The organism is Micrococcus lacusdianchii (assembly GCF_023155805.1).
GTDB lineage: Bacteria > Actinomycetota > Actinomycetes > Actinomycetales > Micrococcaceae > Micrococcus > Micrococcus lacusdianchii.
On the sequence record NZ_JAKNUW010000002.1, the window covers coordinates 1 to 55847 of the forward strand.

51 protein-coding genes and 4 tRNA genes (1 of these 55 running past the window's edge) are annotated in these 55847 nt (G+C 74.1%); 32 read left to right on the forward strand and 23 right to left on the reverse strand.

All coding sequences use genetic code 11. The features are described from left to right. Window positions 1–159: 159 nt before the first annotated feature. Window positions 160–564 (reverse strand): hypothetical protein, encoded by a 405-nt coding sequence (locus tag MA879_RS01345; RefSeq protein WP_248122674.1) that lies wholly within the window; start codon window positions 562–564, stop codon window positions 160–162. 201 nt (window positions 565–765) lie between these two features. On the opposite strand from MA879_RS01345, the gene MA879_RS01350 reads away from it, so the two are divergent. Beyond that, window positions 766–842: transfer RNA gene (locus tag MA879_RS01350), tRNA-Pro, on the forward strand. An 81-nt stretch (window positions 843–923) separates the two neighbouring features. On the opposite strand, the gene MA879_RS01355 is transcribed toward MA879_RS01350, so the two are convergent. From MA879_RS01355 to MA879_RS01370, 4 genes are all read right to left on the reverse strand, one after another. Next, window positions 924–1283 carry a GNAT family N-acetyltransferase gene (locus tag MA879_RS01355; RefSeq protein WP_248122676.1) on the reverse strand — a complete coding sequence of 120 codons (360 nt, stop codon included), beginning with the start codon at window positions 1281–1283 and terminating at the stop codon, window positions 924–926. Window positions 1284–1353: 70 nt separating this feature from the next. Next, complete coding sequence (locus MA879_RS01360) at window positions 1354–2553, reverse strand: pirin family protein (RefSeq protein WP_248122678.1); 1200 nt, start codon at window positions 2551–2553, stop codon at window positions 1354–1356. A 70-nt stretch (window positions 2554–2623) separates the two neighbouring features. After that, window positions 2624–2947 (reverse strand): carboxymuconolactone decarboxylase family protein, encoded by a 324-nt coding sequence (locus MA879_RS01365; protein WP_248122680.1) that lies wholly within the window; start codon window positions 2945–2947, stop codon window positions 2624–2626. A gap of 189 nt (window positions 2948–3136) precedes the next feature. Then, complete coding sequence (locus MA879_RS01370) at window positions 3137–3865, reverse strand: NADPH-dependent F420 reductase (RefSeq protein WP_248122682.1); 729 nt, start codon at window positions 3863–3865, stop codon at window positions 3137–3139. A gap of 104 nt (window positions 3866–3969) precedes the next feature. On the opposite strand from MA879_RS01370, the gene MA879_RS01375 reads away from it, so the two are divergent. Continuing rightward, entirely contained in the window at window positions 3970–5220 is a 1251-nt protein-coding gene (locus MA879_RS01375; protein WP_248122684.1) for an endonuclease/exonuclease/phosphatase family protein, read from the forward strand. A 79-nt stretch (window positions 5221–5299) separates the two neighbouring features. On the opposite strand, the gene MA879_RS01380 is transcribed toward MA879_RS01375, so the two are convergent. Beyond that, entirely contained in the window at window positions 5300–6202 is a 903-nt protein-coding gene (locus tag MA879_RS01380; protein ID WP_248122686.1) for a fumarylacetoacetate hydrolase family protein, read from the reverse strand. Between the two features lie 57 nt (window positions 6203–6259). Here MA879_RS01380 and MA879_RS01385 point away from each other — a divergent pair, with 57 nt between their 5' ends. From MA879_RS01385 to treZ, 4 genes are all read left to right on the forward strand, one after another. Next, entirely contained in the window at window positions 6260–7270 is a 1011-nt protein-coding gene (locus MA879_RS01385) for an aldo/keto reductase (RefSeq protein WP_248122688.1), read from the forward strand. Between the two features lie 50 nt (window positions 7271–7320). Beyond that, complete coding sequence (locus MA879_RS01390) at window positions 7321–7782, forward strand: hypothetical protein (protein WP_135029968.1); 462 nt, start codon at window positions 7321–7323, stop codon at window positions 7780–7782. A 68-nt stretch (window positions 7783–7850) separates the two neighbouring features. Continuing rightward, entirely contained in the window at window positions 7851–10325 is a 2475-nt protein-coding gene (gene treY / locus MA879_RS01395; protein ID WP_248122690.1) for a malto-oligosyltrehalose synthase, read from the forward strand. Further along, window positions 10322–12442 (forward strand): malto-oligosyltrehalose trehalohydrolase, encoded by a 2121-nt coding sequence (gene treZ, locus MA879_RS01400; protein WP_248122692.1) that lies wholly within the window; start codon window positions 10322–10324, stop codon window positions 12440–12442. The genes treY and treZ overlap by 4 nt, the downstream gene beginning before the upstream one ends. Before the next feature lie 4 nt (window positions 12443–12446). On the opposite strand, the gene MA879_RS01405 is transcribed toward treZ, so the two are convergent. Beyond that, complete coding sequence (locus MA879_RS01405) at window positions 12447–13781, reverse strand: DUF4032 domain-containing protein (RefSeq protein WP_248122694.1); 1335 nt, start codon at window positions 13779–13781, stop codon at window positions 12447–12449. 177 nt (window positions 13782–13958) lie between these two features. On the opposite strand from MA879_RS01405, the gene MA879_RS01410 reads away from it, so the two are divergent. The 5 genes from MA879_RS01410 (at window position 13959) to MA879_RS01430 (ending at window position 19454) form a co-directional block, all read left to right on the forward strand. Further along, window positions 13959–14822 carry a DsbA family protein gene (locus MA879_RS01410; protein ID WP_248122696.1) on the forward strand — a complete coding sequence of 288 codons (864 nt, stop codon included), beginning with the start codon at window positions 13959–13961 and terminating at the stop codon, window positions 14820–14822. Between the two features lie 55 nt (window positions 14823–14877). Further along, window positions 14878–14954: transfer RNA gene (locus MA879_RS01415), tRNA-Thr, on the forward strand. A gap of 284 nt (window positions 14955–15238) precedes the next feature. Beyond that, window positions 15239–17170 (forward strand): S8 family serine peptidase, encoded by a 1932-nt coding sequence (locus MA879_RS01420; protein ID WP_248122698.1) that lies wholly within the window; start codon window positions 15239–15241, stop codon window positions 17168–17170. A 185-nt stretch (window positions 17171–17355) separates the two neighbouring features. Further along, a tRNA-Val gene (locus tag MA879_RS01425) sits at window positions 17356–17429 on the forward strand. A gap of 99 nt (window positions 17430–17528) precedes the next feature. Beyond that, window positions 17529–19454 (forward strand): threonine/serine exporter family protein, encoded by a 1926-nt coding sequence (locus MA879_RS01430; RefSeq protein WP_248122700.1) that lies wholly within the window; start codon window positions 17529–17531, stop codon window positions 19452–19454. A 21-nt stretch (window positions 19455–19475) separates the two neighbouring features. Here the strand turns inward: MA879_RS01430 and MA879_RS01435 are convergent, their stop codons facing one another. Continuing rightward, window positions 19476–20153 (reverse strand): uracil-DNA glycosylase, encoded by a 678-nt coding sequence (locus MA879_RS01435; protein ID WP_248122702.1) that lies wholly within the window; start codon window positions 20151–20153, stop codon window positions 19476–19478. Between MA879_RS01435 and MA879_RS01440 the strand changes: the two genes are divergently transcribed. The 3 genes from MA879_RS01440 to groL all read left to right on the forward strand — a co-directional run bounded on the left by MA879_RS01440 (window position 20152) and on the right by groL (window position 23497). Then, window positions 20152–20523 (forward strand): DUF3263 domain-containing protein, encoded by a 372-nt coding sequence (locus tag MA879_RS01440; protein WP_248122705.1) that lies wholly within the window; start codon window positions 20152–20154, stop codon window positions 20521–20523. The two genes, MA879_RS01435 and MA879_RS01440, sit on opposite strands and share 2 nt — an antisense overlap. A 4-nt stretch (window positions 20524–20527) precedes the next feature. Next, window positions 20528–21571 (forward strand): LytR C-terminal domain-containing protein, encoded by a 1044-nt coding sequence (locus MA879_RS01445; RefSeq protein ID WP_248122707.1) that lies wholly within the window; start codon window positions 20528–20530, stop codon window positions 21569–21571. A gap of 291 nt (window positions 21572–21862) precedes the next feature. Then, window positions 21863–23497, forward strand: a complete 1635-nt coding sequence (groL, locus tag MA879_RS01450; RefSeq protein ID WP_135029985.1) for a chaperonin GroEL — start codon at window positions 21863–21865, stop codon at window positions 23495–23497. A 207-nt stretch (window positions 23498–23704) separates the two neighbouring features. Here the strand turns inward: groL and MA879_RS01455 are convergent, their stop codons facing one another. The 5 genes from MA879_RS01455 to MA879_RS01475 form a co-directional block, all read right to left on the reverse strand. After that, the gene (locus MA879_RS01455) at window positions 23705–24637 is read right to left on the reverse strand and encodes a DUF4031 domain-containing protein (protein ID WP_248122709.1); all 933 of its coding nucleotides are present in this window, start codon (window positions 24635–24637) and stop codon (window positions 23705–23707) included. 76 nt (window positions 24638–24713) lie between these two features. Then, on the reverse strand, window positions 24714–25004 hold the full coding sequence (locus MA879_RS01460) for a WXG100 family type VII secretion target (RefSeq protein ID WP_135029989.1): 291 nt from the start codon (window positions 25002–25004) through the stop codon (window positions 24714–24716). 118 nt (window positions 25005–25122) lie between these two features. Next, window positions 25123–26946 (reverse strand): sensor histidine kinase, encoded by a 1824-nt coding sequence (locus MA879_RS01465; RefSeq protein ID WP_335342024.1) that lies wholly within the window; start codon window positions 26944–26946, stop codon window positions 25123–25125. A gap of 1 nt (window position 26947) precedes the next feature. After that, a complete protein-coding gene (locus MA879_RS01470) occupies window positions 26948–27655 on the reverse strand; it encodes a response regulator transcription factor (protein WP_248122711.1) in 708 nt (235 codons plus the stop codon). A gap of 82 nt (window positions 27656–27737) precedes the next feature. After that, window positions 27738–28028, reverse strand: a complete 291-nt coding sequence (locus tag MA879_RS01475) for a hypothetical protein (protein WP_248122713.1) — start codon at window positions 28026–28028, stop codon at window positions 27738–27740. 216 nt (window positions 28029–28244) lie between these two features. On the opposite strand from MA879_RS01475, the gene MA879_RS01480 reads away from it, so the two are divergent. Together MA879_RS01480 and MA879_RS01485 are read left to right on the forward strand one after the other, a co-directional pair. Continuing rightward, window positions 28245–28628 carry a cold-shock protein gene (locus MA879_RS01480; RefSeq protein ID WP_248122723.1) on the forward strand — a complete coding sequence of 128 codons (384 nt, stop codon included), beginning with the start codon at window positions 28245–28247 and terminating at the stop codon, window positions 28626–28628. A 4-nt stretch (window positions 28629–28632) separates the two neighbouring features. Beyond that, a complete protein-coding gene (locus MA879_RS01485; RefSeq protein ID WP_248122725.1) occupies window positions 28633–29106 on the forward strand; it encodes a DUF3027 domain-containing protein in 474 nt (157 codons plus the stop codon). A gap of 55 nt (window positions 29107–29161) precedes the next feature. Here MA879_RS01485 and serC read toward each other — a convergent pair whose 3' ends face one another. After that, entirely contained in the window at window positions 29162–30289 is a 1128-nt protein-coding gene (gene serC, locus MA879_RS01490) for a phosphoserine transaminase (protein ID WP_248122727.1), read from the reverse strand. A 123-nt stretch (window positions 30290–30412) separates the two neighbouring features. Between serC and MA879_RS01495 the strand changes: the two genes are divergently transcribed. From MA879_RS01495 to MA879_RS01515, 5 genes are all read left to right on the forward strand, one after another. Then, window positions 30413–31108, forward strand: coding sequence for a metal-dependent transcriptional regulator (locus MA879_RS01495; protein WP_248122728.1), 696 nt, complete (start codon window positions 30413–30415; stop codon window positions 31106–31108). 156 nt (window positions 31109–31264) lie between these two features. Beyond that, on the forward strand, window positions 31265–31759 hold the full coding sequence (locus MA879_RS01500; RefSeq protein ID WP_248122730.1) for an HNH endonuclease: 495 nt from the start codon (window positions 31265–31267) through the stop codon (window positions 31757–31759). Window positions 31760–31924: 165 nt separating this feature from the next. Beyond that, complete coding sequence (locus tag MA879_RS01505; RefSeq protein ID WP_418001204.1) at window positions 31925–33796, forward strand: ABC transporter ATP-binding protein; 1872 nt, start codon at window positions 31925–31927, stop codon at window positions 33794–33796. Window positions 33797–33859: 63 nt separating this feature from the next. Then, window positions 33860–34864 carry a type IV toxin-antitoxin system AbiEi family antitoxin gene (locus MA879_RS01510; RefSeq protein ID WP_248122732.1) on the forward strand — a complete coding sequence of 335 codons (1005 nt, stop codon included), beginning with the start codon at window positions 33860–33862 and terminating at the stop codon, window positions 34862–34864. Then, on the forward strand, window positions 34857–35468 hold the full coding sequence (locus MA879_RS01515) for a nucleotidyl transferase AbiEii/AbiGii toxin family protein (protein ID WP_248122740.1): 612 nt from the start codon (window positions 34857–34859) through the stop codon (window positions 35466–35468). Before MA879_RS01510 ends, MA879_RS01515 begins: the two co-directional genes overlap by 8 nt. A 12-nt stretch (window positions 35469–35480) precedes the next feature. Here the strand turns inward: MA879_RS01515 and MA879_RS01520 are convergent. Beyond that, a tRNA-Arg gene (locus tag MA879_RS01520) sits at window positions 35481–35557 on the reverse strand. 56 nt (window positions 35558–35613) lie between these two features. Then, entirely contained in the window at window positions 35614–36255 is a 642-nt protein-coding gene (locus tag MA879_RS01525; protein ID WP_248122742.1) for a hypothetical protein, read from the reverse strand. A 110-nt stretch (window positions 36256–36365) separates the two neighbouring features. Between MA879_RS01525 and pcrA the strand changes: the two genes are divergently transcribed. The 3 genes from pcrA to sucD all read left to right on the forward strand — a co-directional run bounded on the left by pcrA (window position 36366) and on the right by sucD (window position 41287). After that, a complete protein-coding gene (pcrA, locus tag MA879_RS01530; protein ID WP_248122744.1) occupies window positions 36366–38960 on the forward strand; it encodes a DNA helicase PcrA in 2595 nt (864 codons plus the stop codon). A gap of 209 nt (window positions 38961–39169) precedes the next feature. Next, the gene (gene sucC, locus MA879_RS01535) at window positions 39170–40339 is read left to right on the forward strand and encodes an ADP-forming succinate--CoA ligase subunit beta (protein ID WP_248122745.1); all 1170 of its coding nucleotides are present in this window, start codon (window positions 39170–39172) and stop codon (window positions 40337–40339) included. A gap of 27 nt (window positions 40340–40366) precedes the next feature. After that, window positions 40367–41287, forward strand: coding sequence for a succinate--CoA ligase subunit alpha (sucD, locus tag MA879_RS01540; protein WP_248122746.1), 921 nt, complete (start codon window positions 40367–40369; stop codon window positions 41285–41287). 123 nt (window positions 41288–41410) lie between these two features. Here sucD and MA879_RS01545 read toward each other — a convergent pair whose 3' ends face one another. Next, window positions 41411–42541 (reverse strand): VIT1/CCC1 transporter family protein, encoded by a 1131-nt coding sequence (locus tag MA879_RS01545; protein ID WP_248122747.1) that lies wholly within the window; start codon window positions 42539–42541, stop codon window positions 41411–41413. Window positions 42542–42696: 155 nt separating this feature from the next. On the opposite strand from MA879_RS01545, the gene MA879_RS01550 reads away from it, so the two are divergent. The 3 genes from MA879_RS01550 to MA879_RS01560 are packed head-to-tail and all read left to right on the forward strand — an operon-like array spanning window position 42697 to window position 45301. After that, a complete protein-coding gene (locus MA879_RS01550) occupies window positions 42697–43119 on the forward strand; it encodes a YidH family protein (RefSeq protein ID WP_248122749.1) in 423 nt (140 codons plus the stop codon). Between the two features lie 2 nt (window positions 43120–43121). Next, entirely contained in the window at window positions 43122–43505 is a 384-nt protein-coding gene (locus tag MA879_RS01555; protein WP_248122750.1) for a DUF202 domain-containing protein, read from the forward strand. A gap of 38 nt (window positions 43506–43543) precedes the next feature. After that, entirely contained in the window at window positions 43544–45301 is a 1758-nt protein-coding gene (locus tag MA879_RS01560; RefSeq protein ID WP_248122752.1) for an FAD-binding dehydrogenase, read from the forward strand. 3 nt (window positions 45302–45304) lie between these two features. On the opposite strand, the gene MA879_RS01565 is transcribed toward MA879_RS01560, so the two are convergent. Continuing rightward, on the reverse strand, window positions 45305–45808 hold the full coding sequence (locus MA879_RS01565) for a pyridoxamine 5'-phosphate oxidase family protein (RefSeq protein ID WP_248122754.1): 504 nt from the start codon (window positions 45806–45808) through the stop codon (window positions 45305–45307). After that, entirely contained in the window at window positions 45805–46779 is a 975-nt protein-coding gene (locus tag MA879_RS01570) for an inositol monophosphatase family protein (RefSeq protein WP_248122756.1), read from the reverse strand. The genes MA879_RS01565 and MA879_RS01570 overlap by 4 nt, the downstream gene beginning before the upstream one ends. A gap of 83 nt (window positions 46780–46862) precedes the next feature. Between MA879_RS01570 and MA879_RS01575 the strand changes: the two genes are divergently transcribed. Further along, the gene (locus MA879_RS01575; protein ID WP_248122758.1) at window positions 46863–48131 is read left to right on the forward strand and encodes an App1 family protein; all 1269 of its coding nucleotides are present in this window, start codon (window positions 46863–46865) and stop codon (window positions 48129–48131) included. A gap of 19 nt (window positions 48132–48150) precedes the next feature. Further along, window positions 48151–48636, forward strand: a complete 486-nt coding sequence (locus tag MA879_RS01580; protein WP_248122760.1) for an acyl-CoA thioesterase — start codon at window positions 48151–48153, stop codon at window positions 48634–48636. A gap of 18 nt (window positions 48637–48654) precedes the next feature. Here MA879_RS01580 and gdhA read toward each other — a convergent pair whose 3' ends face one another. Both gdhA and MA879_RS01590 read right to left on the reverse strand, forming a co-directional pair. Beyond that, the gene (gene gdhA / locus MA879_RS01585) at window positions 48655–49995 is read right to left on the reverse strand and encodes an NADP-specific glutamate dehydrogenase (RefSeq protein WP_248122762.1); all 1341 of its coding nucleotides are present in this window, start codon (window positions 49993–49995) and stop codon (window positions 48655–48657) included. A 200-nt stretch (window positions 49996–50195) separates the two neighbouring features. Next, entirely contained in the window at window positions 50196–51422 is a 1227-nt protein-coding gene (locus tag MA879_RS01590; RefSeq protein ID WP_248122764.1) for a glycosyltransferase family 4 protein, read from the reverse strand. Between the two features lie 139 nt (window positions 51423–51561). On the opposite strand from MA879_RS01590, the gene MA879_RS01595 reads away from it, so the two are divergent. After that, window positions 51562–53196, forward strand: coding sequence for a cell division protein PerM (locus MA879_RS01595; RefSeq protein ID WP_248122766.1), 1635 nt, complete (start codon window positions 51562–51564; stop codon window positions 53194–53196). 33 nt (window positions 53197–53229) lie between these two features. On the opposite strand, the gene MA879_RS01600 is transcribed toward MA879_RS01595, so the two are convergent. Beyond that, window positions 53230–53649 (reverse strand): hypothetical protein, encoded by a 420-nt coding sequence (locus tag MA879_RS01600; protein WP_248122768.1) that lies wholly within the window; start codon window positions 53647–53649, stop codon window positions 53230–53232. A 47-nt stretch (window positions 53650–53696) separates the two neighbouring features. Here MA879_RS01600 and purN point away from each other — a divergent pair, with 47 nt between their 5' ends. Next, entirely contained in the window at window positions 53697–54266 is a 570-nt protein-coding gene (gene purN, locus MA879_RS01605) for a phosphoribosylglycinamide formyltransferase (protein WP_248122770.1), read from the forward strand. A gap of 34 nt (window positions 54267–54300) precedes the next feature. On the opposite strand, the gene MA879_RS01610 is transcribed toward purN, so the two are convergent. Next, entirely contained in the window at window positions 54301–55683 is a 1383-nt protein-coding gene (locus MA879_RS01610) for an MFS transporter (protein ID WP_248122772.1), read from the reverse strand. Window positions 55684–55840: 157 nt separating this feature from the next. Here MA879_RS01610 and purH point away from each other — a divergent pair, with 157 nt between their 5' ends. Further along, window positions 55841–55847, forward strand: the beginning of a protein-coding gene (gene purH, locus MA879_RS01615; RefSeq protein ID WP_248122774.1) for a bifunctional phosphoribosylaminoimidazolecarboxamide formyltransferase/IMP cyclohydrolase. It continues 1682 nt past the right edge of the window; the window shows 7 of its 1689 coding nt (coding positions 1–7); its start codon is at window positions 55841–55843; its stop codon lies beyond the right edge, outside the window.

Here is a 55847-nt window from a genome sequence, read left to right on the forward strand (position 1 = left end):
AGCGCCGATGGTACTGCAGCCGGGAGGTTGTGGGAGAGTAGGTCGCCGCCGGACATTCTTTGATATGGGTTGAGGCCCCACACCGTTCTGGTGTGGGGCCTCCCCGCGTTTCCAGGGTGTTCTCTGCGGCCATCGGGGGCCTGGCGGTCTTCGCGCTCCTCACCGTCGCCCGGGCTGACCGCCGTCAATCTCGCGTCGCGCGTCCTGTCGGCTCGTGAGAACCCGGAGGAGCCGTCGTCGGTGGCGGTCGATCCGATCCGCCCAGCGCGTCACGTCTCCGTGGAATGTGCCGGCATGAGCCGGCTTGTCGGCGTCGGGGAGGAGGAGGAAGTCCTCCAATCCGGGGATGACCCGCAGCGTGAGCGTCTCGGACAGCTGCACGGCGTCGGCCGCACGGACGGCGGCGCTGCGGTCCCACGACGGAAGGAGTCCTTCGGTGTACTCGAGGACCGCCCAGAGGAGGTCGAACGTGTCCGGGCGGATGCGGGAGCGCTCGGCCGTCAGCAGCCCGCGGAGGGAGGCGAGACGCTCGTCCAGAGCGGTCATCGGCACTGGGGTGCTCACGGCCGCGCCGGCTGCCTCACCGGACGACGAAGCGGACGGGCGGCGCCGCCATCGGATCAGCATGCGTCTTCTCCTTCGACATCGATCGACCACCATCATGGTGGTCGCACCGCGCCCTCTGGGTCACGCACTGGTGGAGTGGCGCGAAGGGGAGGGGGCTGGTACAGTCATTCCCTGTCGGTCCGCCGCCGTGCGGCCTGACGGGGTGTGGCGCAGCTTGGTAGCGCGCGTCGTTCGGGACGACGAGGCCGCAGGTTCAAATCCTGTCACCCCGACCACAGCACGAAGCCCCCGCTCCACCGAGCGGGGGCTTCGCCATGTCCGGAGTCTCCGGTCCCGGAGTCCTTGGGGTGCGCCGGTCAGGCGGCGTCGACGGCCTGCAGGTGCTCGGGCGTCGGCTCGTCCACCTGGTCGGCGGACACGTCGTCGTGACCCTCGATCCACTTCTTCACGTAGGGGCACACCGGCACGATCCGGTACCCGTCGGCGGTGCTGCGGGTGAGTGCCTCCCGGACGAGCGTCGAGGCCAGGCCGTGGCCCTCGTACTGGTCGTCCACCTCGGTGTGGGGGAAGATGCGCTGACGGGTGCCGTCGGCGGCCTCGTGATCGGTGTAGAGGGTGAAGCCGGCGGGATCGTCGGAACCGTCCACGTAGACGGCGAAGCGGTCGCCGAGGTCCCGGATCTGCGGGTCCTCGAGGGTGGGGGTCGAGTCCGGCATGGGAGTCCTCCTTGGTTCGGCGTGGGAGAGTTCGGACGCGTGAGCCCGTCCGGGTCGACAGGGTCGGCGGTCAGCCGCGGGGCCGCATCGGGACCTTCGACAGCGGGGGTGCGGGGATCGGGTCCTTCGGATCGTGCGGGAGGGCGCCGTACTGGGGAAAGGGGCGGCCGTCGTCGTAGGCGGTGTCCACGAGGGCGTCCAGGACCTCGCCGCCGACCTCGTGGCCCAGCGGCTCACCTGCCGAGCCCTGGAAGCCGCCGGCCTCCACGTGCGCCAGTGGAGAGTCCTCCCCGGGGGCGTCGAAGCCCATCTCCTGCATGTAGGCGGCCCGCCAGGTCTCGATCTCCTCCTGGGAGCGGCCCACGAAGTTCCACCACGCGATGATCTGCTCGCCGAGGGGCTCGCCGCCGATCAGCAGGGCGACCACGGGCTCGTCGCCGGCGCGGACCACCAGCTCCTCGGTGCCGGTGCCCACGTACGCCAGGTGCGAGAACGGGACGTCCACGCCCTGCAGGCTCACGGCGCCCTGGACGGCGAGCAGGCCGTGCTCGTGCCCGGTCGGGACCGTGGTGCGCAGCTCGGCCCCCGGATCCAGGCGCAGCTCCACACCGGTGAGCGGCAGGGCGGTGGGCACGGGCGAGGAGCGACCGAGCAGCTCGCCCAGGAAGACCTTGGCCGACCAGCCCTCGCCGGTCACCGGCTCCGGCCGGTGCGAGTGAAGGTCCGGCTCGGAGAAGCGGCGCTCGTCGGGCAAGGCATACCAGAGCTGAGCGCCGTGCAGGACGGTGGTGTCGTCCGTGGAGTACTCCGTGTGAGTGATCCCGACGCCGGCGTTCATGAGGTTCACCTCGCCCGGGCGGACCAGCGCCCAGTGGCCGGCCGAGTCCACGTGGTCCACACGGCCCTCGAACAGCCAGGACACCGTGGCCAGGCCCGTGTGCGGGTGCCGGGCCACGTCCATGCCGCCGGCGACGGCGACGTCGTGGGGGCCGAAGTGGTCCAGGAAGCACCACGCGCCGATCAGGCTGCGGGCGCGCTGCGGCAGCGTCCGCTTGACGGGCATGGCGCGGGGCCCGCCCAGGGGCACCTCTCGGGGCTCGAGGATCTCGACGGCGCAGCCGTCCCCGTCCTCGACGCGCGCGCCGGAGCTCAGTCCCTCCGTGAAGCGGGCCTCGGGGAGGTCCTCCCGCAGCCCGCCCGCCTCGGACGGCGCGGGCCCCTCCCCGCTGCGGCAGTGCTCGATCTGCGGGTCCTGTTCCGGATTGGACACGGCGACCCCCTTCAGGCGCCCCGACGGCGGACCGGGCGGGGGGACAGGATGGAGATGCGGTTGGTGGCGTTCATGACGATCGCGAGCCACTGCACGCGGCGTACTGCGCGTCCGTGAGGACGTGGTGCGTCGAGGCCTGCACGCAGTGCAGCTGCTCCTGCTCCGGCAGCTCCGTCACGGCCTCGGCCAGCTCGAGGGCGGCGCGCTCGGGCTCGGAGTGGACGTCCGGGGACTCGCGCCAGGCCGCCAGCAGGCCGAGGCGCTGGGGGTCCAGGCCGGCCTCCTCGGCGGCGGTGCGGGCGGCCGTGGCCGGCGCGCCGACGGCCCGCCATGCATCCGGGACGGCCTTGTCCAGGTAGAACGCCAGCGGGTCCTGGCGGTCGGGAGTGGTCATGGGCCAAGGGTGACGAGTGAGCAGGACGATGGCAACCTCTCGCTCGTCCCCGCTCATGCACCGCCCGCTGACGCCGTACGCTCTCGGGTGGGGACGTCGCCGGCGAGGCGCTGTCACGGCCGGCCGTCACCGAGTCGAGGTCGCAAGGCGTGCCGCCTCAGCGAGAACGGGTCCGCCGCGCGTGTCGCGTCAGCGGGAGTGGAGGGCGCGGGCGAGGTCGGCTCCCGCCGTCTCCTGGCCGAACACCGGGCCCCCCGGCTCGAGCGCCGCGGCCGGGTCCAGCGGGGCGTACTCCACCGGCTCGAAGCCCATGGCCGCCACGAGCGCGGCGACGGCGTCGCGTCCCGGCCCCGGCTCGTCCGCCCCGACCCCGAGCGCTCGCCGGGGCTCCTCGGTGCGGCCGGCGCCGTCCAGCTCGTGGTGGGAGATCTCCGAGAACGCCCGCACGACGGGCGCCGTCAGCCCCGCCTGCGCCCATCGCGCGGCGATCCGCACGGTCCCCGGGGTCGGATCGCCGGGGCCGTGCGCGGCGAGCCAGCCCGGCACCGGCTCGTCGCCCCACGTGTTGGTCATGTCCACCACGGCGAGGGTGCGCGGGCCCGCCAGCAGGGACGGGTCCACCTCGTCCAGGTCCTCGCGCGGCACCGCCACCACCGTCAGCTCGGTGCCCGCCGCCAGCTCCTCGACCGGCACGGCCTCCGCCTCGGGCGCGTGGATCACCAGGTGCCGCCGCACCGCCGCCGGAGGGCGCGTCGCCGCCATGACGACGCGCGGCGCCGCGGTCCCCGGGCGCAGGCGCGGGATCCGGGCGATCGCCCGCGCCAGCGCCGTCCCGGCGCGGCCCGCGCCGAGGATCCCCACCGCCTCCGGGAGGCAGTGGGCGGCGGCGGGGACGGCGTCGTCGTGCAGGGAGGGCATGTCCCCATCCCACCACGGGAGTTCACCGGCTCGTCACCGTCGGCTCGTCCGCGCCTGCCACCCTGGGGCCGTCCGTCCCCGCCCGTGCCATCCCAGGAGTCCCCATGCGCCTTCGTCGTCTGTCCGCCGCCGTGGCCGTGACCGCGCTCGCCGTCACCGGCGCCGCGTCCGCCCAGGCCGCCCGCCCCGCCCCTGCCCCGGAGCAGGGTCCCGCCGCCGCGTCCGTGCGGGAGGCCCACGAGGTCCGCGTGGCCACCTACAACGCCTCGCTCAACCGCGCCACCGAGGGTGAGCTCGTCCGTGACCTCTCCACCCCGGACGACGAGCAGGCCCAGGCCATCGCCCAGGTCGTGCAGACCACCCGCCCGGAGATCCTGCTGGTCAACGAGTTCGACTTCGACGCCGCCGGCGAGGGCGCACGCCTGTTCCAGGAGAACTACCTGTCCGTGGGCCAGGGCGGTCAGGACCCGATCCACTACCCGTACCGCTACACCGCCCCCGTGAACACCGGGGTGCCCTCCGGCCTGGACCTGGACCAGAGCGGCACCGTGGGCGGCCCGAACGACGCGTGGGGCTTCGGCCTCTTCCCGGGCCAGTACGGCATGGTGATCTACTCGCAGCACCCGATCCTGGAGGATCAGATCCGCACGTTCCAGGACTTCCGCTGGGCGGACATGCCGGGCAACGTCATGCCCGAGGACTACTACACCCCTGAGCAGGAGGAGCGGCTGCGCCTGTCCTCCAAGTCGCACTGGGACGTGCCGGTCGAGGTGAACGGGAAGACCGTTCACCTCCTGGCCGCGCATCCCACCCCGCCCTCCTTCGACGGCCCGGAGAAGCGCAACCAGCGCCGCAACCACGACGAGATCCGCCTGTGGGCCGACTACATCACCGGTGGCCGCGCCGCTCGGTACATCTATGACGACGCCGGCGTGCACGGCGGCCTGGGCCGCGGCGAGCGCTTCGTGGTCCTCGGCGACTACAACGCGGACCCGGTGGACGGCGACTCGTGGGACGGCGCCGTCGACCTGCTGCTGGAGCACTCCCGCATCCGCGACCCGAAGCCGACCTCGTCCGGAGCGGCCGAGGCGGCCGCGCTGCAGGGTGGGGCCAACCTCCAGCACGAGGGCGACCCCCGCTACGACACCGCCGACTTCAACGACCGCCCCGCCCCCGGCAACCTCCGTGTGGACCTGGCCCTGCCCTCGAAGAACCTGCCGCTGCTGGGCGCCGGCGTGTTCTGGCCGGCCCAGGGCGAGCCGGGCTCCGAGCTCACCGGCTCCTACCCGTTCCCCACCTCGGACCACCGCCTCGTGTGGGTGGACGTGAAGGTCGCCGGGAACCCCCGCCGCTGAGCAGCCCCGGGCACGCCGCGGCCCCGTCCCCCGGTGAGCCGGGAGACGGGGCCGCGGCGCGTCGTCGTCGTGACGGGGATCAGGCGAGCTCGTTGCGCTGACGGCCCAGGCCGGTGATCTCCACCTCCACCACGTCCCCGGCGGTGAGCCAGGGGCGGCGGCCGTCCGCGCCCCTGCGGGCCACCGCCACGCCGGCCGGGGTGCCGGTGAGGATCAGGTCGCCCGGGTTGAGGGTGACCATCTGCGAGGCGTAGGCCACGAGCTCCTCGGGGGAGAAGACCACGTCCTTGAGCTTGGCGCTCTGCCGCTGCTCCCCGTTGACGCGGGTGGTGATGCGGGCGTCCTTGGGCAGCTCGTCCGGGGTGACCAGCCACGGGCCCACCGGTGTGGAGGCCTCCCACACCTTCCCCTGCAGCCACTCCGAGGTGCGGCCCTGGAAGCCGCGCATCGAGACGTCGTTGGCCACCGCGTACCCCGCGATGTGCTCGTGCGCGTCCTCCACCGGGATCCGCCGGCCGGGCTCGCCGATCACGATGCACAGCTCGCCCTCGTAGTCCACGCGGTGGTCCTCCTCCGGGACCTCGATGGGGTCGAGGGCGCCGGTGAGGGACTGGGCGAACTTCGCGAACAGCGTGGGGTGCTCCGGCTTCTCCTGGCCGGTCTCCCTGATGTGGTCCCGGTAGTTCAGGCCGACCGCCATCACCTTGGTGGGGAAGGGGACGAGCGTGTCGTACACCAGACGCGAGGCGTCCAGGAGCAGGTCGTGGTCCTCCTGCGCCCCGCGCAGCGCGGTCTCCACCATCTCGCGCTGCTCGGCGGGCTCGGCCGTGAGCAGCTCGCCCACGTCCCGGCAGTCCGGGATGGCGACGACGCGCACCGCCACCTCGGGGTCCTCGGGGTGGACGGAGGTGATGACGGCGGCGAACGTGGCGCCGGGCGTGTCCGGGTCGGAGTCGGGCTGGCGGAACGTGGCGAGCTTCATGGGGCCATCCCATCACAGCGCGGCCCCACCGGGGACGGCCCGTGAGACGCTGGGGACATGACCGCCGTGCACGAGACCCCCGCCCCGCCGCGCACCGGATCCCCGCTGATCCTCGGGACCATGGGATGGGGTGCCGACCGTGATCGGGCCCGCGGCGCCCTGCGTGCCGGGCTCGACGCCGGAATCACGGTGCTGGACACCGCGGACATCTACGGCGCCGGCGTCTCGGAGGAGACCGTGGGCGCGCTCGTGGCCGAGCTGCCCGCCGCGGCGCGGGAGGCGCTGCGCGTGCAGACCAAGACGGGCATCGTCCTCCACGAGCCCGGCCCCGACGGGCGGCCACGCGTCCGGTACGACAACTCGCCGGCGTACGTGCGTGCCGGCCTCGAGGCCTCCCTCGCGCGCCTCGGGACGGAGTCCGTGGACACGCTGCTCGTCCACCGCCCCGACGTCCTGACCCCCGTGGCGGACACCGTGCGCGCGTTCCTCGACGCCCGCGAGGCCGGCCTGGTGCGCCGGCTCGGGGTGTCCAACATGGGCACGGCACGGGTGCTCGAGTACCAGCGCGCCCTGGCCGGCCTCGCCGCGGACCGCACCGGCCTGGCATGCGTGCAGATGGAGCTGGGCCTGCACCACCGCACCCTCGTGGAGGCCGTGGTCCTGGCCAACCACGACGCCGCCCCCGCCACCGCGGGAGCCGCCGACCTGGGCGCCGTGTGCGCCGCGGAGGGGATCGAGCTGCAGGCGTGGGGGCCGCTCGCCCAGGGCCGGTACACGCGCGGCTCGGACGGCTCCGTGCCCCGGGACCGGGCCGAGCAGGCCGCGCTCGCGGCCGCGGGCGGTCCCGCCGCCGTCGTCGCGGAGGTGGCCCTCGAACTGGAGGTGAGCCGCGAGGCCGTGGTGCTCGCGTGGCTGCTGCGCCTGCCGTGGGGCGTGCGTCCCGTGGTCGGTTCGCAGGACCCGGCGCGGCTGGCGGCGTGCGCGGGCGCCGAGGACGCGGCCGCCCGGATGGACGGCGCCCAGTGGCACCGCTTGTGGACCGCCGCGCGCGGTGAGACGCTTCCCTGACATCCGCACCGTGACGCCCGTCACGGGCCGGCCTGGGGGAGGACGTGGGCATGCCGTACATCCCGGTGGACCTGACGACGCCGTGGCTCGCCTACTGGGGCGCGCTCGTGCTCGTGGTGGTCGGGGGGACGCTCCTGGCCCTCGGGATCGGGCGCGGCCGCCGGCACCGCGCCGAGGCCGCCCGCGCCGGCCGCCACGCGGAGGTGCGCGTCCTCGAGGACGCCCGCCTGCAGCGGCGCCTGGGGGCCGCGGTCCTCGTGGCGGGGCTGGTCGCCGTCGGCGTGGGGGCCTGGCGGCACGTGGAGGGCCTGCACGCGTTCGAGGCCAACGTGCGCACCAAGTACGGGGTGGACCACGTGGAGCGCGTCCGCCAGTCCGGCAGCGGCCTGACCGCGGACCTCGTGCACCCCGACGGCACGGTGGAGCGGGACGTGTACCTGGCTCTCGACCCCACGGGGGAGCCCTTCCACGGGGAGGACCTCGCCCTCGGGACGCCGGGTCCGCGCGGCTGACCGACGGCGGTCGGAGTCCCGCCCACCGGGCCTGCTGCCGCGTCCGGGCCCTCTGTTAGGTTCGCGTCATGACCCGCCGAGACCCCGCCGCCGTGCCCGCCTCCACCTACCGCCTCCAGGTGAACGAGGACCTGCCCCTGGACTCGGTCGCCGCGCTGGTGCCCTACCTGTGGCGCCTGGGCGTGGACTGGCTGTACCTCTCGCCCCTGCTCGCCGCGGAGCCCGGCTCGGACCACGGGTACGACGTGGTGGACCCCACCCGGGTGGACCCCGCACGCGGGGGCCCGGAGGCGCTCGAGCGCCTGGCCCGCACGGCGCACGAGGCGGGCATGCGCCTGCTCGTGGATGTGGTGCCCAACCACCTGGGCGTGGCCACGCCCGCCGCCAACCCGGCCTGGGAGGACCTGCTGCGGCACGGCCGCCAGGCCCGGCACGCAGCCTGGTTCGACGTGGACTGGGAGGCCGGCGGCGGGCGGGTGACGCTGCCCGTCCTGGGCGACGGTCCGGAGGGCGACCCCCGTGGCGCCGACGCCGAGCTGGACCGCCTCGTGGTGGTCCCGGACGAGGACGGGGGCGTCCTGCGGTACTGGGACAGCGCCTACCCCCTCGCCCCCGGATCGCTGGAGGCGGCCGAGGAGGCCACCGGCCTGCGCGCCGCGGAGGTGTTCGCGGACCCGGACCCGGCCGCCGCGCCCACCGCGGACCGTGCCCGCCTGGCCCGGGCCGTCCACGACCGCCAGCACTACCGCCTCATGCACTGGCGCGCCGGCGACGCCGAGCTGGCCTACCGCCGGTTCTTCACCGTGACCACGCTCGCCGGCGTGCGCGTGGAGGACCCCGCGGTCTTCGACGCGGTGCACGCCGAGATCCGCCGCTGGACCGCGGAGGGGCTCGTCCACGGCCTGCGCGTGGACCACCCGGACGGCCTCGCCGATCCCGGCGCCTACGTCCGCCGCCTGCGCGAGGACGTGCTGCCCGAGGGCTACCTCGTGGTGGAGAAGATCCTCGAGCCGGGGGAGGCCCTGCCTCCCGCGTGGCCCGTGGACGGCACCACCGGCTACGACGCGCTCGGCGAGGTCGAGCGCGTCTTCATGACCCCCGCCGCGGCCGGGACCCCCGAGGAGGACGCCGCCCTGCGCGCCGAGTGGGAGCAGCTCGTGGCCCGGGAGAAGGAGGACGTGGCCCTCGGCTCCCTCGCCGCGGAGACCGCGCGGCTCGTGCGCGAGGCACGTGCCGCCGTCGTGCTCGGGGCACACTCGGACGAGGAGCTCACCGCCGCCTTCGCGGCCCTGCTGGCGGCCATGCCCGTCTACCGCACCTACCTGCCCGTGGGGTCGGAGCATCTGGCCGAGGCCCTTGCAGCCGCGTGCGCCGCCGAGCCCGAGCGGACCGAGCTCCTGCAGGACGTGGCGGGAGTGCTGGGGGACCCCGACTCGCCGGTCGCGCGCCGCTTCCAGCAGTCCTCCGGCATGGTGATGGCCAAGGGCGTGGAGGACCGCTCCTTCTACCGGTGGACGCGCTGGTCCAACCTCAACGAGGTGGGCGGGGACCCGTCCCACGTGCACCTGCCGGTCGCAGAGTTCCACGCGCTGCAGCAGTCCCGGCAGGCCGCGTGGCCGCACGCCATGACCACTCTGTCCACGCACGACACGAAGCGCGGCGAGGACGTCCGGGCGCGCATCGCGGTGCTCGCGGAGGAGCCGCGGCGCTGGGAGGCGGAGCTCGCCGAGCTGCGGGCGCTGCACCCGCTGGACGAGCCGGGGCTCGAGCGGCTGGCGTGGGAGTCGATCGTGGGCGTGTGGCCCACCGACGGGACGGCACCGGAGGCGGAGCGCCTCGAGGGGTTCCTCCTCAAGGCCGCCCGCGAGGCCGCCGTGCACACCACGTGGACGGAGCAGGACGCGGCGTTCGAGGACCGGCTGCGCACCCTGGTGCGCGAGGCCGTGGCGGCGGACTCCGCCACCCGGGCCCTCGTGCAGGCCGTGGCGGACCGGATCGCCGAGCCCGGCCTGATCGTGCAGCTGGGCCACAAGCTCGTCCAGCTCACCGCCCCGGGCGTCCCGGACGTCTACCAGGGAACCGAGGTCCCCTTCCCGTCCCTCGTGGATCCGGACAACCGGCGTGCCGTGGACTTCGCGACCCGCGCCGCCCTGCTGGACCGCCTCGACGCCGGCCACGTCCCGGGCTTGGACGCCCCCGCCTCCGCCAAGCTCGCCGTGGTGGCCGCCGCGCTGCGCGCCCGCCGGGACCGCCGGGGACTGTTCACGGGCTACCGACCGCTGGACGTGGACGGCCCCGCCGCTGCGCACGCGATCGCGTTCGACCGGGGCGGGGCGATCACGGTGGCCACCCGTCTGCCCGCCACGCTCGAGGCCGCCGGCGGCTGGCGGGACACCGTGCTGACCGTGCCGCCCGGCCGGTGGCGCTGCACCGTCACAGGTGCCCCGGTGCACGCCGACGAGCGCGGCGCCGTCCGCCTGGACGCGCTGCTCAGCCGCTTGCCCGTCGCCCTGCTGCTGCCCGAGGACGAGGAGACCCGATGACCCCCACCTCCCCCGACGACGCGGCCCCCGGCGGCCTGGACCCGGCCGCCGCCGAGCGCGACGCGGTGGCCGCGGCCCGCGCCACCGACCACGCCGTGTGGGCCCCGCACGCGGAGCGCGTCGATCTGCTCCTCGTGGACACCGCCCCCGGCGTTCTGCACGACGCGGAGGACCGCTGGCCCGTGGCATCCGCCCACGAGCTCACCCGCGGCCCCGGCGGCTGGTGGCTGCCGGACGAGGCGGCACGCGCCGCCGTCGCCGGCCTGCAGGGCGGGGACCCCGGCTACGGCTTCCGCGTGGACGGCGGGATTCCCGTGCCCGACCCGCGCTCGCGCCGCCAGCCGGACACCGTGCACGGCCCCTCCCGCCGGGACGCGCAGGCCGCGGCCTTCGCGTGGACGGACGCCGACTGGACCGGTCCCGCCACGGTGGAGCGGGACCCCGCCGCCCCGCAGGGCGGCGGGATGCGCGGCGCCGTCCTGTACGAGCTGCACGTGGGCACGTTCACCGCCGCCGGGACGCTGGACGCGGCCGTCGAACTCCTGCCGCACCTGACGGACCTCGGCGTCACCCACGTCGAGCTGCTGCCCGTGAACTCCTTCTCCGGGCCCCGCAACTGGGGCTATGACGGCGTCGGCTGGTTCGCGGTGGACGAGTCCTACGGTGGGCCCGAGGCCTACCGCCGCTTCGTGGACGCCGCGCACGCCGCCGGCCTCGGCGTGGTCCAGGACGTGGTCCACAACCACATGGGCCCCTCCGGCAACTACCTCAACGTCCTCGGCCCGTACCTCGTGGACCACGGCACCGGCTGGGGCGACGGGCCCAACCTGGACGGCCCCGACTCGGACGAGGTCCGCGCCCTCCTGCTGGACAACGTCCGGTTCTGGCTCGAGGACATGCACCTGGACGGGCTGCGCCTGGACGCCGTGCACGCCCTGAGCGACACGCGCGCCGTGCACGTCCTCGAGGAGATGGCCGCGCTCGCGGATGGGATCGCCGCCCGCACGGGGCGCCCCGTGCCGCTGATGGCCGAGTGGGACCGCAACGACCCGCGCATCGTGCTCCCGCGCGTGCCCGGCGGGGGCGGGCTGGGCATGGCCGCGGCCTGGGACGACGACGTCCACCACGCCCTCCACGTGGCCGCCACGGGGGAGACCCATGGGTACTACGCGGACTTCGCGCCGCTGGCCGCCGTGGCCAAGACCTTCGAGCACGTCTACCTGCACGACGGCGTCCACTCCACCTTCCGGGGGCGGGACCACGGCCGCCCCGTGCCCCCGGAGGTGCCCTCGCACGCCTTCGTGGCGAGCATCCAGAACCATGACCAGGTGGGCAACCGCGCGGCGGGGGACCGGACGGCCGCCACCCTCACGGAGGGCGCCCTGACCGCGCAGGCGGCGCTCCTGCTGGCCGGCCCGTACACTCCGATGCTCTTCATGGGCGAGGAGTTCGCCGCCACCACGCCGTGGCCCTTCTTCACCGCGCACCGCGAGCCGGAGCTGGGCGAGGCCGTCCGGGAGGGCCGCCGCCGCGAGTTCGGCTCCCACGGCTGGGACGAGTCCCTCGTCCCCGATCCCCAGGACCCGGCCACCCGCGACGCCGCCGTGCTCGACTGGGCCCAGGCCGAGCCCGCCCCGGGGTCAGCCTCCGACGCGCTGGGGCCTGCCGAGGCCCCCGACCGTGCCGCCCCGGGCGGCGCCGGCCGAGGGGCCCGGGTGCTGCAGACCTACCGGGCGCTGCTCGCGGCGCGCCGGGAGCTGCCCGCCCTCACCGAGCCGGACCGCACACGCACACGCACCGCGGTGATGACGGACGCCGCACGCCGACACGTGCACCTCGAGCGTCGCGCCGCGGACGGCTCCGGGGACGTGGCGGTCCTGGCCGCCCTCGGCGCCGAGCCGATGCAGGTCCCCGAGGAGTGGCGGGACGCCCGCCTCGTGGCAGGGCACGGTGACCTCGGCCCCCTCGGCCCCCTCGGCCCCCTCGGCCCCCTCGGCCCCCTCGGCCCCCTCGGCCCCCTCGGCTCCCTCGGCCCCTCCGGGGGGCCGCACGAGCTGCCCGCGGCCGTCCCCGCTCCCGGCTTCGTGCTCCTGCACCGCTTGCCCGCGGCGCGCTGAGCCCTCAGCGGGACGCGGAGTCGGCGTCGTCCGCGCCCCCCGGGGCGGGCACGGCCCGGAGCATCGTGGTGGTGGGGTGCAGGGCGAGGGCGTCCTCGTCCCGGCGTGCGCGCAGCACCGTCTCCACATAGGAGTCCACGGCCTCCTGCAGGGGCACCGCGGCGCCCCGGGCCTCCGAGAGGTACCACCGGTGCTCGAGCAGCTGGTGCATGACCTCAGCGGGCTCCAGCTTCGCGCGCAGCTCGAGCGGCACGGAGCGCACCACGGGATCGAACACCTCGATCACCCAGCGGTGCGCCGCGTGGTCGATGTCCAGGTACGGGTCCCACGCGCGGCGGGCCGCCTCGATGTCCACCAGCAGCCGACGCGCCTGGTTCTCCTGCACGTGCAGCCCCGTGAGCCGCTCCAGCCGGCGCCGGTGGTACCCGGAGCGCACGTCCGTGGGGCTGGCGACCAGCATCCCGGGCGCGTCCGCTCCGCGCAGCGAGTACTCGGCCACCTCGAAGCCCAGCTCCTGGAGACGGCGGAACCGGCGGTCCATCCGCCACGGCTCGTGCCGGGGGAACACGGTGGGCTCGGTGAGCTGCTGCCAGAGCTGACGGTAGGACGCCACGAACAGGTCCGGGGTGGAGACGGGGTCGACGTCCGGGTCGGCGAGGCCGCTGGCCTGCAGGTCCATGAGCTCCCCGCCCACGTTCACGCGGGCCACGTCCAGGTCATGCTCGCGCTGCCCGGCGGACAGGCGCTCGCGCAGCTCACCGGTCTCCGCGTCCACGAGGTGTGCGGCGAACCCGCCGGCGTCCCGCCGGAAGAGGACGTTGGACAGCGAGACGTCCCCCCAGAAGAAGCCCTGCAGGTGCAGCTCCACGAGGAGCATGGCCAGGGCGTCCATGAGGCGCACCAGAGTGCGTCGCTCGAGGCGCTCGGAGAACACCGCGCGGTACGGCAGGGAGAAGCGCAGGTGCCGGGTGACGAGGGCCGCCCGCAGGGGGGAGCCGTCGTCGGCCGTGCGACCCGAGACCACCGCCACGGGCAGCACCGAGGGTGAGGGCAGGTCCTCGAGGCGGCGCAGCAGCCGGTACTCGCGGAACGCGAGGTCCTCCGTGGTCTCCTTCACGGCGACGACGCCGCCGCCCATGTGCGCGAACCGCACCACGTGCCGGGAGATGCCGCGGGGCAGCGCGGCCAGCACGTCGGCCGGCCACTGCTCGAGCGGGGTCTGCCACGGCAGGGCGAGCAGCGAGGTCGCCGGGTCCTCCGTGGCGTCCCCCGAGGGGGCGGCCGTCACGGTCAGCCGGTCGGCGGGGGAGGGGGATGGGGTGGCGTCCTGCGTGTCCATCCGTGCATCCTGGCAGAGACGGGGGCCTCGGCGCCCTGCGGGCGGCCCCGGTGGCCTGGGGAGCGCTTCCGCCCCTCCCAGGATCGGCCGGTAGGCTCGCTCCGGGGCGGGTCCGCCCGTCCCTCCCGCGTGCGCGCGTGCCCCGCGCGCCGCCCCGCACCCGACCCAGGAGGACCAGTGGCCAGCAGGAACACGGCGTCTGCCGCGACCGACGCCCGCACCCGCGCCCGCCAGATGCAGGCGGAGCAGCAGCGCAAGGACCGCCGCAAGCGGACCGCCGTCATCTGGGGCTCCGTGCTCGCGGCGCTCCTGCTGATCGGGCTCGTGGTGGCGCTCGTGACCCGCGCCCAGGGCGACGGCGACATCCCCACCGCCGGCCCGATGCCCGCCGCCGCCAACGAGGAGGGCGGCGTCGTCCTCACCTCGCCCACCGCCCTCGCCGACCCGGGCCTGGGCGAGCGCGAGGTGGACGCGGCCGCGGTGCAGGTGCCCGAGGGTCCCGCCGAGAAGCCCGCTGACAGCGCCCCGGGCACGCAGCCCCGCGCCGAGGGCGGGCCCGCCCACGTGGTGGTCTACGCGGACTTCAACTGCGTGCACTGCGCTGCGTTCGAGCAGGAGAACGCCGCGCTGCTGGAGGGCTGGCTGGCCGACGGCAAGGCCACCGTCGAGTACCGGATCGTGGACTTCCTGAGCGCGCCGAACAACCAGAACTTCTCCGCCCGCGCCGCGAACGCGGCCTACTGCGTGGCCGAGCAGGCGCCCGAGCAGTACGACCCGTTCGTGACGGACGTCTTCGGCGCGTACGAGGGCCACGGTGGCAAGGGCCTGTCCGACGACGAGCTCGCCCAGCGCGCCGAGGCCCTCGGCGCGGACGTGTCCGACTGCATGGAGCAGGACACCTACCGCCCCGCGGTCGCCTACACCACCCAGAAGGCTAAGGCCGCCCCGATCCAGGGCACGCCCACCGTGTACGTGGACGGCCAGTGGTGGTCCGGGGAGCAGGCCTTCCAGGAGTGGGCCAGCCCGATCGTCGAGGGCTGACCCCGCCCTCCTTGTACCCTGGAGGGGCGCCGCCGGACTCGGCGGCGCCCCTTCCGCCTCCTTAGCTCAGCTGGCCAGAGCAGCTGCCTTGTAAACAGCAGGTCGCCGGTTCGAATCCGGCAGGGGGCTCCACATCGGACGGCCCCGGGGCGCTCTCGCCCCGGGGCCGTCGTCGTGGAGGCGTCCACCGTGGACGCCCTCACTGCTGTGTCCGGGCTGGGCGGGAGGCCTCCGTCTGCCCGATGGTGCCGTACGCGCCCGGCACCATCGGATGGAGTGCGGGCGACCATCGGACAGAGTTCCCCCGGGGAGGGTTCCTCGACCGGATCGTGACCGTACTGTGATGCCACCGCCGAGCCCCCGGGGACCTCCCGGGCCGGTCACGACCGGCGGGCCTGTCACACCGAGGAGACACGATGCCGTCCACCACCTCCCTCCGCGCCCGCCGCCGCGCCGGCGCCCTGCTGTGCGCCGCAGTCCTCGCCGGCGGCACGCTCGCCGCCACGCCCGCCACCGCCGCTCCCGAGTCGAACGACGGGGCCGGGACCGCAGCCGTCGCCCCGGCGCCGAACCACGGCATGGCCGCGTCCTCGGCCGACCCCAACGCGGACGGCTACGACTCGTTCATCGTCACCTACAAGGAGACCTCCGCGAACAGCACCGGCAAGGGCCGTGCGAACGCGTGGGGCAAGGCCGCCAAGGAGGCCGGCGTCTCGGTGAAGGAGCTGCGCGAGACCGCGCTCGGCTCCCACGTGATCTCCACCGGCAAGAAGCTCACCCAGGACGAGTCCGCGGCGTTCATGGCAGACCTGCGCGCCTCCGGCGCCGTCGACGCCGTCGAGCCGAACGCCATCATGACCGCGGCCGCGCTGTCCCCGGTGGACGCCCTCTACTCCCAGCAGTGGGGCTTCACGGGCGTCAACGGCATGCGCGTGCCCGGTGCCTGGGATGCGACCACCGGCGCCGGCGTCCTCGTCGGCGTGATCGACACCGGTCAGACCGACCACTCCGACCTGAACGCCAACACGGTCCCCGGGTACGACTTCATCTCGAGCTCCACGGTCTCCCGCGACGGCGGCGGCCGCGACGCGAACCCGCGGGACGAAGGCGACTGGTTCCTCGCCGGGGAGTGCGGCCAGCCCCAGGGCTCCGACTCCTCGTGGCACGGCACCCATGTGGCGGGCACCGTCGCGGCCGTGGCCAACACGCAGGGCGTCGTCGGCGTCGCCCCGAACGCCAAGGTCCAGCACGCCCGCGTGCTCGGCAAGTGCGGCGGCTCGCTGGCCGACATCGCGGACGCGATCGTCTGGTCCGCCGGCGGGTCCGTGCCCGGCGTGCCGGCCAACCCGACTCCGGTGGACGTCATCAACATGTCCCTGGGCGGTTCCGGCACGTGCGGCACCACCTACCAGAACGCCATCAACGCGGCCGTGGGCCGCGGCGTCCCCGTGGTGGTGGCCGCCGGCAACGAGAACCGTGACGCCTCCCTGGCCCGTCCGGCCAACTGCCAGAACACGATCACCGTGGCGGCCTCGGACGCGAACGGCAACCGCTCCTCCTTCTCCAACTACGGTGCGTCCGTGGACGTCACCGCCCCGGGCTCGGCGATCGTCTCCACGATCGACACGGGCACCACCACCCCGGTCGGCGAGGGCTACGCGAAGTACAACGGCACCTCGATGGCCACTCCGCACGTGGCGGGCACCGTGGCCCTGATGCTGGCGAAGAACTCCTCCCTGAGCCCGGCCCAGGTGGAGTCCACGCTCAAGACCAACGCCCGTCCGCTGCCGGGCGTGTGCTCCGGTGGCTGCGGCGCCGGCCTGGTGGACGCCACGAAGACCCTGAACGCCCTGGGCGGCGGCGTGACCCCGACCCCCACGCCGACCCCGACGCCGTCCACCGTCCTGGTGAACGGCGGCTTCGAGTCCGGTGCCACCGGCTGGACCGGCACCCCGTCCGACTTCGTCGTGACGGACTCCGCGGCCGCCAAGTCCGGCTCCCGCTACGGCGTCCTCAACGGCTACGGCCGCCGCAACACCGGCACGATCGACCAGCGGGTGACCGTGCCCGCCTCGGGCGCCTCGCTGACCTACAGCGTGCAGGTCGGCACGGACGAGACCACCTCCTTCTCTCAGTACGACACCCTGTCCGTGCAGGTGGTGGACGGCTACTCCGGCACCTCCACCCTGAAGTCACACTCCAACCTGGACCGCGGTCCGTACACCACCCACACGGTCGACCTGTCCCGCTTCGCCGGGAAGACCGTGACCCTGCGCTTCAAGGGCACCGAGGACGACTCGGCCGCCACGGTGTTCCGGATCGACGACGTCTCCGTCATCGCGCGCTGACCATCGTCGCCGGACCGCGATGGATCCGGGCCGCCGTCCCCTCGCGGGGGCGGCGGCCCGACTGCGTCGGCTCCCCCGTGGTCGAGAGAACCCCAGTCGGACCCGGGCGCCGGATTTGCCCGGTGGGGGAGGGTCCGATACAGTTCAGCGAGTCGTCCGGGCCCTCCACAGCCGGGGCGGACCCCGGATCTTTAGCTCAGTTGGTTAGAGCGTTCGCTTCACACGCGAGAGGTCGCTGGTTCGAGTCCAGTAAGATCCACCGCCGCAAGGGCCCTCCTCCGGGAGGGCCCTTGCGCATGTCCGGGAGAGCGGGGAGCGCCTGCCCGGTGAGGCACGAGGCAAGGACACGGTGAGCAGCGTGGACCCACAGACCCCCCGAGACCGTCCCGACGCGCCCGCGGCGGAGCCCGCCCCGCAGGCGGGTCCCCTCCCGGTGCTGCGCCCTGCCGCCGTCCCCTCCGCCCCGCCGGAGGCCGTCGAGGAGACGGCCGACGTGGCCGCGTCCCCGACCCGTGACGAGGGCCCCGAAGAGGTCCTGCCGCCGGTCCTCGCCCCCGCCACCGCGGCGCTGCCCGCCACGCCGGGCTGCGGGCATCCCGCCGGCGCGACCCCGTCCGCGGTGCGGCCGGACGAGGACCCCGACGACGCCGGCCCGTCGCCCGCCCCGGCCCCGGGCCCTGCGGCCGACGCGCCCCTGACCGCGCCGCCGCTGTCCGAGGTCGTGCCCACGTCCGTCCTGGCCCCCGCGGAGGGCGTGGCCCCCACCGCCGAGCAAGCTGCGGAGACGATCCCGGACCTCGTGGTGCCAGAGCCGCTGCTGCCCCACGGGCCCGAAGAGCCGCGGGGGCGCCGTCGTCGCCGCCGGGGGCGGGACCACCACCGGGCGGTGTTCGAGGAGACCCTGCCCACGCAGGCCCTCGTGATGGTGGACCGCCTGCAGGCCTCCCCGTACGGGCGACGCATGCGCTCGACCCTGAGCCGACGGCGGGAGCAGGACGAGCAGGCCCTCGAGGCGCGCACCACCCTGGACTTCGCCCTCAAGCTGGGGGAGACCATGTTCGGGTTCGGGGCGACCTCGCTGGACGTGGAGACCTCGATCATCGTGGTGACGCAGGCCTACGGGATCCACGAGACGGAGGTGGACCTGACCAACCAGGCCATCTCCCTGAACTACGCACCCGACTCGAGCCGCGGCGAGGTGCCCTACACGCTCCAGCGCGTGGTGCGCTCCTACTCCACGAACTACGAGGGGCTCGTGGCGGTGCACCGCCTCGTGGAGGAGATCTCCGACGGGACGGTCGAGCGCGCCGAGGCCCAGCGCCGGCTCGTGGAGATCCGCCGCCGGCCCAAGCCGTACCCGCCGGCCCTGGAGATCCTCATGGCGGGCGTGTTCGTGGCCTGCTTCGTCCCTTTCATCGGCGGCACCTGGCAGGGCGCCCTGCTGGGGATGGCCTCCACGTGGTTCGTGTTCTGGCTGCACACACGGACCATGGCGTTCCTGCCGGAGATCTACTCCGTGATGATCGGCTCGTCGGTGGCCACGGCGGTCGCGTTCGGCGCGTACGCCCTCGAGGTGCCGATCAACCCCGCGCTGATGGTGGCCGGGGGCATCATGATGCTCCTGCCCACGTCCAGGTTCGTCACGGCCGTGCTGGACGCCATCAACGGCTTCCCGGTGACGGCCGCCGGTCGATTCATCTCCACGATGCTCGTCTTCGTGGGCATCATGGCGGGCATCATGGTGGCCGTCGCGGCGGCGGAACTCGCCGGCTTCCCGCGTCTCGACCTGGCCGCGCAGGCCTCCGCCTCCCACCCCGCGCCGCTGCTGCTCGCCCTGGTGCTCGTGGCCACTGCAGCGGACGCCGTCGTCGAGCGATCGGGGTGGCGGACCCTGCTGGCCTCCTGCGGAGTGACCGGCGCGGCGTTCTGCGCCCACACCCTGATCGCGGACCTGGGCGTGGGGCCCACCCTCCAGCCGGCGACCGCGGCCGCCGTCGTCGGGTTCCTGGGGAGGATCGTGGCCCTGCGCGTGGGTGCCCCGCCGATCGTGGTGCTGGTGCCCAGCATCCTGTTCCTGCTCCCGGGCTTCGCGATCTTCCGCGGCCTGTACGAGTTCACCGTGGAGACCACGTCCCCGGTGGCCGGCGTGGCCGGGATCGTCAGCGCGCTCGTGGTGGTGGTGGGCATCGGTGCGGGCGCGGTGTTCGGGGACACCCTCGCCCGGCCCGTGACGGCGCGCCTGGTCGAGCGCCGGAGCGTCGGCCCGGAGGGGCGTCAGCGCTGAACTGGCCCGGCCCTGCCCGGCTCAGTCGGGGATGCGCCAGTCCACGGGCTCGGCGCCGGCGGCCTCGAGCAGGGCGTTGACCCGACTGAACGGGCGCGAGCCGAAGAACCCGCGGCTCGCGCTCAACGGGGAGGGGTGCGGGGACTCGACGACGCCGGCCCCGCCCTCGCGCAGCAGCGGCGCCATGCGCCGCGCGTCGCTGCCCCAGAGCAGGCCGACCAGCGGGGTGCCGCGGGACACGAGGGCCCGCACGGCGGCCTCGGTGACCTCCTCCCACCCGATGCCGCGGTGGCTGCCGCTCGCCCCCGCCCGGACGGTCAGGACGCGGTTCAGCAGCAGGACGCCCTGCCCGGTCCACGCGGTGAGGTCTCCGTGTGCGGCCGGTGGGATGCCGAGGTCGTCGTGCAGCTCGCGGTAGATGTTCGAGAGGGAGCGGGGCAGGGGGCGGACGTGGCGGTCGCACGCGAAGCACATGCCGATCGGGTGTCCCGGCGTGGGGTACGGGTCCTGGCCCAGGACCAGCACCCGAACATCCTCGAACGGCTGCCGGAAGGCCCGCAGCACGTGCTCGGGCGCGGGAAGGACCTGCTCCCCGGCCGCGCGGCGCGCGATCAGCTCCGCCCCGATCCGCTCAAGGGAGCCGGAGGAGTCGGCCAGTGCCGTGGCCCAGCCCGGGTCCAGGGGTGCGATCAGGTCCATGCGCCCGAGCGTAGTGGGCGGCCGCCCGCGCCTGCGCAGTAGAGTGGCCGTCATGCTTCCGTCCGCCGTCCCCGACCCCGGTCAGGGACGCGCCGCCGGACTCACGGACCTCGAGCGGGCGGTCCTGGACCTGGAGTCGCTGACCTGGCGCCACGCCGGGGCCAAGGAGCACGAGATCCGCGAACGCCTCGGCGTCAGCCCGACCGCCTACTATCAGATGTTGAACGGACTGCTGGACCGGGAGGCCGCACTGGCCTACCGCCCGCTGCTCGTGACCCGGCTGCTGCGCTCGCGCGGCACCCGCAGCCGGGCCCGGCGCGGCCCGGCACCGGACCCGCCCGCCTCACCCCCGTCCCCGCAGGAGTACTAGACCGATGGCCTACCCCGCCGACCGCTTCGACGACGTCCCCGAGTACACCGATCAGCACGGCGCTCACCGGGAGGCGTTCGCCGCCGGGGCCGCGGGCGCCACCGCCGCCGGCGGAGGCGGGGTCCTGAAGTGGCTGCTGGCCGCCGCGGCCGCGCTCCTGCTGCTGGGCCTGTTCCTCGGCCTGGTCCTGCCGCGCCTGACCGGCGGCGGCGACGAGCCGGTGGCCGGCGGGGACGCCTCCACCTCCGGGGCCGTCTCCCCGGCCTCCTCGCCGGCGACTCAGTCGGGCGCCGCCCCGGCGCCCTCGTCCTCCGCGGATCCGACCGCCTCGTCCTCCGCGGATCCGACCGCCTCGTCCTCCGCGGATCCGACCGCCTCGTCCTCCGCGGATCCGACCGCCTCGTCCGCTCCGGCGGCACCGTCCTCCGCCGACCCGGCGCAGGCCTCGCAGGACGCCGAGCGCTCCCGGTCCGCCGCCGAGTCCGCCGCGGCCGCGTCTTCCCGTGCCGCCGCCTCCCGCTCCGCCGAGGAGGCCGCCCAAGCCGCCGCCGAGGCCGCCCGGGCCGCCGAGGCGTCGCGCTCGGCTGAGGCCGAGGCGTCCCGGTCCATCGTGGCCGAGGCCTCCCGTTCGGCTGCCGCGGATGCGTCGCGCTCCGCGGCCGCGGAGGCCTCCCGTTCGGCCGCCGCGGAGGCGTCGCGCTCCGCGGCCGCCCAGGCCGAGGCGTCCCGCTCGGCCGCCGCCCAGGCGGAGGCCTCCCGCTCCGCCGCGGCCGCCGCCGCCGCCGCCAAGCAGAACCCCGTGATCGTGTACAACGCCACGCGCATCAACGACCTGGCGGCCTCGTACGCCACGCGTCTGAGGACCGACGGCTTCACCCAGGTGGACGCCCGCAACTGGCGCGGCCGCGGCGTGACCGCCGATGTCGTCCTGTACAACTCGCCCGAGCACCGCGCCACGGCCGAGGCCGTGGGCCGCGAGCTCGGCTTCCCCGTGGAGCGCGTGCCCAACCTGCAGGTGAACGGCGTCGCCGTCGTCGTCTTCGGCTGATCCCGCACCGGCTCCAGCGGCCCCCGTCCGCCCTCCACGAGGAGGCGCGGCGGGGGCCGTCCGCCGTCTGCGGAACCGGACCGCCCCGCCTCGGGAGGGCTTTGCACTCTCCCGGGTCGAGTGCTCATAATGGGCTTAGCACTCCGACGGTGCGACTGCCAGCCGTACCCCTGGCAGGCGTACCGGGCCGGAGGACCTGCTCCATCGGTGAGGCCCTGCGGGGCCGTCCGTCGCGGGCACCGCCGCGGGTCAGGCACTGCAAGGAAGCCCCCGTCCAGAAAGGACTGCACCATGGCCAAGACCATCGCATTCGACGAAGAGGCCCGCCGCGGCCTGGAGAAGGGCCTGAACACCCTGGCGGACGCCGTCAAGGTGACCCTGGGCCCGCGCGGCCGCAACGTCGTGCTGGAGAAGAAGTGGGGCGCCCCCACGATCACCAACGACGGCGTCTCCATCGCCAAGGAGATCGAGCTCGAGGACCCGTACGAGAAGATCGGCGCGGAGCTCGTCAAGGAGGTCGCCAAGAAGACCGACGACGTCGCCGGCGACGGCACCACCACCGCCACCGTGCTGGCCCAGGCGCTCGTCAAGGAGGGCCTGCGCAACGTGGCCGCCGGCGCCGACCCGATGGCGCTCAAGCGCGGCATCGAGAAGGCCGTCGAGGCCGTGACCGGCGAGCTGCTGGGCGCCGCGCGCGAGATCGAGACCAAGGAGCAGATCGCCGCCACCGCGTCGATCTCCGCCGCCGACAAGCAGATCGGCTCCCTCATCGCCGAGGCCCTGGACAAGGTCGGCAAGGAGGGCGTCATCACCGTCGAGGAGTCGAACACCTTCGGCCTCGAGCTCGAGCTCACGGAGGGCATGCGCTTCGACAAGGGCTACATCTCCGGCTACTTCGTCACCGACGCCGACCGCCAGGAGACCGTCCTCGAGGACCCGTACATCCTGATCGTGAACTCCAAGATCTCCACCGTGAAGGACATGGTGGCGGTGCTGGAGAAGGTCATGCAGTCCGGCAAGCCGCTGCTGATCATCGCCGAAGACGTCGAGGGCGAGGCCCTGGCCACCCTTGTGGTCAACAAGATCCGCGGCACCTTCAAGTCCGTGGCCGTGAAGGCCCCGGGCTTCGGCGACCGCCGGAAGGCCATGCTCGCCGACATCGCGATCCTCACCGGCGGCCAGGTCATCTCCTCCGAGGTGGGCCTCTCCCTCGAGACCGCCACCCTGGACATGCTGGGCACCGCGCGCAAGGTGGTCATCACCAAGGACGAGACCACCATCGTCGAGGGTGCCGGCGACGCCGACCAGATCGCCGGTCGCGTGGCCCAGATCCGCTCCGAGATCGAGAACACCGACTCGGACTACGACCGCGAGAAGCTGCAGGAGCGCCTCGCCAAGCTGGCCGGCGGCGTCGCCGTCATCAAGGCCGGCGCGGCCACCGAGGTCGAGCTCAAGGAGCGCAAGCACCGCATCGAGGACGCCGTCCGCAACGCCAAGGCCGCCGTGGAGGAGGGCATCGTCGCCGGCGGCGGCGTGGCCCTCATCCAGGCCGGCGCCAAGGCGTTCGACGGCCTGTCCCTCGAGGGCGACGAGGCCACCGGTGCGAACATCGTGAAGGTCGCCATCGAGGCCCCGCTGAAGCAGATCGCCTTCAACGCCGGCATGGAGCCGGGTGTCGTGGCCGACAAGGTCAAGACCCTCCAGGACGGCCACGGCCTCAACGCCGCCACCGGCGAGTACGAGGACCTTCTGGCCGCGGGCATCAACGACCCGGTGAAGGTCACCCGCTCGGCGCTGCAGAACGCCGCGTCCATCGCGGGCCTGTTCCTCACCACCGAGGCCGTCGTGGCCGACAAGCCGGAGAAGAACCCGGCCGGCGGCGCCGAGGGCATGGACCCGATGGGCGGCATGGGCGGCATGATGTGATCATCCGCTGAGTCAGCCCGGATCCGTCCGGGCGCCCAGCACGCGAGGCCCGTCTCCCCTGCGGGGGAGGCGGGCCTCGCCGCGTCCGGAGGCGGTGGATAGGGCGCGGCGGCGCGTTTTCGAACGCGGAACAGGGCCTATTCGACGCTCGAAAGACCTGAAAGGCCCGATTTCGCGTTCGAAAGTGCGGGGGCGCGGGCGGGGCGGTCAGGCGCGGAGCGCGGCGAGCTCCCGGGTGAGGTTCTCCCGCGCCGTGGCCTCCCAGCGCGCCCGGCCGGCGGCGGTGGCGTACAGGTGGTCCGCTGCCATGAGCCCTTCCAGGACACGCGCCCGGCCGGTCCGCCACTGCTCCTGCGTGACATGGGCGAAGTCGGCGCGGACCGCGCGGACGTAGGCGTCATAGGCCTGGGCGCCGCGGCCCAGCACCTCGAGGTCCGCGTCGCTGAGCACCGCCCCGGCAGCGTCCCCAGGCGCGGGGCGGTGGTCCGCAGTCAGGCGCACCAGGCGCCCCGCCTCGGCGACGACGTCGGCCGGCACCGCCAGCGCGGGCGTGGCCAGCATGCGCTCGGCCAGACGGGCGGAGTCCTCCTCGTCCTGCCCCGCGGGCCGGGCGGGATCGGCGCCGTAGACCGCGTCGTGGAACCACGCCGCCAGGCGCACGGCGCGCGGCCGGGGCCCCAGGTCCTGGCCGGCGCTCTCCAGCAGGTCCACCGCCTCCAGAACCGCGAGCAGGTGGTCGGGGGAGTGGTAGTGGCGGTGCGGCTCGGACCAGCGCCCCAGCAGGTCCCGGCCGGCCGCCATCACGGCGTCCGCCTGGGCGGGCAGCCCGGCGAACACGGCCTGCCAGCGGCGCGTCAGCACCGCGTCCCGGCGCGCGGGACGCCGCCGGGCCGGGGTGCGCAGTCCCGAGCCCAGGAGGCGACGCACGAGCTCTCGCCCGCTCACGGGCTCCGCGCCGGCGGCCACGAGCTCGGCGTGCCGGTGGGCGGGCACGTCGTAGTGGTCAAGATCGAAGGCCCGCGGGGAGAGGCTCGCGTCCCGTGCGAAGGCGTGCAGCTCCTCGAAGCTGGAGTCGGAGACGAGATGGGAGAAGACCGTCCCATGGGCGGGCCATGCGGGAGGGTCGATCAGGACGGCCATGCGCCCACCCTACGGGGGTGGCCGCACGCGCACCCCGCCGACCGGATGGACGACGGGGCGCGGCGCGCCGCCCGGCTCAGAACCGGAACATGGCGGCGTTCGCGGCCTCGGTCTCGCTGTACTGGGTGGCGGCCAGGTCCATGGCGCGGCGGATGCTCGCGAGCGACTCCTCCACCTTCAGCTGGGTGGCGCGCCACTCGGTGAGCACGCCCTGGAAGTTGGCGGAGGCCTGTCCGCGCCACGTGTCCTGCAGCTGGCGCAGGTGGGCCTCCATGGTGTTCACCTCCGTCTGCAGGCGGGCGATGGAGCCCTCCACGGCGCCGCTCTTGGCGCGCAGGTCCTCGACGTCGATCTGGACGATGGTCATGGTGTTCCCCCTCGGTCGGGCGCCGGTGGGCCGGCGTCGGATGTGCGGCGGGCGCCGCTGACCGTCACGCTACGGGCGGCGCCCGCCGGACCGGCCGGGCCGATGACCCGCCGGTGGATCAGCGGGCGTCGTCCGTGCCCTGTGCAGGAGCGGTCCGGCCCGGCCCGTCGCCGGAGGGGGCGGCCCGGCTGCCGGAGCTCCCGTCCCCGCGGTCATCCCGAGACGCGGGGCCCTCCCCGGGCGCGGTGCCGGCCGCGCCACGACGCGCCGCGGAGGCCCGGCGGAACATCTCGCCGGCGCGGGCGAGCCGGCCCCACTGGGCGATCTCGGCGGACGCACCGCGGCCGTGGGCGCCGTCGTCGGGATCCCCCGCGGAGCCGCCCCCGGCCGGCATCCCCTCGGCGTCCTCGATCCCCTCGTCGTCATCCTCCTCGAGCGGGGCCCAGGGGAGGGCCACGGAGAAGGTGGCGCCGCCGCCCTCCGTCTCCAGCAGCCGGACCGACCCGCCGTGCTGGGCTACGATCGCGGCGACGATGGCCAGCCCCAGGCCCGTGCCCCCGGTCTCCCGGTGGCGGGAGGCGTCCGCGCGGTAGAAGCGTTCGAAGATGCGTTCGGCGTCCTCCGCGGAGACCCCCTCGCCGTGGTCCCGCACCTCGATCACGGACTGGCGGCTGGCGGCCGCGTCCGTGCCCGTCAGGAGGTCACGGGTGCCCACGGCCACCTCGATCGGGCTGCCCTCCGGGGTGTAGCGCAGGGCGTTGGTCACGAGGTTGACCACCACCTGGCGGAGGCGGTTCTCGTCCCCCATCAGGGGCGCCGAGCCGGCCGGTCCGCCGTCGAGGCCGGCCAGCGTCACCCTGCGCTCCGGCGCGTTGACGGAGGCGTCCATCATGGCGTCCATCCCCAGCACCAGCAGGTCCACGGGCGCATGGTCCAGGGGGCGCTGCTCGTCCAGGCGGGCGAGCGTCAGCAGGTCCTCCACGAGGCGGTGCATGCGCCCGGCCTCCGACTCGATCCGCCCCATCGCGGCGGCCACGTCCTCCGGCTCGGTGATCCCGCCGTGCCGGTACAGCTCGGAGAAGCCGCGGATCGTGACCAGCGGGGTGCGCAGCTCGTGCGAGGCATCCTGCACGAACCGGCGCATCTTGTCCTCGGAGGCCTCCTTGTCCCGGAACGCGGACTCGATGTGCGCGAGCATCGCGTTGATGGAGCGGGAGAGCCGCCCCACCTCGGTGCTCGGCGGGCCGGAGGCCACGCGCTGGGTGAGGTCGCCGGCCGCGATCTTCGCCGTGGTCCGCTCCACGCGGTCCAGGGTGCGGAAGGCCCGCTCCACCAGCAGGTTCGCGACGACGACGGACATGGCCGTGCCGATCAGCCCGATGCTCACCACGAGCGTCACGACGCGGCTCACGGAGGTGGTGACGCTGTGCAGGGGCAGCGCGATGGCCATGGAGCCCTCGCCGCTGCGCAGGCGGTAGAGCTGCACGCGCCAGCCGTCGGAGCCGGGCTGCGTGCCGGGGACCTCGAACGAGCCGGACCCGACCGCGTCCACCTCGGCGGTGGTCATGGCGGCCAGGGCCGGGCCGTCCGCGCCGGGCAGCAGGGGCGTGCTCACCACGGGGTCGCCCCGGGTGTCCCACACCACGCCATAGAAGCGCAGGATGGAGTGCTGGGGGGAGTAGTACCCGCCCGTCTGGGCCATGGAGGTGAGGTACACGGAGACCGCGTCCTTGTTGGTCTCCATGTCCTCGTCCAGCTGGCGGACCAGCTCGGTGCGGAAGAGGACCGCGGTGACCAGGGCGATGACGGCCACGAGGATCATCATCAGCGCCGTGATCATCACCACGAGCTTGGTGCGCAGCGGACGGGCGCCCCACCACGTCCGCCACCAGATGCGCGGGTGGCGGACCCGGTCCGCCGCCCGGCGCAGGCCCTCCTCCACGTCAGCGCTTGTCGTTGGTCCGGAGCAGGTAGCCCACGCCGCGCTTGGTGTGGATCATCTTGTCCCGGCCGCCGACGTCGATCTTGCGCCGCAGATAGGAGATGTAGGACTCCACGATCGAGGCGTCCCCGTTGAAGTCGTACTCCCAGACGTGGTCCAGGATCTGGGCCTTGGAGAGCACCCGGTTCGGGTTCATCATCAGATAGCGCAGCAGCTTGAACTCCGTGGGGGACAGCTCCACGACCTCCCCGCCGCGGCGGACCTCATGCGCATCGTCGTCCAGTTCGAGGTCGTCCACGCGCAGCACCGCGGAGTCGTCCTCGAGCGACGCCGTGCGGCGCAGCACGGCGCGGATGCGCGCCACCACCTCGTCGAGGGAGAAGGGCTTGGTGACGTAGTCGTCCCCGCCCACGGTCAGGCCGGTGACCTTGTCCTCGGTGCCGTCCCGCGCAGTCAGGAACACCACCGGGAAGTGGCGCCCGGCGGCGCGCAGCCGGCGGGTGACGGTGAAGCCGTCCATGTCCGGGAGCATGACGTCCAGGACGGCGAGGTCGGGCTGGAACTCCTCCGCGGCCTCGAGTGCCTGGCGGCCGTCCGCGGCCGCGCGGACCTCGAATCCGGCGAAGCGCAGGGAGGTGGAGAGGAGCTCACGGATGTTGGGCTCGTCGTCCACCACGAGGAGCCGGGCTTCGGGGTTCTGGGACTGCATGCCCCCCAGTGTGGTCGGCAGGCCTGGGAGTCTGCTGAACATGTCCTGACAGGGTGGGCAGGGTGGGCGGGGCGGGGAGGGGTCAGGTCCGGGAGCGTCGGACGGCGGAGACCACCACGAACAGGACCATCAGCGTGAAGCCCAGCGGCAGGCCGAAGAGGCTGAGCCCGTAGAGGACCGGCAGGAAGGCCGGCGTCGCGTCGAGGAAGTAGGACGCCAGCGCCCCGACCAACGCGAGACCGGAGACCGCCGTGACCGTCACGCCCACCGCCAGCAGCATCCGCAGGACGGCACGGGGGGCACGGTCGCTGCGCGGGCCCCGGGCACCATCGGAGGCGGGGCGGGACGGCGGGGCGGGCTGAGGGGAGGACACCGTCCCACTGTAGTGCGGCTATCCTGGAGGATCAGTGACTCTCGTCCCCCGCCGCCCGCAGCGAGGAGAGCGGCCGACGGTCCCACCGATGCCGCGGCGCAGGACCGCACCGGTGCGAGGACCCGGCCGCCCCGCGACCGAACGGCGTGCGGCGCACGCGCGGACTGCCCGCGCCCGCGCCCCGGGACGCTCCGACCGACGAAGGCAGGTGCCCAGATGCCCACGGGCCGCATCAAGTTCTACGACTCCGACAAGGGGTTCGGCTTCGCCCACACCGACGACGGCGAGGAGGTGCACATCCCCTCCTCCGCGCTCCCCGCCGGCCTGACCGAGCTGCGCTCGGGCACCCGCGTCCAGCTCGGCGTCGCCGAAGGCCGCCGTGGCAAGCAGGCCCTGTCCGTGCAGGTCCTCGAGGACGGCCCGTCCGTGGTGCGCAACCACCGGCCGTCACCGGACCGCATGGCGGAGATCATGGAGGACCTCATCAAGGTCCTGGACCAGACCTCGAACGCCCTGCGCCGCGGCCGCTACCCGCAGCGGGCCCAGGCCGAGAAGGTCGCCGCCGTGCTGCGCCGCGTGGCCGACGACCTGGAGGCGTGAGGCCATGACCTCCCGTGATCCGGAGATCGCCTCGGACGAGACCTTCGCCCCCGACGTGTCCGAGGGCACCGCAGTCGTGGACGGCGCAGCAGCGGCTCCTGCCGCCCCGCCTCGGCGTCGCCGCGCCCCGAAGCGGGACGAGGTCCTCGCCGCGGCCGTGGCCGAGGCCCGTGCCGGCCTGGCCGGGCTGGCGGCCGACGACCAGGTGGGGGAGCACCTCGGTGCCACCGCGGACGACGACCGCCTGATGACGCACCGCTTCGCCTCCGCCCTGCCGGGCTACACCGGGTGGGTCTGGTACTCCACCGTCGCGCGCGCCCCGCGCAGCCGGCACGTGACCGTGTGCGAGACGGGCCTGGAGGCGGGGGAGGGCGCCGTCGTCGCCCCGCCCTGGGTGCCCTACGCGGAGCGCGTCAGCGCTGAGGAGCGCGAGCGCCTGGCCGCGGTGGCCGAGGGCCGTGTCCCCGACCAGGACTGACCACGACGGCGGGGCGGGCCGGTGCGTGCCGACCCGCCCCGCCCGTGCGCCGGGCTCAGCCCAGGCGCTCCACCACGTGGTCGATGCAGGCCAGCAGTGCGGTGACGTCCTCCGGGTCGATCGCGGCGAAGGTCGCGATCCGCAGCTGGTTCCGACCGAGCTTGCGGTACGGCTCCACGTCCACCACGCCGTTGGCCCGCAGTGCTTGCGCCACGGCGGCGGCGTCCACGGACTCGGCGAAGTCCACGGTGCAGATCACGGCGGAGCGGTCGGCGGGATCCGCGACGTAGGGCGTGGCCACCTCGGACGCCTCGGCCCACGCGTACACGCGGGAGGAGGATTCTGCGGCGCGGCCGGTGGTGAACTCCAGTCCGCCGTGGCCGTTCATCCAGCGCAGCTGGGCGTCCAGCATCACGAGCGTGGCCAGGGCCGGGGTGTTGTAGGTCTGGTCCTTGAGGGAGTTCTCCACCGCGATGGACAGGTCCAGGAACTCGGGGATCCAGCGGCCGGACTCCTTGATCTCGGCCACGCGGGCGAGCGCCCGGGGGGAGAACAGGGCGAGCCACAGGCCGCCGTCGGAGGCGAAGTTCTTCTGCGGGGCGAAGTAGTAGACGTCCGCCTGGGACACGTCCACGGGCAGGCCGCCGGCGGCGGAGGTCGCGTCCACCACCACGAGCGCGTCGTCGGCGATCCCCGCGGGACGCTCCACGGGCGCCGCCACGCCGGTGGACGTCTCGTTGTGCGGCCACGCGTACACGTCGACGCCGTCCGCGGCCTCCGGATGCGGGCGCGTGCCCGGTGCGGACTCGCGGATGTCCGAGGCCTCCAGGAAGGGGGCGCGGTCCGTGGCGCGCGCGAACTTGGAGCCGAACTCGCCGAAGCTCAGGTGCTGCGCCCTCGAGCGCACCAAGGAGAACGCGGCGGCGTCCCAGAAGGCCGTGGATCCGCCGACGCCGAGGACCACCTCGTAGCCCTCCGGTGCGGAGAACAGCTCGGCCACGCCCGCGCGCACGGAGGCGACGAGGTCCTTGACGGGCTTCTGGCGGTGCGAAGTGCCGAGCAGGCCGGCGGCGTCCTGCAGGGCCTGGAGCTGCTCGGGCCGGACCTTGGAGGGGCCGGCGCCGAAGCGGCCGTCTTGCGGCAGCAGGTCCTGCGGGATCGTGATCTGGTCGGGGGAGGGCATGGGGTGCTCCTGACACATCGGGGACGGGCGGTCCCATCCTCCCGCTCCGGCGCCCCCCGCCGCGAACGTGACCGACCCCCTGGCTAGGATGTCCGGCATGAGCGCTCTGAAGGAGGCCGCAGCATGACGGACCTGATCGACACCACCGAGATGTACCTGCGGACCATCCTCGAGCTCGAAGAGGAGGGGATCACGCCGCTGCGCGCGCGGATCGTGGAGCGCCTGGAGCACTCCGGTCCCACCGTGTCCCAGACCGTGGCGCGCATGGAGCGCGACGGCCTGGTGCACGTCGGACCGGACCGCCGGCTGGACCTGACCTCGCAGGGCCGCGAGCACGCCGTGGCGGTGCTGCGCAAGCACCGCCTCGCCGAGCGCCTGCTTGCGGACGTGATCGGCCTGGACTGGGCCTACGTCCACGACGAGGCCTGCCGCTGGGAGCACGTGATGAGCGACCAGGTGGAGCGCCGGCTCCTCGAGATCCTGGAGAACCCCACCGAGACCCCCTACGGCACCCCCATCCCGCCGCGCCCCGAGGTCCGCTCCGCGGACGAGTGGAGCCGGGACATGGGACTGCCCGGACAGGTGCTCGCCGTCGTCGAGCCCGGCCGCTGGCGCGTGCGCAGCCTGGCCGAGGGTGTGCAGGCGGACCCCGAGCTGCTGGCCGAGCTCGGCCGCGCCGGGATCGTGCCGGGGGCCGAGGTGCAGGTCCAGCCCGCACTCGAATCCGGCTACGTGCGCGTGCAGGCGGAGGGCGGCGGGGACGGCGCCCTCGAGCTCGCCGAGGGGACCGCCCGCCACGTGTGGGTCGAGCAGCCCTGACCGCGCCCCGGGAGACCGGGGCGTGACGGGCGGGTGAGCCCGCGGTGACGGGGCGGCGACATCCCAGTGCGCCGGGGTGCGGACACGCCGCGGGCGGGCGGTCCTCGTCCTACCGTGGGGCGGAGCAGCCCTACCCCACACCCCGCGAGGCCCGCCATGCGCACACTCGTCCTGAACGCCGGCTACGAACCCGTCTCGGTGGTCTCCGACCGCCGGGCGCTGCTGCTTGTGGCGGCGGGGAAGGCCAGCGTCCTCGAGGACGGCGGGGACCCGGTGATGAGTCCCGGCCGGGAATGGGGCCGGCCCCTCGTGATCCTCCTCCACCGCTACATCCGGGTGCCCGCCATCCGCCCGCTGGGCGCCACCCGCGCCGGAGTGCTGCGCCGCGACGGCCACCGCTGCGCCTACTGCGGAGCGCACGCCACCACGGTGGACCACGTGCACCCGCGCTCCCGCGGCGGCCAGGACACGTGGGAGAACCTGGTGGCCTGCTGCCTGCGCTGCAACGGGGCCAAGGCGGACCGCTCCCTCGAGGCCCTCGGCTGGCGGCTGCGCGTGACCCCCGCCCGGCCGCGCGGCGTCCAGTGGCGCCTGCGCGGCCTGGAGCGCCCCGCCCCGGCCTGGGAGGGCTGGCTGCAGCTGGCGGCGTGAGCGCCGCCGCCGGCCGGGCCGGTCGTCGTCGGGTCCCGCCCCCGCCTGCCACCCCTGTGCCCGGGGCGAACTCCGCCGCCACGTGGCCCGCGCGTCGTTAGCCTGGACCAGCCGTGCGCCCGGGATCCGCCCGCGCACCGCGGAGTCGGAGAGGTCGGTGGGCCCATGAGCATGGAGTCGGCGGCGCGTGTGTCCATGATGCGGATGCAGCACGGCACGGACGGCACGTCCGGGCAGTCCCTCGCCCCCGGGACCGTGCGGCGGACGGTGGCGTTCGCGGGGCAGTACCGGGCGCGGCTGGTCGTGTTCGTGATCGCCTCCGTGGTGGGGGCGGTGCTCGGGGTGGCGTCGCCGGTGCTGGCCGGTGACGTGGTCAACGCGATCACGGGCAGCCGGGACTCCGGGCTGATCGTGCGGCTGGCCCTGCTGATCGCCCTGGTGGCCGTGGCGGACGCCGTGGTGGGCGTGTTCACCAAGTGGCTGTCCGCCGGGCTCGGCGAGCGCGTCATCTACGACCTGCGCACGCGCGTGTTCGACCACGTCCAGCGCATGCCCGTGGCGTTCTTCCAGCGCACGCGGACCGGTGCCCTGGTGTCCCGTCTGAACAACGACGTGATCGGTGCCCAGTCGGCGATCTCCCGGACGCTCTCCGGAGTGGTGGCCAACGTCGTCTCCCTCGCGCTCACCCTCGGCGTCATGCTGGCCACGAGCTGGCAGATCACCCTGCTCGCGCTCGTCCTCCTGCCGCTGTTCCTGATCCCCGCCCGCTGGGTCGGCGGACGCCTGGCCGGGCTCTCCCGGGAGCGGGCCGGGCACAACGCCGCCATGGGGGACCAGATGACGGAGCGGTTCTCCGCCCCGGGGGCCACCCTCATCAAGCTCTTCGGCGAGCCGGGTGCCGAGTCCGCCGAGTTCGCCCGGCGCGCGGACCGCGTGCGCGCCACCGGTGTGGACATCTCCGTGCGCCAGGCCGTGTTCACCACCCTGCTCACCCTGGTCTCGGCGCTCGCGCTCGCGGCCGTGTACGGGGTGGGCGGCCTGCAGGCGATCGCGGGCACGCTGGACGCGGGCGACGTCGTCACCATGGCCCTGCTGCTGACGCGCCTCTACGCGCCGCTCACCTCCCTGGCCAACGCCCGCGTGGAGATCATGAGCGCGCTGGTGTCCTTCGAGCGGGTGTTCGAGGTCCTGGACCTCGAACCCCTCATCCAGGAGGCGGCCGTGCCGACGCCCGTGCCCGCCGGACCGCTGTCCGTGCGGCTGCGGGACGTGCGGTTCGCCTACCCCACCGCGCAGGAGGTGTCCCTGGCCTCGCTCGAGGAGGTGGCCGTGCTGGACACTCGCGGCGGCGAGGAGGTGCTGCACGGGATCGACGTGGAGATCCCCGCCGGGCGGACGGTGGCCCTCGTCGGCTCGTCCGGGGCGGGGAAGTCCACCGTCGCCTCCCTCGTCACGCGGCTGTACGACGTCAGCTCCGGCGTGGTGGAGATCGGCGGCGTGGACGTGCGTCGGATGGCGTTCGCGGACCTGCAGGACGCCGTCGGCATGGTGACCCAGGACGGGCACCTGTTCCACGACACCGTGCGCGGGAACCTCCTGCTGGCCCGGCCGGACGCGTCCGAGGCCGAGGTGTGGGACGCCGTGGAGCGGGCGCGGCTGCGCGGTGTGGTGGAGGCCCTGCCGGACGGGCTGGACACCGTGGTGGGGGAGCGCGGCTACCGCCTCTCCGGCGGTGAGCGCCAGCGCATGACCATCGCACGCCTGCTGCTGGCGGCCCCGCGTGTCGTGGTGCTGGACGAGGCGACCGCCGCCCTGGACTCCACCAACGAGCGCGCCATCCAGGAGGCGCTGGGGGAGGCCCTGGCCGGGCGGACCGCCGTGGTGATCGCGCACCGGCTCTCCACGGTGCGGGACGCGGACGAGATCCTGGTGCTCGAGGGCGGACGGATCGTGGAGCGCGGCACCCACGCCGAGCTGCTGTCCGCCGACGGGCGGTACGCGGAGCTGTACACCACGCAGTTCGCCGACCAGGGGTGAGCGCAGGGATGTTCACGGGACACGACTGTTCATGTCATCTGAACGTTCAGATAGCATGAACGCGTGCGCTGGATAGCCCCGGGCCCGGAGGAGACCGCTCCCTACGCGCGCGCACTGGCCGGTGTGGACGTCGTCCCCGACGCTGCCGGAGAGACGGTCCTTCTCCCCACTGGTCAACGGCGGCGGCTCGCGCTCTGGGGGGATGTGGATGCCGTGGACCCCCGTCGGGAGTCATCGAGTGTGCTCGAGGCACTGGAGATCGTGCCCGTGACGGAGGGTGACCTTCTCCTGCTCCCCGTCGTCGACGCCGCCCTCGGGCGCCGTCTGCGGGACCGTGGCGTGGCCTATGTGGACCGCCACGGTAACGCTGACATCCGAGCTCCCGGCCTCCTCATCCATGTCGAGGGGCGACGCCGCGCCACGGCGGCTCGAAGGTCCGATGTCCACGGGGGGTATGGCGGTCGGATCAGCACGCCATCGGGTCTCAGGGTGGTCTTCGCTCTGCTGTGCGTTCCGGATCTGCGTCAGTCGCCCGTGCGTGACGTCGCCAGAGCCGCCGCGGTCTCTGTCGGCTCGGCCCAGCAGAGCCTTCACGCTCTCCGTCAGCAGGATTACCTGGTCCCGGCGGGTCGTCCGCAACGCGCGCTCGGCCGGCGAGGTGACCTCATACGCCTCTGGGCATTGGGGTATCGAGAAAGGCTCGTGGGGACGTTGGCGACGAGGTTCGTCACTGCCCCGACACCGCCCTTGCTGCTGGCGGAGACCTTGATGGAGCGCACGGACGCCACCCTGGCCGGCGACGCCGTGGCGCCGACCGTGCGGAACGGGACCGGCGTGGTCGTGTTCGACCGTCCGCCGTGGGCTGACGTGGTCAGGGTCGGTCGACTGCGCACAGCGGCGGAGGCCACCGACATGGTCCTGCGCGAGCGGTTCTGGGACGAGAGCCTCCTCATGGTCGGTCCGACGGCACCTCCGCTGCTGACAGCGGCGGAACTCCTCTGCACTGTGGACCCTCGACTGCGTGAGGCGGGGGAGCAGGTGCTGGATGAGGAGGCCCGCCGTGGGTGATCCCTTCGCGGACATCGCCTCCGTGCTTCGCGCGGTCTCCCATCGTGTGGGGTCCGAGATCATGGTGATCGGCGCCCATGCTCGCGATGCGGTGCTCGCGCAGCTCGGAGCGCAGCCGGGGCGACAGACTGAGGACGTCGATGTGGTCGTCGGCATCCCGGCTGGCACGTCGTACAGGGATGTGGTCCACGCACTGGGGACTCCTGTCAATGAGAAGGGGTACACCTTCACGGTCGAAGGCATGCCGGTGGACGTGCTCCCGTCCATCGACGTCCCGGAGGAAGCAGCTCGTTTCTCGCCTGCGCGTGACATCGTGCTGGATGTGCGCGGCCAAGCAGAGGCGTACGCGTCCGCCATGCGGGTCGAGGTGGCGCATGACTGCGTGGTGCGCGTGCCCACGGCTGAGGCGCTGGCCCTGCTCAAGGTCATCGCATGGAACGTCCGCCGTGGTCAGACTTCCAAGGATGCGAAGGACCTGCGCGCACTCCTGGGCGCGATGGTGGAGCGACGGCTCGAGTCCGACGCCCTGCTGCATGACATGGGGCTGTCCGGCCCCCCTCCGCGTCTGGGACCTGCGCCTCGCAGCGCTCCGGTTGGGACTTGAGGGCCGCTGACATGGTGCCCCAGGCCGGAATCGAACCGACGGCCTACCCTTTAGGAGAGGGTCGCTCTATCCAACTGAGCTACTGGGGCGCAGGACACGTGCGCCGCGGCGCATCCGGTCCGGTGGGTGAGTCTAGCCGAGGCACTCAGCGGCGGGCCCGCGTCCCGCGGCCGCCGCGCCAGAGCATCACCGCGACGGCGACCGCGATCACCGCCAGCAGGACCCAGCGGATCAGGGTGAGCGCCGCGGCCAGGCCGGCTCCGGCACCGCCCGCGGCGATCGCCTGCTCGATGGCGAGGCCCTCCCAGACGTCCACGACGGCGAACACCACGCCCAGCGCCAGCGCGCCCCACTTCGCGGCGGCCGGGCGCAGGCGCCAGGCGCCCACCACGGCCACCGTCAGCGCCACGGCCACCGCGAAGATCACCCCGGCGGTCTTGTGCACCCAGTTGAGCTGACCCCGGGCGGCCTCGTCCATGACGCCGGAGAGGGCGACCACGTGGTCCTGTCCGTAGCGCAGCATCGAGTCGGGCATCGCCAGCCCGCCGGTGAGCTGGGTCATCTGCTGCAGGACGAGCAGGTGGTAGTAGGCGCCGATGAACAGGGTGGTGCCGATCAGCGCGATCACGAGCATCGCGGGGCTGCCCTCCTGCGCGGCGGCCGTCGCCAGGTCCTCGCGGGGAGACACGTCCCGCAGCGTGGCGCGGTCGTGCGCGGGGGCCGCCGTCGAGCCGGCGGAGGGGCCGGACTGCGGGCGGCGGTGCTTGCTGGTCTTCTTCTTGGCCACGTCGGACTCCTGGGGCGGGGCGAGGATCGGCCCCATCCTCCCAGGCGGGGGCGGCGTCGGGGGAATCGGCCCGCTGCCGTGTCCGGACCCGCGCCTAGACTGGCCGGGCCATGGCTGACCTCTTCTCCTCCCTCGGACGCGACTCCCTCGTCGCCGCCCGGACCCGCCCCGCGGATCCGGAGACGGCCCTGCCCGGCCTCGTGCCGCCCTCGGTGACGCGCGCGGCCGCGGACCCGGAGGCACCCCGCTGGGGGGAGGGCGACGCGGCGCCTGCGCCGGGGCGGCTCACCCCCGCTGGGCTCGTCGAGGGGCTCAACCCCCAGCAGGCGGCGGCCGTGCAGCACACGGGCTCGCCACTGTTGATCGTGGCCGGCGCCGGCTCCGGCAAGACCCGCGTCCTGACCCACCGGATCGCGTGGCTGCTGGCCACGGGGCGGGCCCGCCCCCACGAGGTCCTGGCCATCACGTTCACCAACAAGGCCGCCGCAGAGATGCGCGAGCGCATCGCGGGACTGATCGGGGATACCGCCCGCCGCATGTGGATCTCCACCTTCCACTCCTCCGCGGTGCGGATCCTGCGCAACGAGGCGGCGAACATCGGCCTGAAGCCCACGTTCACCATCTACGACTCCGCAGACAGCCTGCGGCTCGTCACGCAGATCGCCAAGGCGCACGAGCTGGACCCCAAGCGGTTCGCCCCGAAGGCGCTGCTGAACCGGATCAGCGCCCTCAAGAACGAGCTCGTGGACGCGGACGAGCACGCGGGCACGGTGTCCGCCACGGACCCGTGGGGCCAGGCCGTGGCCGCCGTGTACCGCGAGTACACGGCGCGACTGCGCCAGGCCAATGCGCTGGACTTCGACGACCTGATCGGCATGACCGTCCACATGTTCGAGGCGTTCCCGCGGGTGCTGGACAACTACCGCCGGCGCTTCCGCCACGTGCTCGTGGACGAGTACCAGGACACCAACCACGCGCAGTACCGCCTCATCCGCCTGCTGGCCGGCCCGGCCGGGGAGCCCGAGGGCGTGGCCACCGCCGGCGGCGAGCTGACCGTGGTGGGCGACTCGGACCAGTCCATCTACGCCTTCCGCGGCGCGGACATCCGCAACATCGTGGAGTTCGAGGAGGACTTCACGGACGCGGCCACCATCAAGCTCGAGCAGAACTACCGCTCCACCCAGACCATCCTGGACGCCGCCAACGCGGTGATCGCGAACAATCCGGACCGGCGCAAGAAGGACCTCTGGACGGCGGAGGGCGCCGGCCCGCGGATCGTGGGCTACGCCGCGGAGAACGAGTCGGCGGAGGCCGAGTGGATCGCCGCCACGATCGACCGGCTCCAGGACGAGGAGGGGATCCGCCCCGCGGACGTGGCCGTCTTCTACCGCACCAACGCGCAGTCCCGTGCCCTCGAGGAGCGCCTGGTCACCCGCGGCATCCCCTACCGCGTGATCGGCGGCACCCGGTTCTACGACCGCAAGGAGATCAAGGACGCCCTCGCCTACCTGCGGGTGATCGTCAACCCCGCGGACGACGTCAATACCCGGCGCATCCTCAACGAGCCCAAGCGCGGCATCGGCGACCGGGCCGAGGGCGCCGTGGCCGCGTGGGCCGAGCGGAACCGCATCCCGTTCTTCGACGCCCTGCGGGACGCCGAGCACGCACCCGGCATGGCTACCCGCTCGCTCAAGGCGGTCCAGGGCTTCGTCCAGATGATGGACGACCTCGCCCAGGTGGCCGAGGGCGCCGGACCCGCCACCGTGCTCGAGGCCGTCCTCGAGCAGTCCGGGATGCTCGCCGCGCTGAGGGAGTCCGAGGACCTGCAGGACGAGTCCCGCGCGGACAACCTGGGCGAGCTCGTCGCCGTCGTGCGCTCCTTCGAGACCACGACGCCGGACGGCACCCTCTCCGACTTCCTCGAGCAGGTGGCGCTCGTGGCGGACGCCGACCAGCTGCCCACGGCCACGGACGTGGAGGGCGAGGCGCTGGCCGAGCACCAGGGCCAGGTGACGCTCATGACGCTGCACACGGCCAAGGGGCTCGAGTTCCCCGTGGTGTTCCTCACCGGCATGGAGCACGGGGTGTTCCCCCACTCCCGGTCCCTGACGGACGAGAAGGAGCTCGCGGAGGAGCGCCGCCTGGCCTACGTGGGCCTCACCCGCGCCCGACGCCGACTCCACCTCAGCCGCGCCGAGGCGCGCTCCCTGTGGGGGCAGCACCAGTTCAACCCGCCGAGCCAGTTCCTGGGGGAGATCCCCGAGGACCTGATCGACTGGGAGCGCGAGGGCACGGACCGCTCCGGCGGGCTGGGCTCCCTCAACGGTGCCGGCACCTCCCGGTACGCCGACCGGTTCGGGGCCTCCCGCCGCGGCTCCATGTCCGGGGCGTGGGGGGAACGCGCCGTCGGCGGCGGGGTCGGCGGGAACAGCCCCGCCCGCCTCACCCGCGGCGACGAGCCCGCCGACCTCACCGTGGGGTCCTCGGTGGTCCGTGGGAAGGCGCCCTCGCGCGTGCAGCCGCAGAAGGAGATCGCCGCGCTGAGCCCCGGGGACCGGGTCTCCCACACCACGTTCGGCGAGGGCCGGGTGGACGCCGTGGCGGGGGCCGGGGACAAGACCGTGGCCACCGTGACGTTCCTCGAGTCGGGGGCCCAGAAGCGGCTGCTCCTGCGCTACGCCCCGCTGACCCGGATCGAGGGCTGAGCGGGAGCCGTTCTTCCCGTGCGCTCCAGGCCGGCCGGGCCTCGGATCCGCCGGCCCCCGTGGTCTAGAGTGGCCAGCGGAGCGCCGCCGTCTGCCGCCCGGTCGTGCCGTCGGCACGGCCTCGTCCGCGGACACGCGGCGCCGGCGCCGGCACGGCCTCCCCGCGGTGCCGGCAGGAACCTGTCTTCGACCAAGAAGGACACACCACCGTGGACCTGTATGAGTACCAGGCGCGCGATCTGTTCGAGGCGCACGGCGTCCCCGTGCTGGCCGGCATCGTTGCGCAGACCCCGGACGAGGCCAAGGCGGCCGCGGAGAAGATCGGCGGCGTCACCGTCGTCAAGGCACAGGTGAAGGTCGGCGGCCGCGGCAAGGCCGGCGGCGTGAAGGTCGCCAAGACGGCCGACGAGGCCTACGAGCACGCCAAGGCCATCCTGGGGATGGACATCAAGGGCCACACCGTGCACCAGGTCATGATCGCCCAGGGCGCCGACATCGCCGAGGAGTACTACTTCTCCGTGCTGCTGGACCGCGCCAACCGCACCTACCTGGCCATGTGCTCGGTCGAGGGCGGCATGGACATCGAGCAGCTCGCCGAGGAGCGCCCCGAGGCCCTCGCCAAGGTGCCCGTCTCCGCGCTGACCGGCATCGACGCCGAGACCGCCCAGAAGATCGTCGCCGAGGCGGGCTTCCCCGAGGAGCTGCGCGCCGACGTCGCCGAGGTCCTCCAGAAGCTCTGGGAGGTCTTCGAGAAGGAGGACGCCACCCTCGTCGAGGTGAACCCGCTGGTGAAGACCGGCGACGGCAAGATCCTCGCCCTGGACGGCAAGGTCTCCCTCGACGACAACGCGGAGTTCCGCCAGGAGGGCCACGCCGCCCTCGTCGACGAGCGCACCGAGGACCCGCTGGAGGCCAAGGCCAAGGCCAACGACCTCAACTACGTGAAGCTGGACGGCCAGGTCGGCGTGATCGGCAACGGCGCCGGCCTCGTGATGTCCACCCTCGACGTCGTCGCGTACGCCGGCGAGAACCACGGCGGCGTGAAGCCGGCCAACTTCCTGGACATCGGCGGCGGCGCCAACGCCGAGGTCATGGCCAACGGCCTCGACGTCATCCTGGGCGACGATCAGGTCAAGTCCGTGTTCGTGAACGTCTTCGGCGGCATCACCGCGTGCGACCAGGTCGCGAACGGCATCGTCAAGGCCCTCGAGATCCTGGGTGACACCGCCACCAAGCCGCTGGTCGTGCGCCTGGACGGCAATGCCGTGGAGGAGGGCCGCCGCATCCTGCAGGAGGCGAACCACCCGCTCGTCACCCTGGCCGCCACCATGGACGAGGGCGCCGACAAGGCCGCCGAGCTCGCCCACTCCGCGAACTGACCGTTCGGAAAGACTGAGGAAACAGCTATGTCGATCTACCTGAACAAGGACTCCAAGGTCATCGTCCAGGGCATCACCGGCGGTGAGGGCACCAAGCACACCCGCCTCATGCTCAAGGCCGGCACGAACATCGTGGGCGGCGTGAACGCCCGCAAGGCCGGCACCACGGTGTCCCACGAGGACAAGGACGGCAACGCCGTCGAGCTGCCCGTCTTCGGCACCGTCACGGAGGCCATGGAGAAGACCGGTGCGGACGTGTCCGTGGCCTTCGTGCCGCCGGCCTTCGCCAAGGACGCCGCCATCGAGGCCATCGAGGCCGAGATCCCGCTGCTCGTGGTCATCACCGAGGGGATCCCGGTGCAGGACTCCGCCGAGTTCTTCGCCCTGTCCCAGTCGAAGACCGGCGAGGACGGCAAGCCGAAGACCCGCATCATCGGCCCGAACTGCCCCGGCATCATCACCCCGGGCGAGGCCCTGGCCGGCATCACCCCGGCCACCATCACCGGCACCGGCCCCATCGGCCTCGTGTCCAAGTCCGGCACGCTGACCTACCAGATGATGTACGAGCTGCGTGACTTCGGCTTCTCCACCGCCATCGGCATCGGCGGCGACCCGGTCATCGGCACCACCCACATCGACGCCCTCGAGGCCTTCGAGGCCGACCCGGACACCCAGGCCATCGTGATGATCGGTGAGATCGGCGGCGACGCCGAGGAGCGTGCGGCCGAGTTCATCAAGGCCAACGTCACCAAGCCGGTCGTCGGCTACGTGGCCGGCTTCACCGCCCCGGAGGGCAAGACCATGGGCCACGCCGGCGCCATCGTCTCCGGCTCCGCCGGCACCGCGCAGGCCAAGAAGGAGGCCCTCGAGGCCGCGGGCGTGAAGGTCGGCAAGACGCCGTCCGAGACCGCGCAGCTGATGCGCGAGATCCTCCAGGACAAGGCCTGAGCCTGAGCCGTCCCTGATCGGCGGGCCTGACACCGCTGATCACTTCGGGGGCGAAACCGGGTGTCGTTCTCATGGAACGGCGCCCGGTTTCGCCCCCGAAGTGCGTGGAGAGGGGCGGGGCCGTCAGCCGACGCTGCCGCCGACCAGCAGGCCGAGCACGTAGGTGACGGCCGCGGCCCCGTAGCCGATGGCGAGCTGGCGCAGGCCGCGCCACAGGGGCGAGGAGCCGGAGAGCAGGCCCACCACGCCGCCCGTGAACAGCAGCGCCAGGCCCACGAGAACCGCCGAGACAGCCAGCGCGGGGCCGCCCGTCATGCCGAAGATGTACGGCAGGATCGGGATGAGCGCGCCCGAGGCGAAGAACAGGAAGCTCGAGAGCGAAGCGCCCCACGCCGAGCCGATCTCCGCGAAGGACTCGGAGTGGTCCACCGGCCCCTGGGAGCCGTCGGGCCGCGCGGAGAACGCGGGGTTGCAGTCGCAGGTGAGGTAGCCGAGGCGCTCGAGGGCCCGGTGCTGGGCGTCCTCGGGCTCCATGCCGCGGGCGAGGTAGACCAGCTCGAGCTCGTTGCGGTCGATGTCCAGGTGCTTCGCGGCCTCGAGGGTGATCTGGGTGGGGGAGGAGGCCTCGAGCAGCTCCCGCTGGGACCGCACCGAGACGTACTCGCCGGCCGCCATGGACAGCGCGCCCGCCAGCAGGCCGGCCACGCCGGTGAACAGCACCACGGACGGCGCCACGCCCGTCGCGCCGATGCCCATCACGAGCGCCAGGTTGGAGACCAGCCCGTCGTTCATGCCGAAGACGGCGGCGCGGAAGTTGCCGGCCAGCTGCTCGCGACCCCGGGCGGCGAGGCCGCGCACGACCTCCTCGTGGATGGCCTCATCCGCCACCATGCCCTCGGGGGCGTCCTGGTCCTCCGCGTAGGGAGTGTCCGACTCGGCGCGCTGGGCCAGGGCCAGCACGAACACGGACCCGAACACGCGGGCCAGCCCGCGCAGCAGCATGCGGTGCACGGACGGGCGCGGCGGGTTCGAGGCGTGCGGGCCCAGCAGCCGCCGCCAGTGCTCCTCGTGCCGGGACTCGGCCTCGGAGAGCCCGAGCAGGACCTCCCGCTCCATCCCGTCCTTGCGGGCCGCGATGTCCCGGTAGATCTGGCCCTCGGCGATCTCGTCCGCGAGATAGCGGCGCCATCGGCGGATCTGCTCGCGGGTGGGCGCGGCGCCCGGGTGGCCGGGGCGGTCGACGGCGGTGCTCATGGTGCCTCCAGAGCGCTGGTGCGGCGGGCGCGGCGTCGCGTGTGGCCGGCGGGGCCGAGTGGACGGAGAGGGCGGGGCGTGCGGCCGCTCCAGAGGCCTGGCCCGGGGTCCGATCATACCGCCGCCGTCCGGACTCGGCTGGATAGCATGGGCGCATGTGCACCCAGAGCGCCCCGGACGCCGACGTCGACGGCACCGCGGCCGCCCCCGGACGGCGCCCCTGGGAGGAGCGCCTGCTCGACGGCGGGCGAGAGCCGGACCCCCGCTTCACGCTGGCCAACGAGCGCACCTTCCTGGCCTGGATCCGCACGTCGTTGGCCCTGCTGGCGGGCGGCGTGGCGGTGGAGGCGTTCGCGGGGGAGATGTTCCCGCCGACCGTGCGCTTCACCCTCGGCGCCCTGCTGCTGGTGGTCGGTGCCCTGCTCGCCCTCGGGGCCGGCGTGCGCTGGCTGCGCGTGGAGCGGGCCATGCGGAACGCGCGGCCGCTGCCCCTGCCACTGGTCGTGCCCGTGCTGGCCGGCGCCGTGGTGGTGGGCACCGTCGTGCTGCTGGCCGCGACGATCGCCCGGATGGGCTGAGCATGCCGCCCCGCCTCCCCGGCATCCCCCTGCCGAGGCCGGCCGCGCCGGGCGGCCACGCCGACCCCGGCCTGCAGCCCGAGCGCACGGTGCTGAGCTGGGACCGCACCGTGCTCGCCCTGCACGTGACGGCCCTGATGTTCGTGCGCTGGTACTCCGAGGTCGGCGTGTGGGCGTTCGCGCCCGCCGCCCTGGCCGCCCTGGTGGGTGCCGTGATCATGCTGGGCCAGCGCCGCCGGTACGGGCGGCAGTCCTCGGGCATCACCGTCAAGCGGGTGCGGCCGGCGTGGCGGACGGTGGCGGGCATGGTGGCGTTCGTGGTGGCGCTGTCCTGCCTGGGGCTGACGGCCATGGCCGCTCTGCTCGCTTCCGGGGCGCCGCTCTGACCGCTGTCGCTGAGGGCGCGGCCAGTACGCTGTGACGCATGACTCAGCACCGCCCCGCCTCCGCAGCCCTGCGCCACGCCGCCGAGGACGCGCCGCACAGCGCCGACGTCGTGGTCCTCGGCCACGGACTGGCCGGGCTGGCGGCCACGTGCGAGCTGCTCGAGGCCGGGCGCCGGGTGGTGCTCGTGGACCAGGAGCGCCCCGGTGACCTCGGCGGCCAGGCATGGTGGAGCTTCGGCGGCCTGTTCCTGGTGGACTCCCCGGAGCAGCGTCGGCTGCGCGTGCGGGACTCCGTGGACCTCGCCTGGCGCGACTGGCAGGACACCGCGGGCTTCACCGACGAGGACGTCCTGCCTCGGGCGTGGGCCGAGGCGTACGTGCATTTCGCGGCCGGGGAGAAGCGGTCCTGGCTCGCCGAGCGCGGCCATCGGCTCTTCCCGGTGGTGGGTTGGGCCGAGCGCCGCGTCCCCGACGTGTTCGGCGGCGGCCCGGGCATCGGCGGCAACTCGGTGCCCCGGTTCCACATCACGTGGGGCACGGGCGTGGGGATCGTGGAGCCGTTCGCCCTCGTGGTCGAGCGCGCGGCCTTCGACGGCCGCCTCACCTACCTGCCCCGCCACCGGGTGACGGAGCTGATCACCCAGGACCGCGCCGTCGTCGGCGTCCGGGGCGAGCGCCTGGCCGACGACGACGGCGCCCGCGGCACCGCATCCTCCCGGCAGGCGGTGGGCGGCTTCGAGGTGCGGGCCCAGGCGGTGCTGGTGGCCTCCGGCGGGATCGGAGCCGACCACGAGGCGGTGCGCGCCGTGTGGCCCAAGCGCCTGGGGACCGCCCCGCGGCGCATGCTCTCCGGCGTCCCGGCGTACGTGGACGGCTCCGGCATCCGTGCCGCGAAGGAGGCCGGCGCCCACGTGCTGCACCCGGATCGCATGTGGCACTACACGGAGGGCGTGGCCAACTGGGACCCGGTGTGGCCCGGCCACGGCATCCGCATCCTGCCCGGCCCCAGCTCCCTGTGGCTGGACGCCGCCGGCAACCGTCTGCCGCACCCGCGCTGGCCCGGGTTCGACACCCTCGGCACGCTGGGGGAGATCCGCCGCGGCGCGGGCGTGGGCCGGCACGGCGGCGGCGCCGAGCACACGTGGTTCGTGCTCAACGAGCGGATCATCGGCAAGGAGTTCGCGCTGTCCGGGTCGGAGCAGAACCCGGATCTGACCGGCCGTTCGCTGCGGGACGTGCTGGGCCGGGTCACGCAGGACATCCCCGCCCCGGTGCGCGCGTTCCTGGACCACGGTGAGGACTTCGTGCGCGCCCGCACCGTGGAGGAGCTGGTGGCGGAGATGAACGTCCTGATCGAGCGCTCCGGCTGGGACGAGGCCCCGCGCGTGGATGTGGACGCCGTGCGCCAGGCCGTGGCCGAGCACGAGGCCGGCGCCGCCGCCGCGGGCCTGGACCCGCAGGTGGACGCCGTGCGACGGGCACGGCAGTACCTGGGGGACAAGCTCATCCGGGCGGTGCCCCCGCACCGGCTCACGGACCCCGCGGCGGGACCGCTCGTGGCGGTGCGCCTGCGCACCCTCACCCGCAAGACCCTCGGCGGCCTGCACACGGACCTCAGCGGCCGCGTCCTGGACGAGCTCGGTGGCCCGGTGGAGGGGCTGTACGCCGCGGGCGAGGCGGCCGGGTTCGGCGGCGGCGGCATGCACGGCTTCCGTTCGCTGGAGGGCACCTTCCTGGGCGGGTGCCTCTTCAGCGGACGCACCGCGGGCCGGTCCCTGGCCGCCGCCGTCGCCTGAGGCTCAGTCGGTCTGGGACTCGTTGCGCTCCGGGTGCGGGCCGAACAGGAAGTGCCGGCCGGAGGCGGACTCGACGTCCACCTTCACGTAGAAGTCCTTGAGGGTGGGGACCCACGGCTGGATGCCGAGGGACTCGGCCTCGGCGATCTCCGCCTCCGTCTCGAGTCGGCGGGCGGTGCCGTGCAGGAGCACGGACCAGGCCTGGTCGGAGAGGATCCCGTCCGCCTGGAGGACCACGGTGGGGTTGACGGTCAGCTCGGCGAGCTTGGAGCCCGGCGCCGTGCGGAAGTAGACCGCGCCCTCGTGGGTGCGGACGTTCACCGGCACGATGTCCGGACGGCCGTCGACGGCCAGGCCGAGGCGGGCGTGGCGGACGCCGCCGAGCAGCCTCCAGATCTGCTCGTCCGTCAGGGCGAGCACCGGCTCGCCGTCCGGGTGCGGGAACATCGAGGCGTCCCCCACGGCGGGGTCGGGGCGCTGCATCGAGGGGGTGGTGTGCTCGGTCATGGGGCGACCTCCCGGGTCTCGTCGGTGTCGGCGGTGTCCCCGTCATTCTGTCCCGCCCCGCGATGTGCGGCCAGGCCCGCCAGCACGGCGTGGGCGGTCGGGGCCTCCCGGTCCCGGCCGACGGCGAGCAGGTGCCGGGCCAGGTGCGGGGGCGTGGCGGGGGCGAGGCCGGCGTCGTCGGCGGCGGTGAGCGTGCCTCCGGCGCGGGCCACGAGCAGCTGGCCGGCCGCGATGTCCCACGGGTTCGTGTCGACCGCCAGCGTGGCGTCCGCCCACCCCGCGGCGGTGAAGGCGAGCTCGAGCGCCCCGGACACGGTGCGGCGGACGGTGGCGAACGCGTCCACGAGCTCCGCGAACCGGCCCAGCGCGTCCCCGCCCTCGCGGCGCAGCGCCTCCGCCGCCGGGTAGGAGGTCACCAGGTTCAGGGCGCGCTCGCCGCCGGCCGGCGCGGCGCGCAGCGGCAGGGGCGCCTCGCCGAGCCACGCGCCCGAGTCGTCCGCGGAGAACTCCAGGCCGTTCGCCGGGTCCACCACGACGCCGGCCACGACCTCCCCGTCCACCTCCGCGGCGATCGAGACGGAGAACATCGCGAAGCCGTGCGTGAAGTTGGAGGTGCCGTCGATGGGGTCCACGATCCACCGCACGCGGGAGCCGCCCTCGGCTCCCGGCGCGGTGTCCGAGGGTGAGGCGACGGTCGTGCCGGTCTCCTCGCCGAGCACCGCGCTGCCCGGCACAGCCGCGGTGAGCGCGGCGATCAGCGCCTCCTCGGTGGCGCGGTCGTGCTGGGTGACGAGGTCGTGGTGGTTGCGCTTGGTGGTGGCGGAGGCATCCGGCGTGCGGAACGCCGCGGCCAGGGCCGGGGCCACCGCGCGGGCGGCCTCCAGGGCGATCGCGCGCAGCGCGGCGGGGGAGGGGGCGGCAGGGGATACGGCGGTGCGGTCTGCGGGGGCGGGGGTGTCCGGCGCGGTCATGCCCTCAGACTAGGCACGCACCGCCCCTGTCTCGGGCGTGACGGGCATCCCCTGCCCCGCTCGACGTGCGTGATACTGGTCCCATGTCCGCGTCCTCCGCCGCCTCCGCAGCCCAGTCCGATCCCGCCCGTCGCCAGCGCCTGGCCACGGACGGCGGGCCCACCACCGCCGAGAACCTCGCCACGCACCTCCAGGAGTCCTGGAACCGCTGGCACCGCTCCCGGGCCCTGAAGAAGGGCTACGTGCCCACGCTCATGGCGTTCACGGGCTACGGCAGCACCTCGTGGGTGCGGATCCTCTCCCGCGTGGTCATCGCGAACGACGCGGACTTCCTCAACGGCCGCCGCCTCTCCAAGGTCGTCGCGGACGGCGTCCACGGCTGGCGCAACTTCGTGGCCCCGCCCATGGCCTACGCGCAGGTGCAGGTGCAGGTGGGCGACCTCACGATTATGGTGCGCGCGGACCGGATGGGCGTCGTCGACGTCGTCCTGGACGTGGAGCTCGAGCCGGGGTGGCGCACCGCGACCCTCTGCGTGGGCGACGAAGAGGCGGTCACCATGGACCTCTACATCACTTCGCCCGAGGCGAAGGTCGGCCTGGTCTCCGACATCGACGACACCGTGGTGGTGACCTCCCTGCCGCGCCCGCTGCTGGCGGCGTGGAACTCGTTCGTGATCGACGAGCACGCCCGCACGCCCACCCCCGGCATGGCGGTGCTGCTGCGCCGCATCGCGGAGGCCGAGCCCATGGCGCCGGTCGTGTACCTCTCCACCGGCGCGTGGAACGTGGCGCAGACCCTCACCCGCTTCCTGGGGCGCAACCTGTACCCGCTGGGCGCGCTGCTGCTCACCAGCTGGGGCCCCACGAAGGACCGCTGGTTCCGTTCCGGCCAGGAGCACAAGGTGACCCAGCTCGAGCGCCTGGCGGAGCAGTTCCCGGACATGCAGTGGATCCTCGTGGGCGACGACGGGCAGCACGACCCCGAGATCTACGCCGGGTTCGCCACGCGGCACCCGGACAAGGTCAAGGCGATCGTCATCCGCCAGCTCACCCCCTCCGAGGCCCTGCTCGCCGGCGGCCGCGCGGAGGACACGCGGCACTCCACCCCGGGCATCCCCTGGTGCTACGGCCCCGACGGCGCCGCGCTGTCCAACCAGCTCGAGGACCTGGGCATCCTGCCCGTGGAATTCGTGGACGTCCACCCTGAGGGCTGGCTCGAGGACATCCTCGGCGAGGACGAGGCCGCGCAGGCCGCCCGTGACGGTCGCCGGAGTGCGGGCGAGGGCGTCCTGCCCGGCACCGGCGCGGACCAGGACCAGGCCCGGGACGTGGACGTCTCGGCCCAGTCCTGATGCCGGGCGGAACGCGGACATGAGCGGCACGACGACGACGCGCGGTGCCTCCCGCGGGGACGGCGCCGGCCGGTGGGTGGAGGTCCGGGTCCCGCTGCGCTGGGCGGACATGGACGCGTACGGGCACGTGAACAACGTCGCGGTGGTGCAGGTGCTCGAGGAGGCCCGCGTGGCCGCCTTCGGGGTGCCCGCGAACACGGGCGCCGGCGGCGGGGGGAGCGCCCCGATCGACCTGCTCGAGGGCGTGGCTCCCGGCGTGCGGACGTTCGTCTCCGAGCACACCGTGAAGTACCGGGCACAGATGCCGTACCGGCCCGTGCCGTTGCGGGTGCGGGTCGGCGTCGCCGCGGTGAAGGCGGTGTCCGTGGAGGTGCGCTACGAGCTCTACGACGGTGTGGACGGCACCCTGTGCGCCACCGCCACCTCGGTGATGGTGTTCGTGGACGGGGAGAGCGGCCGCCCCGTGCGGCTCACCGCCGAGCAGCGGGCGGCGCTGGCGGGCTGATCCGCGGGCGGGGCGGGATCAGACGACGCCCTGCGCCAGCATCGCGTCGGCCACCTTGATGAAGCCGGCGACGTTCGCACCGGCCACGTAGTTGCCCGGGGTCCCGTACTCTTCGGCGGTCTCCACGCAGCGGTCGTGGATGTCGCGCATGATCCTCTCGAGGCGCTCGTGGGTGTCGTCGAAGCCCCACGAGTCGCGGGAGGCGTTCTGCTGCATCTCGAGCGCGGAGGTGGCCACGCCGCCGGCGTTGGCGGCCTTGCCCGGGCCGAACAGCACGCCGGCCTCGAGGAACAGCTCGGTGGCCTTCTCCGTGGTGGGCATGTTGGCGCCCTCGGCCACGGCCTTGACACCCCGCTCCACCAGGCCCTTGGCGGCGGCCTCGTCCAGCTCGTTCTGCGTGGCGCACGGCAGCGCCACCGTGCCCTCCACGTCCCACACGGAGCCGCCGGCCACGTAGCGGGCGGCGCCGCCGCGGCGCTCGGCGTACTCCGAGATGCGGCCCCGCTCCACCTCCTTGATCTGCTTGAGCAGCTCCAGGTCGAGGCCGGCGGGGTCCACCACGCAGCCCGCGGAGTCCGAGGCGGTCAGCACGGTGGCGCCCAGGGCGGCGGCCTTCTCCGCGGCGTAGATGGCCACGTTGCCGGAGCCGGAGATCAGGACCTGCTGGCCGTCCATGGACTCGCCCCGCGTGCGGAGCATGGCGTCCGCGAACATCACGGTGCCGTAGCCGGTCGCCTCGGTGCGCACGAGCGAGCCGCCCCAGGTCAGGCCCTTGCCGGTGAGGACGCCGGCCTCGAAGCGGTTGGTCAGGCGCTTGTACTGGCCGAACAGGTAGCCGATCTCGCGGCCGCCCACGCCGATGTCGCCGGCCGGCACGTCCGTGTGTTCGCCGATGTGGCGGTGCAGCTCCGTCATGAAGGACTGGCAGAAGCGCATGACCTCCCCATCGGAGCGGCCGGCCGGGTCGAAGTCGGAGCCGCCCTTGCCGCCGCCGATCGGCATGCCGGTCAGCGCGTTCTTGAAGATCTGCTCGAAGCCGAGGAACTTGATGATGCCCAGGTACACGGAGGGGTGGAAGCGCAGGCCGCCCTTGTACGGGCCGAGCGCCGAGTTGAACTCCACCCGGAAGCCGCGGTTGACCTGGACGACGCCCGCGTCGTCGATCCACGGCACGCGGAAGATGATCTGACGCTCCGGCTCGCACAGGCGGTGCAGGATGCCGGACTCCACGTACTGGGGGCGGCGCTCCACCACGGGGTCCAGGGCCGCGAACACCTCGGAGACGGCCTGGTGGAACTCGGCCTCGCCGGGGTTGCGGGCGAAGATGTCGTCTCGCAGGGTCTCGAGGGCCTGGTGCATGGGATACCTCCATCGGTCGGACGCCCGGGGGCGCCGCTGGTCGGTGCCGGGCACGGGCACGTCCGGACGGATCGGAGGGTGCGTGCCCGGCGACGTTGCCGTGCCCCGGTCCACGGGGCATCCTGGCCAGTGTGGCAGGACCCCAGCACCTCCGGCCGGATGTGACAGGTGCGGCCCCGGCTCGAGCGGGGCGGTCGCCCTCAGCCGAACACGCGGCCGGCGCGGCCGGCCAGGGTCCCGGGCATGTCGAGGAAGCGCCGGGCCAACTCGCCGCGGCGGCGGCGCTGGACGTGGACCGCACGCTCGTAGTGGCCCATGAGCTGCTCGCACAGCACGGGCCAGGTGCGCCCCTGCATGGACGCCCATGCGGCCTCGGCGAACGCGTCCCGCTTGGCGTCGTCGTGGATCAGGTCCACCACGCGGGCACGCATCTCGTCCAGCCGGCCGGGCTCGTAGATCCATCCGGTGCGGGAGGAGTCCACGATGTCCAGGGGGCCGCCGCGGCCCACCGCCACCACGGGCACGCGGGACGCCATGGCCTCCTGCAGGGTCTGGCCGAAGGTGTCCGACTCCCCGGGGTGGACGAACAGGTCCAGGCTGGCCACGTGACGGGCGAGGTCCTCCCCGCCCTGGAATCCGGCGAAGTGCGCGCCCGGCAGCTGCCGCTCGAGCTGTTCGCGCAGCGGGCCGGAGCCGATCACCACGAGGCGCGTGCCGGGCAGGTCGGAGAGCACGGCCAGGTCCTGCACCTGCTTCTCGTGCGCGAGCCGGCCCACGAACCCGATTAGCCGCTCATCCTGCGGGGCGAGCTCGGCGCGCAGGGCGTCGTCCCGCTTGGCGGGGTGGAAGCGCTGGGAGTCCACGCCGCGGCCCCACAGGTGCACGCGGCGCACGCCCACCCGGTGCAGCTGGCGCAGCGTGAAGGAGGAGGGCGCGAGGGTGAGGGTGGCGGTGTTGTGCAGGCGCGTCACGTGGTTCCACAGCACGTCCTCGAGCCACGGGGCGCCGTACTTCGCGGCGTAGCGCGGCACCTCGGTCTGGTACACCGCCACCGAGGGGATCCCCAGCTCCTCGGCCGCCTGCACCGCGCGCCAGCCCAGCACGAACGGGGAGGCGATGTGCACCACGTCCGGGCGGAACCCGTTCAGCAGACCGCGCAGACGGGCCACCGTCCCGTAGGCCACGCGGACCGAGGAGTACCCGGACATCGGCACGGACGGCAGGGCCACCACGGGGAACCCCTCCACCTCGGTCGGCGCCTGACCGGCACCGCCGCGCTGCGTCCAGCCTGCCGTCCACGAGGCGGCCGGGGCGATCACGATCGCCTCGTCCCCCCGTGAGCGCAGGTGCTTGAGGACCTGGAGGACGGAGTTGGTCACCCCGTTCATGTGGGGCAGGAACGACTCGGCGATCACGGCGACGCGCATGGCCCCGACGGTAGGGGCGGCAGGCCACGGCGCGGTCAGGCGCGGGCGACCCGCCGGTGGCACGGCGGTGAACTCTCGGTGCCGGACGACGCCGGCCCGGTCCGGTGGGCGCCTCCGCGCCGGGTGGCACCATAGACGGGTGAACCCCCGCGTCCCGAGCCTGCTGCGCCCCATGCCCCTGCCCCTGTGGCTCCAGGGGGTGGTGGAGGCGCTCGTCACCGCGCTGACGAGCCTGGCCGCGGTCCTCGGGCCCACTCTGCTGGTCTGGGTGACCGGCGGGTTCTCCAGCACTCGGATCGAGGACGTCGTCCAGACGGGAGGGGCCCTCTGGCTGGGTCTGCACGCGGTGCCCGTCACCGTCACCACCCCGCTCCCCGCCGCGGATGCGCAGGCGCTGGTCAGCACCGTCTGGATGGTCCCCTGGGGACTGACCCTCCTGCCCGCCTGGCTCAGCTGGCGGGCGGGACGGCGACTGGCCCGCGCGTCGTACCGGGACCAGGCGTGGCAGGCGCTCGCAGGCGCGGTGGCCGCGTACGGTGCGGTCGCGCTCACCTGCGCGACGCTGCCTGGCGCGGGCCGGCTCACCGCGTCCCCGTGGCCGGGGGTCCTGCTGCCGTGCCTGCTGTTCACGGCGGCCGCCCTGGCCGGTGCACGCCGGGAGGCCGGGACGTGGGCGCACCTGATCGGCCTCGACCTGACGGAGCGGATCGCCCGGCGCTCCCAGTACGAGCGGTGGGCCGGCACCTATGCGTGGGCGCTCGTCCGGGCCGCGGGCGTGGCGCTGGCCGGGCTCGTGGCCCTCAACGCGCTGCTCGTGGTGGTGACCCTGGCCGTGCACTGGGCGCCCGTGGTGCGGGTGCAGCAGATGGTCGACGCCGGCCCCGTCGGCGGTCTGATGCTCGCCCTGCTGCAGATCGGCTGGCTCCCGACCTTCACGGCGTGGGCCCTCGCGTGGACCGCGGGCCCGGGCTTCCGGGTCGGCTCGGACAGCCTGTACTCGGTGTTCGGCGCCCATCCGGCGTCGGTGCCGGCGCTGCCCGTGCTCGAGGCGCTGCCGTCGACGTGGCAGCCGTGGTTCCCCGTGCTCGTCCTCGTGCCCGTGGCGGCCGGGGCGCTCGCGGGCTGGTGGCTGCTGCGGGAGGGGGAGAACCATCTCGACGACTGGCTCGCCCGGCGGATCGACGCGCGCTGGGCCTCGCTCGCCCTCTCCACCCTCGCCCAGTCCCTCCTCCTGGGCCTGCTCACGGCGGCGGCCCTGGTGGTCCCGCTCGCCCTCACGCAGGGCACCTTCGGGATCGGCACGCTCGCGCAGGTCGGGTCCTCGGTGCTGCCGGTGTGCCTTGCGGTGGCCGGGTGGACCGCGCTGGGCTGCGCGATCGGCTACCTCGTGGCGCTCGCCGTGATGGACCGTCCGGTGCGGCCCGGGCGCACCCTCACCCTGCCGTTCTCGGGGTCCCGGGCCGCCCGGGGCGAGGCCGGCCGCCAGGACGGCCGGCTCCGCCTGCCGGCCCTGCCCGCCCCGGGCTCGGGCCGGGGCGGCCGCGGGTCCACCGCGGAGCCGCGGGACGGAGCCGCAGGAGACGACGACGAGCGCGCCGCCCGGCACGCGACGGTCGACCCGGACGAGACCCCGGTGCCCTCCGTGGACCCCGACGCGGAGCGGATCGAGGGGCAGCGGGAGGTCCCGGCGGAGCCGCGGGCGTCCACGGGAGCCGGATCGGCTGCCCGGCCCGTGCGGGTGCCGCGGGCCCGGTCGCGGCGCGCCCGGGGCTGACCCGGCCGACGAGCGGATCCCCGGCGGGCGGACTCAGCCGCCCAGCTGAGCCACGCCGGTGCGCTCCTCGACCACCCGGGTGAACTCCCGGGCGCACTCGTGCTGGGCGCGGACGGTCACCGCCGAGCCGGTGCACCGCTCGAACGCTGCGGTCTCGTTCCACAGCAAGGCCGGGAGCAGGCCCACCGTCAGGCCGACGAGGGCCAGGGCGGACCCGGCGCCTGCTGCGGCGCGGGACGACCCCGAACGGTCCACGCCGCGGGAGCCGGACCACACGAGCGCGCCCAGCACGAGGGCCACGACCGCCAGGGCGGGGGAGACGAGCTTCCACGGCAGCGCGAGCGTGAACGTGAGCACCATGCCCAGCAGGGCCGCGGACTGCCACATCAGACGGCGTCCCACGCGGGTGCGTGCCGGGTCCTCGCCGTCGGGGCGTCGGGCCGGCGGGGTCACGGGAGGGGGCGGAGTCGCGGACACCCCCTCACCCTACGATGGGTGCCATGCGCATCCTCGCCCTCGTCTCCGGGTCCGGCACCAACCTCCAGGCGGTCCTCGACGCCGTCGCCTCCGGGGCGTCGCCCGTGGAGGTCGTGGCCGTCGGCTCGGACGTCCCCGAGGCGCAGGGCCTGGCCCGCGCCGAGGCCCAGGGCATCGAGACCTTCACCGTGGCGCCGGGCGACCACGCCTCCCGTGCGGAGTGGGACGCCGCTCTCGCGGACGCGATCGCCGCCCACGAGCCGGACTGGGTGGTGTGCTCCGGGTTCATGCGGATCCTCGGAGCCCCCGTCCTGGAGCGGTTCGCCGGGCGGATCGTCAATACGCACCCGGCCCTGCTGCCGTCCTTCCCCGGCGCCCACGGCGTGCGGGACGCCCTGGCCCACGGGGTGAAGATCACCGGCTGCACGGTGCACCTGGTGGACGCCGGCGTGGACACCGGGCCGATCCTGGCCCAGGCGGCCGTGCCCGTCCTGGACACGGACACCGAGGAGACGCTCCACGAGCGCATCAAGGTGCAGGAGCGCGCCCTGCTGCTGCGCGTGCTCGGAGAGCTCGCCGCCGGCCGCGCCTGACCTCCGACGTCACGCCGGAGCCGGGAAGGTCCCCTCAGTCCTCGGCCACCTCGAGTGCGCGTCCGCGGGTCTCCGGGGCCCACGCGAACATCACGGCCACGGCCAGCAGCACGAGGACCGCGGTCACGGCGAAGGCGCCCGGCAGGCCCAGAGCCGGCACCAGGGTCCCCACGAAGAACAGGGGCCCCAGTCCTGCACCCACCCGGGACGCCGCGGAGGCCCAGCCGAAGCCGGAGGCGCGCAGCGTCGTCGGGTACAGCTCGGAGACGTACGTGTAGAGCACCGGGATGGCGATCTGCACCACGAACCCGTACGCGAGCACGAGCGGCAGAGCCGCCCCCGGCACGCCCAGCACGGAGGCCAGCCACACGAGCAGGCCCGCGGCGACGGCGGCGCTCACCGCCAGCAGCCACCGTCGGCCGGTGGCCTCGACCAGGAGCGCGGAGACCACCACGCCGACGAGGCCGGCGGCGGCCATGCCGGAGGTGGTGATGAACGCGCGGGACTGCTCGAAGCCCGCCTCGATGAGGAACGTGGGCAGCCATTGCAGGGCGATGTAGTAGATCAGCATGATCGCCACGAACAGCAGCCAGGCGGCGGCGGTGATGCGCGGGGAGAAGCGCCAGACGGCGGCCAGCTGGGAGGTCAGGGCGCTTCCGGCGCCGCCCCGCTGCGGCTCGACCGCGGGCATGACGTAGTCGCGGCGCTCCGCGCCGGTGTGCTCGACCATGCTGTCGACGACGTGGCGGGCCTCCGCCTCGCGGCCGCGGCTCATCAGGTAGAGCGGGGACTCGGGGATGCCGAGACGGACGACGAACACGAGCAGGGCGGGCAGCACCATGGCGAGCAGCGGCAGGCGCCAGTCGCCCCACGTGCCCACGAGCCACGCGGAGACCACGCCGCACAGGGCGGCGCCGACCGGCCACCAGCCGTCCATGGCGGTCAGGACGCGCCCCCGGAGGCGCTTCGGGGTGAACTCGCCCACGAGGGCGTAGTCGACGGGGATGGTGCCGCCGAGGCCGATGCCCGCCAGGAAGCGGAACACGGCGAACCACAGCAGCGAGTCCGTGAACGCGCCGGCCAGCGTGAACAGGGAGAAGATCAGCAGCGTCCACGTGAAGGCCGCCTTCCGGCCGATCCGGTCCGCGATGGTGCCCCACGCGAACGCGCCGACGGCCATGCCGATCAGGTTGGCGGTGCCGATCCAGGCGGCATCCGCCTTGGTCAGTCCCCATTCCTCGGTCAGCAGCGGGATCATGACGCCGTTGAGCGTCACGTCCCACGCGTCGAACATGAAGCCGAGGCCGCCGATGAGGAAGATGCGGCCCTGCACGGACCAGCGCCAGGGCAGCTCCTGGACCACGGTCTCGCCGGTGACGGCGGCTGCGGCGGGGGAGGGGCGGGCGGACGAGGGCACGAGGGAGCCTCCGAGGCGGTGGGCCCGCGGGAGCCCGGGCCGGTCACGGCCATTATGCGCCGTCCTCCGCCTAGACTGGTGCGCGGCCTGCGGAAGGCGTCCGCGCACGTGCTGCGCCGGGGCGCGCACCGCGCTCGACCCGCGTGAAGGAGCCCCCGTGTCCT

Excerpts from the sequence above, each read along its gene's own strand:
- MA879_RS01355 (WP_248122676.1), bottom strand. The coding sequence starts at position 1,283 with ATGCCGGACTCGACCCCCACCCTCGAGGACCCGCAGATCCGGGACCTC.
- MA879_RS01365 (WP_248122680.1), bottom strand. The coding sequence starts at position 2,947 with ATGACCACTCCCGACCGCCAGGACCCGCTGGCGTTCTACCTGGACAAG.
- MA879_RS01370 (WP_248122682.1), bottom strand. The coding sequence starts at position 3,865 with ATGCCCTCCCTGCACGACGACGCCGTCCCCGCCGCCGCCCACTGCCTC.
- MA879_RS01375 (WP_248122684.1), top strand. The coding sequence starts at position 3,970 with ATGCGCCTTCGTCGTCTGTCCGCCGCCGTGGCCGTGACCGCGCTCGCC.
- MA879_RS01380 (WP_248122686.1), bottom strand. The coding sequence starts at position 6,202 with ATGAAGCTCGCCACGTTCCGCCAGCCCGACTCCGACCCGGACACGCCC.
- MA879_RS01385 (WP_248122688.1), top strand. The coding sequence starts at position 6,260 with ATGACCGCCGTGCACGAGACCCCCGCCCCGCCGCGCACCGGATCCCCG.
- MA879_RS01390 (WP_135029968.1), top strand. The coding sequence starts at position 7,321 with ATGCCGTACATCCCGGTGGACCTGACGACGCCGTGGCTCGCCTACTGG.
- treY (WP_248122690.1), top strand. The coding sequence starts at position 7,851 with ATGACCCGCCGAGACCCCGCCGCCGTGCCCGCCTCCACCTACCGCCTC.
- treZ (WP_248122692.1), top strand. The coding sequence starts at position 10,322 with ATGACCCCCACCTCCCCCGACGACGCGGCCCCCGGCGGCCTGGACCCG.
- MA879_RS01405 (WP_248122694.1), bottom strand. The coding sequence starts at position 13,781 with ATGGACACGCAGGACGCCACCCCATCCCCCTCCCCCGCCGACCGGCTG.
- MA879_RS01420 (WP_248122698.1), top strand. The coding sequence starts at position 15,239 with ATGCCGTCCACCACCTCCCTCCGCGCCCGCCGCCGCGCCGGCGCCCTG.
- MA879_RS01440 (WP_248122705.1), top strand. The coding sequence starts at position 20,152 with ATGCGCCCGAGCGTAGTGGGCGGCCGCCCGCGCCTGCGCAGTAGAGTG.
- MA879_RS01435 (WP_248122702.1), bottom strand. The coding sequence starts at position 20,153 with ATGGACCTGATCGCACCCCTGGACCCGGGCTGGGCCACGGCACTGGCC.
- MA879_RS01445 (WP_248122707.1), top strand. The coding sequence starts at position 20,528 with ATGGCCTACCCCGCCGACCGCTTCGACGACGTCCCCGAGTACACCGAT.
- groL (WP_135029985.1), top strand. The coding sequence starts at position 21,863 with ATGGCCAAGACCATCGCATTCGACGAAGAGGCCCGCCGCGGCCTGGAG.
- MA879_RS01455 (WP_248122709.1), bottom strand. The coding sequence starts at position 24,637 with ATGGCCGTCCTGATCGACCCTCCCGCATGGCCCGCCCATGGGACGGTC.
- MA879_RS01460 (WP_135029989.1), bottom strand. The coding sequence starts at position 25,004 with ATGACCATCGTCCAGATCGACGTCGAGGACCTGCGCGCCAAGAGCGGC.
- MA879_RS01470 (WP_248122711.1), bottom strand. The coding sequence starts at position 27,655 with ATGCAGTCCCAGAACCCCGAAGCCCGGCTCCTCGTGGTGGACGACGAG.
- MA879_RS01480 (WP_248122723.1), top strand. The coding sequence starts at position 28,245 with ATGCCCACGGGCCGCATCAAGTTCTACGACTCCGACAAGGGGTTCGGC.
- MA879_RS01485 (WP_248122725.1), top strand. The coding sequence starts at position 28,633 with ATGACCTCCCGTGATCCGGAGATCGCCTCGGACGAGACCTTCGCCCCC.
- serC (WP_248122727.1), bottom strand. The coding sequence starts at position 30,289 with ATGCCCTCCCCCGACCAGATCACGATCCCGCAGGACCTGCTGCCGCAA.
- MA879_RS01495 (WP_248122728.1), top strand. The coding sequence starts at position 30,413 with ATGACGGACCTGATCGACACCACCGAGATGTACCTGCGGACCATCCTC.
- MA879_RS01500 (WP_248122730.1), top strand. The coding sequence starts at position 31,265 with ATGCGCACACTCGTCCTGAACGCCGGCTACGAACCCGTCTCGGTGGTC.
- MA879_RS01505 (WP_418001204.1), top strand. The coding sequence starts at position 31,925 with ATGAGCATGGAGTCGGCGGCGCGTGTGTCCATGATGCGGATGCAGCAC.
- pcrA (WP_248122744.1), top strand. The coding sequence starts at position 36,366 with ATGGCTGACCTCTTCTCCTCCCTCGGACGCGACTCCCTCGTCGCCGCC.
- sucD (WP_248122746.1), top strand. The coding sequence starts at position 40,367 with ATGTCGATCTACCTGAACAAGGACTCCAAGGTCATCGTCCAGGGCATC.
- MA879_RS01545 (WP_248122747.1), bottom strand. The coding sequence starts at position 42,541 with ATGAGCACCGCCGTCGACCGCCCCGGCCACCCGGGCGCCGCGCCCACC.
- MA879_RS01550 (WP_248122749.1), top strand. The coding sequence starts at position 42,697 with ATGTGCACCCAGAGCGCCCCGGACGCCGACGTCGACGGCACCGCGGCC.
- MA879_RS01555 (WP_248122750.1), top strand. The coding sequence starts at position 43,122 with ATGCCGCCCCGCCTCCCCGGCATCCCCCTGCCGAGGCCGGCCGCGCCG.
- MA879_RS01560 (WP_248122752.1), top strand. The coding sequence starts at position 43,544 with ATGACTCAGCACCGCCCCGCCTCCGCAGCCCTGCGCCACGCCGCCGAG.
- MA879_RS01565 (WP_248122754.1), bottom strand. The coding sequence starts at position 45,808 with ATGACCGAGCACACCACCCCCTCGATGCAGCGCCCCGACCCCGCCGTG.
- MA879_RS01570 (WP_248122756.1), bottom strand. The coding sequence starts at position 46,779 with ATGACCGCGCCGGACACCCCCGCCCCCGCAGACCGCACCGCCGTATCC.
- MA879_RS01575 (WP_248122758.1), top strand. The coding sequence starts at position 46,863 with ATGTCCGCGTCCTCCGCCGCCTCCGCAGCCCAGTCCGATCCCGCCCGT.
- MA879_RS01580 (WP_248122760.1), top strand. The coding sequence starts at position 48,151 with ATGAGCGGCACGACGACGACGCGCGGTGCCTCCCGCGGGGACGGCGCC.
- gdhA (WP_248122762.1), bottom strand. The coding sequence starts at position 49,995 with ATGCACCAGGCCCTCGAGACCCTGCGAGACGACATCTTCGCCCGCAAC.
- MA879_RS01590 (WP_248122764.1), bottom strand. The coding sequence starts at position 51,422 with ATGCGCGTCGCCGTGATCGCCGAGTCGTTCCTGCCCCACATGAACGGG.
- purN (WP_248122770.1), top strand. The coding sequence starts at position 53,697 with ATGCGCATCCTCGCCCTCGTCTCCGGGTCCGGCACCAACCTCCAGGCG.